The sequence below is a fragment of the Stenotrophomonas sp. FW305-3-2-15-E-LB1 genome (assembly GCF_058787375.1).
Genome location: NZ_JBYSZR010000003.1, coordinates 113,867 through 169,820 on the forward strand (window position 1 = coordinate 113,867; position 55,954 = coordinate 169,820).

Genomic DNA, 55,954 nt, shown 5'->3' on the forward strand with positions numbered 1-55,954 from the left:
GCGCGGGCACCGCAGCGGGTGCTGAGCAATTCCTTCGCTTTCGGCGGCAGCAATGCCGTGCTCGCGCTGCAGGGGCTGGCCGCATGAGCCTGCCCCTGTTCGCGATCGAAGACGTGGTGCCGCACCGCCAGGACATGTGCCTGCTCGAGCGCATCGTGCGCTGGGACCAGGACAGCATCGAAGCGGAACTGGTGGTGCCCGCTGCGGGGCTGTTCATCGAGGACGGCGGCGTACCGGCCTGGGTCGGCATCGAGTACATGGCGCAGGCCATCGCGGCGTGGGCCGGCTGCCGCGCGCGCGTGGCCGGCAACCCGCCGCAGCTGGGCTTCCTGCTCGGCAGCCGGCGCTATACCAGCCCGCGCAGCAGCTTCCCCAGCGGCAGCCGGCTGCGCGTACACGCGCGCTGCGAGCTGTTGGGCGACAATGGGCTGGGGATGTTCGCCTGCCGGATCCTGGCAGGCGATGAAGAATGGGCGGTCGCCAACGTGTCGGTGTTCGAACCGGCCGACTCGATGGCATATCTGGAGAGTGGACAGGCATGACAGGGAATCGAAGCGTGCTGGTGACCGGCGCCAGCCGGGGCATCGGCCGGGCCATCGCGCTGCGCATCGCGCGCGACGGCTTCGACGTGGTGGTGCATTGCCGCAGCCGCGTGGACGAAGCACAGGCCGTGGCGGCCGAGATCCAGGCACTGGGCCAGCAGGCCCGCGTGCTGGCCTTCGACGTCGCTGACCGGGCAGCCGCGCGTGCGGCGCTGGACGCGGACGTGGACGCGCATGGTGCCCACTACGGCGTGGTCTGCAATGCCGGCATCGCCCGCGATGGCGCCTTCCCGGCGCTGTCCGAGGACGATTGGGACCAGGTCATCCACACCAACCTGGATGGCTTCTACAACGTGCTGCACCCGCTCATCATGCCGATGGTGCGGCGGCGCAAGCCGGGCCGCATCGTCACCCTGTCCTCGGTGTCCGGCGTGGCCGGCAACCGCGGCCAGGTCAACTACAGTGCCGCCAAGGCCGGCATCATCGGTGCCACCAAGGCGCTGGCGCTGGAACTGGCCAGCCGCCAGATCACCGTCAACTGCGTGGCCCCCGGCCTGATCGAGACCGACATGCTCAACGAAGAAGTGGTCGACCATGCGCTGAAGCTGATCCCCGCCGGCCGTGTCGGCCGCCCGGAGGAAGTGGCCGCCACCGTCGCCTTCCTGCTGTCCGAGCCGGCCGGCTACATCACCCGCCAGGTGATCTCGGTGAACGGGGGCATGATCTGATGGCCGCCGATCGTCGCGTGGTGGTCACCGGTGCCGCCGCCATCAGTCCGCTCGGCCATGACTGGCCGACCATCGAGGCGCACCTGCGCAGCTGCCGCAATGCGGTGCGCAGCATGCCCGAATGGGATGTCTATGCCGGCCTGAACACCAAGCTGGCCGCGCCGGCGCAGGACTACGACCTGCCGCCGAACTACAACCGCAAGACCACCCGCTCGATGGGCAAGGTCGCCATCATGTCGGTGCGCGCCACCGAAGTCGCGCTGCGCGAGGCCGGCCTGTTCGAGCACCCGGTGCTGCGCAGCGGCCGTGCCGGCGTGGCCTATGGCTCGTCTTCGGGCAGCCATGAAGCCACCGGTGAATTCGGCCGCATGCTGCACGAATTCACCACCGATGGCATCAGCGCCACCACCTACCTGAAGATGATGAGCCACACCGCGCCGGTCAACATCGGCGTGTTCTTCGGCCTGTCCGGGCGCGTCTACACCACGTCCAGCGCCTGCACCTCGGGCAGCCAGGGCGTGGGCGCCGGCTATGAAGCGATCCGCAGCGGCAAGCAGACGGTGATGGTGGCCGGCGGTGCCGAACAGCTCGATGCCACCGCCGCTGCGGTGTTCGACACCCTGTTCGCCACCAGCACGCGCAACGATGCACCGCAGACCACGCCGCGCCCGTTCGATGCCGGCCGCGATGGCCTGGTGCTGGGCGAGGGCGCCTGCACGCTGATCCTGGAAGACCTGGAACACGCGCAGGCACGCGGCGCGACGATCCTCGCCGAGATCGTCGGCTACGGCACCAACAGCGACGGCCAGCACGTCACCCAGCCCAGCGCGGACACCATGGCCCAGGCCATGCGCCTGGCCCTGGAGGATGCCGGCCTGCAGCCGTCGCAGATCGACTACGTCAACGCCCACGGCACCGCCACCGACCACGGTGACATCGCCGAGACCCAGGCCACCGCCCAGGTCTTCGGCAGCCGCATGCCGATCAGCTCGCTGAAAAGCTACGTCGGCCACATGCTCGGCGCCTGTGGCGCGTTCGAAGCCTGGATGAGCATCGAGATGATGCGCGCCGGCTGGTTCGCCCCGACCCTCAACCTGGGCGAGGTCGACCCGCGTTGCGGCCAGCTCGATTTCATCACCGGACAGGGCCGCGAACTGCAGGCCGAGTACGTGATGAGCAACAACTTCGCCTTCGGCGGCATCAACACCTCGCTGGTGTTCCGCCGCTGGAGCGAATGAACCACCGCCCCACACCGCACCCCAAACCCGCACCCCGAACAAGGAGAAGTTTCGATGCGTCGTACCCTGATGATCGCCACGGCCACCGCACTGCTGGCCCTGACCACCACCGCCTCGGCCCGCGAAACCCGCGTCGAGCAGTCCCTGCGTGAGCTGGTCAGCTCGCAGGCCGCCAAGGATGCCGGCATCGATGGCAGCGTCCGCTTCTACCTGGCTGGCCAGTCGGTCAGCGTGCAGCAGCGCCTGGGCGAGGACGTGACCAACAAGAAGACCAACGCCGCCAACAAGAGCGACGAGGAAGCCTGCCGCTGGGTGGCCCTGTCGGCGCTGCGCGCGCTGCAGGACGGTGCCAAGTCGCGCGGCGCCAATGCCGTGGTCGACATCGTCAGCTACTACAAGAAGAACGAATTCAAGAGCCCGAACAACTACGAATGCTACGCCGGCGCGATCCTGGCGGGCGTGGCGCTGAAGGGCACCTACGCCAAGGTGAAGTAAGCGCGGCCGATGGCGGGCCCAGCCTGAACGCCATCGCCACATTGCTGAACCCCATCGGGGAAACGCCGTCGATCGCGCCGTCATCGTCGCGCGATGGCTTTCCCCGGTGTCGGCTTTCCGACACAATCATGGCTCTTCCCGGGTTATCGTCCCGCGGACATGCACGCCTACGTCTATAAAAGCCAACTCAAGCCGGACACCTACGTCTACCTCGCCCGTCGTGATGACTTCAGCGCGCTGCCTGCGGCGCTGGTCACCTCGCTGGGTGCGCTTTCGTTCGTCCTCGAAGTGACCCTGGATGCGCAGCGCCGGCTGGCCCAGGCCGACCCGGACAAGGTCCGCAGCGAGCTGGCCGAACGCGGCTTCTACCTGCAGGTGCCGCCCTCGGTGACCAGCATGATGCGGCGCCACTATGACTGAGCTGTCGCGCCCGCGCGCACTGTCGATCGCCTTCGCCCTGGGTGCCGTGCTGGCGCTGGGCTCGGTCGTGGGCGGGCTGCCGGGTGCCGTGCTCGCCGCACTGGCGCAGCCGGCGTTCGCGCTGGGCGTGTCGTGGTGGCGGCGCAGCCGCTCGCTGCTGCCACCAAAACTGATTGCGCGGCAGGATCTGCCGGCGCTGGCGGTGCTGTGGGCTGCTGCCCCGGCCGGCCTGGCGCTGCTGCTGGCATGGCCGTTGGCCGCACTGCGCGACAGCGGCAGCCTGGCGGCCGTGCTCGGCCTGAGCGTGCTGGTCAGCGCCGGGCTGCTGGCCGCTTGGCGCACCTGGCCGCTGTGGAACGATGTCGAACGCCTTGATGGCAGCCTGGCCCAGCATTGGCAGGCCCTGGCCGGGCGTGACCTGACCGCCTGGCGCGGCCTGCTGGTGGCGGTGATCGTGATCGCCCTGGCCGCGCTGATCGTGCTGCCGGCCTGGCCGGGCCTCTTGCCGGAAGGCGCCGGTTGGCCCGCCGCGCTGGCCACGCTGCTGCTGTCGCCGGCCCTGCACCTGCTGCTGCAGCGGGTGGCACCGGCGCCGATGGTCAGCCTGCGCAGCAGCGCCCAGGACCTGCCGAGCGGCGATGCCGAGGCCCTGTTCAATGCCGCCGCCGAAAGCACGCCGCTGGAAGCGATGGCGCCGCAGGAACTGACCCCGGCGCTGTACGAGGCGGCCCGCCACGGCCGCATCGACCGCGCGCTGCAGCTGCTGCAGGCCGGTGCCGATCCGTACGCATTGCCGGACCCGCACTGGCGCGACCAGCGCAGCCTGGCCGTGCTCGCTGCCGTGTTGCCCGACCTGCGCCTGCTGCGCGAGCTGATCGGCCGCGGCGTCGATGTGAATGCCCCGCACCGTGGCATGACCCCGCTGCTGGCCGCGACCCGCGACAGCTGGCATGGCCGCCCCGAAGCGGTGATGACCCTGCTGGCCAACGGCGCCGATTCGCGCGCGGTGGACAGCGATGGCAACACCCCGCTGCACCACGCTGCGCGCAGTTCCGACCCGGGCGTGGCCGCGCTGCTGCGCGATGCCGCCGCCGAAGTGGATGCGCTCAACACCGAGGGCTGGTCGCCGCTGGCCGTGGCCTGCCAGGTCGGCAACTGGCGCCTGGCCCGCTTCCTGCTCGAGCGCGGTGCGCGCAGCGAGCCCAGCGATGGCACGCCGGTGCTGCTGGCCGCCGCCGCCACCGAGGACGACGATCCGGCCGGCGTGCAGCTGCTGCTCAAGCACAAGGCCCGCGCCGACGCGCGCGACCGCCAGCGCCGCAGCGCGCTGCACGAAGCCGCCCTGGCCGGCCATGTCGAGATCATCGGCGTGCTGCTGGGGGCGGGGGCGAACCTGGAAGCGCGCGATGCGCTGGGCCGCACGCCGTGGCTGGAAGCCGCCCGCGCTGGCCGCGCCGCCGCCATCGAACACCTGCTGCCGCACAAGCCCGACCTGGTCGCTGTCGATGGCGAAGGCCGCAATGCCGTGCTGCTGGCCGCGATGGCCGAGGATGTCTCGCCGCTGCTGGTCAAGCGCCTGGTCGACCTGGGCATCGCCGCCGATGCCAGCGATCCGCTCGGCCGCCGCGCCGTGGACTACGCCGCCGAGGCCGGCCGCTGGGCGATCGTGGCCCTGCTGGACCCGTCCTACCCGCTGCCGGCGGCGGTCAGTGATGGCCTGGCCGAACGCGGTGAAGCCGCCAGTGCCAGCGGCCTGCTGCCCGACCGCCCGCCGCTGACCCTGCTGCGCGAAGCGTTGGGCTTCGGCAATACCGAAGGCATGGCCGCGCTGGCCAAGCTGTGCCAGCCCGAAGAGCTGGGCGGGCTGCTGCTCGACCCGGAGCTGGCACTGGAGCCGCGCGCGGTCGACTGGCTGCTGGGCCACGGCGCCGACCCGTACGTGCGCGACGCCTGTGCCGATACCCCCATGTTCGCCCTGCTGTCGCGTGGCATCGACGCGGTGCCGGCGCTGCAGGTGATGCTGCAGCGTGGCCTGTCGCCGGCCGGCCGCGGTGGCCTGGCCCGCTTCCTCGCTGCCTGCGCGCAGCACGACCAGGCCGCACGCGGCCTGGAGCAGCTGGCGCTGGAACTGCTCGAACGCGGTGCCGATCCGTTCGCCGCTTCGCCGGCCGGTGATCCGCCGCTGTCGCTGGCGGTGCGCCTGGGCTGGCTGCGCCTGCAGCAGGCCCTGCTCAATGCCGGTGTCGACCGCGAAGCCCGCGACAGCCACGGCATGACCGCCCTGCACCTGGCGACGGCGCTGGCCCGCGAAGGCGCACTGAAGTTGCTGGTGCAGCACGGCGCTTCGCCGGAAGCGCGTGCTGCCGATGGCCAGACGCCGCTGGGCGTGGCGCTGTCGATCGGCCGCCGCGACCTCGCCGACTGGCTGGATTGGCGGGTGTGGCCGCTGCCGCGCCGCACCCTGCGCGAAAGCGACCTGCCGGCTGCAGCCATGGTTGGTGACGTCGATGCCGTGCGCCGCTTGAACGATCTGGGCTTTGCCATCGACGCCGTCGATGCGCAGGGCTGCACCGCGCTGCTGCGCGCCGCCGGCGGTGGCCACCTGGCGGTGGTCGACCTGCTGCTGGCGCGTGGCGCCGATCCGCAGCATGGCGCGGCCAGTGGCGCGACCCCGCTGTCGGCGGCGGTCAGCATGCGCCAGGTGGATATCGTCTCGGCCCTGCTCGATGCCGGTGCACAGCTGGAACACCGCCTGCCGGGCGGGGTGACCGTGCTGATGCTGGCGTCCGCGCTGGGCCTGCCGGACATCGTCGCGCGCCTGCTCACCGCCGGTGCCGACGTGCATGCCGGCGATGCCCAGCAGCTGGGCCCGCTGCACTGCGCGGCGCTGTACGGCTTCAGCGCCCGCGACCGTTCGCGCCTGCTGGCCCTGCTGGATACGCTGCTGCTGGCCGGCGCCGAGCCGGACCAGGCCGCGGCCGGTTCGGTCACCCCGCTGCTGCTGCTGCTGGGCGCACGCGCCGAGCCTGGCACCGCCTGCGACGAACAGGTGGTGATGGCTGCGGTGGAGCGCCTGCTGGATGAGGACGTGAGCCTGGACGTGCGTGACCCGCGCGGCTTCGGCCCGCTGCATCTGGCCGCCCTGCACGGCCTGCCGCTGCTGGTACAGCGCCTGCTGCGCGCCGGTGCCGATCCGGAAGTGCGCGACAGCCTCAACCGCAGCCCGCGCGAGATCGCAGTGATGCGCGGCTTCATCGACGTGGCCGGCGAATTCGAACCGCGCGTGCCCGGCGTGTCCTCGATGGCCCGGTTCCTGCGCGATAACGGCTGATCCATGTAAAAGGGTAGTGCCGGCCGCTGGCCGGCAGCTTCATGAAACCTCCGGGATCTCGAGATTGCCGGCCAGCGGCCGGCACTACCGGGTCCGCCATCGACCGGGTGGGTGTCGACCGTTGGTCGGCATGAGATTCCGGGTGGGTGCCGACCGTTGGTCGGCATGAGATTCTGGGTGGGTGCCGACCGTTGGTCGGCATGAGATTCTGGGTGGGTGCCGACCGTTGGTCGGCATGAGATTGTGGGTGGGTGCCGACCGTTGGTCGGCATGAGATTGTGGGTGGGTGCCGACCGTTGGTCGGCATGAGATTCCGGGTGGGTGCCGACCGTTGGTCGGCACGCCTATTTCTCGTCGCTTTCCGCGTCGGCCTCGAACAGGTGCATCAGGTCATTGCGCGCATCGCGCGAGGTCTGGATCACCGCGGCCTCATCGTCGTAGACCAGGTACTGGTCACGCAGCAGCTGCTCGTCATGCTCGCGGAACCGCTGCACATGGCGCTGCGCCACGTCCGCCGCCACGCCCAGCGCGGTCAGCACCCGCCCGCTCATTTCCAGGCTGGTGCCGAACACCTCGCGGAACGGTTCGGCCGACATGTCCATCAGGCGCCAGGCGTGCTGGCGGTTGCGCGCACGCGCCAGCACCTTCGCATCCGGGTACAGGCGGCGCACCATCCGCACCGCGCGCAGGTTGGTTTCCGGGTCGTCCACGGTGATCACGAACACATCGATGTGCTCGCCCCCCGCCGCGCGCAGCATCTCCGGCCGCGTTGGGTCGCCGTAGTACAGCTGGTTGCCGAAGCGGCGCAGGTCGGCCACGGTGTCCGGGTTCGCTTCCAGCGCCACGAAGGGCACCTTCTGCGCGGTCAGCAGGCGCGCGATCACCTGGCCGAAGCGGCCCATGCCGGCGATCAGCACCTTGGGCTGGTTGTCCGGCGCGACCTTGTCGGCCGGCGCGGCGTCGCGCGGCGCAGGCTTTTCCCGGCCCAGCAGCTTCAGCAGCGCCAGCATCAACAGCGGCGTGATCGCCATCGACAGGCCGACGATGGCCACCAGCCGGTCATGGTTGGCATCGCCCAGCAGATGCGCACGCTGGGCTTCGTTGAACACCACGAAGGCGAACTCGCCACCCAGCCAGAGCACGCTGCCCAGCAGCAGTGACTGCCGCGAACCGAGCCTGGCGACGCGGCCGATGGCATACAGCAGGCTGAACTTCACCACCAGCAGCGCGGCCACGCCGGTGGCGATCAGCCATGGCTCGGCGGTGATGCGGTCCAGGTCGATGCCCATGCCCACGGCAATGAAGAACAGGCCCAGCAGCAGGCCCTTGAACGGCTCGATCTGCGCTTCCAATTCGTGGCGGAATTCCGAGTCGGACAACAGCACGCCTGCCAGGAACGCGCCCAGGCTGGGGCTGAGGCCGGCTTCCTGCATGAACCAGGCGGTGCCCAGCACCACCAGCAGCGCGGTGGCGGTGAACACCTCGGGGCTGCGGGTGCGGGCGATGATGCCGAATACCTTGCGCAGCACCGGGCGCCCGCACAGGATCACCACCGCCAGCGCACCCAGTGCCACGGCCGCGTCTTCCCAGCGCAGGGTCTGGTTCTTGGCCCCGCCCAGCAGCGGAATGGCGGCCAGCAACGGGATGGCGATCAGGTCCTGGAACAGCAGGATGGCAAAGCCCAGCCGGCCATGGTCGCTGTTGATCGCCTTGTGTTCGGACAGCAGCTGCAGGCCCACCGCGGTGGAGGACAGGGCCAATGCGATGCCGACCACCAGTGCGCTCTTCCACTGGAAGTGGTCGAGCAGCAGCAGGCCACCCAGCAGCAGGCCGGACAGCGCCACCTGCGCCGCACCGGCACCGAACACCGAGCGCCGCATCACCTTCAGGCGCGCCGGCGACAGCTCCAGGCCGATGACGAACAGCAGCATCACCACGCCGATCTCGGCGGCGCCGAGGATGCGGTCGGCATCCTGCACGAAACCCAGCCCGTCCGGGCCCAGCACCACGCCGGCGGCCAGGTAACCCAGCACCGCACCGAAGCCGAACTTCTTGAACACCGGCACCGCGATCACCGCGGCCAGCAGCAGCACCAGCGCCAGTTCAAGACCACCGCTATGCATGGGAATACCTGGTCATCGCGGGGGCCCGGATTGCGTTCGTTCGGCTGGGGGACTGCGGCCATGCAGGCCGCCCCTTCATTATGCGCGCCGGCCCGTGCACGAACGACAACGGGGTCGCAACGTCGCGGCGGCCAGTGGCCCGGCCAGGGTTGACCCGGCGTGTCGGCAGGTCCAGACTGCCTGCCGCTGTCGGCCCACCCCTGTGGGGCGTGTCCGCCAGTACACCCATCCGGAGTCCCCAACCCATGTCCAGCGACAGTAGAAGTCGACCTCGTTCGACGCCAGCGATGGCCACCGCCTGACATCGGGACGGTTTGCCTGCGTTGGCGTTGCGCGAGGTCGCACCCCACAAGGCAAACCCATGAACCAGAAGCAATTGCTGCGCCCGGTGGCCGATGCCGCCGCACTGGCGGCACCCCTGGCCAACTACAACACCGCCGATGCGGTGGAGTTCCTCAACACGCTCCACCTGCAGCGCGCCGCCGAAACGCTGGCTGCGCTGTCGCTGCCGCGCGCGGTGAAGATGCTCGAAGCGCCGGAACTGCACCGCAGTGGCGAGCTGGTGGCCGCACTGCCGCCGGCCCGCGCCGCCGCACTGCTGGGCCTGATGGCCGACGACCGTGCCACCGACATCGTCCACGAGCTGGACGAGGAAGAACGTGCTCGGCTGATCCCGCTGCTGGGCAGCGATGCCCGCCAGGCCATCCAGACGCTGCTGAGCTACCCGCCCAACACCGCCGGCGCGTTGATGACCACCGAGTTCGTCGCCGTGCCCGCCACCTGGACCGTCGCCCAGACCCTGCAGCACATCCGCCAGGTCGAGCGCACCCGCGAGACCGTGTACGCCATCTACGTGCTCGACCCGGCCAGCCAGCAGCTGCAGCAGGTGGTGACCATGCGCCGGCTGATCACCGGCCTGCCGGAGGAGTCGATCCTCGACGTGGCCCAGGTCAACCCGCCGGTCACCGTCGATGCCCTGCTGGACCAGGAAGAAGTGGCGCGGCTGATCCGCCGCCACGATCTGCTGGCCATCCCGGTGGTGGACGCGCAGCAGCACTTGCTGGGCATCGTCACCGTCGATGACGTGCTCGATGCGCTCATCGAGGAGTCGACCGAGGACGCACACAAGTTCGGCGGCATGGAAGCGCTGGACAAGCCCTACATGCAGATCGGCTTCTTCGAGATGCTGCGCAAGCGCGCCGGCTGGCTGAGCGTGCTGTTCCTCGGCGAAATGCTCACCGCCAGCGCGATGCAGCACTACGAGGACGAACTGGCACGCGCGGTGGTGCTGACCCTGTTCATCCCGCTCATCATGAGCTCGGGCGGCAACTCAGGTTCGCAGGCCACCTCGCTGCTGATCCGCAGCCTGGCCCTGCGCGAGCTGCGCCTGGGCGACTGGTGGAAGGTGGCGCTGCGCGAAGTGCCCACCGGCATGGTGCTGGGCGCCATCCTGGGCTGCCTGGCCATCGTGCGCATCGTCATCTGGCAGCTGGGCGGCCTGCACGACTACGGCGAGCACTGGATCCTGCTGGCCATCACCATCGGTGCGGCGCTGGTGGGCATCGTCACCTTCGGTTCGCTGTCCGGCTCGATGCTGCCCTTCATCCTCAAGCGCCTGGGCTTCGACCCGGCCAGCGCCTCGGCCCCGTTCGTGGCCACCCTGGTGGACGTGACCGGCCTGGTGATCTATTTCAGCATCGCCGCGATGATCCTGCACGGCACCCTGTTGTAACAGGGACGTCATCCACGCATGGCGTGGATCTACTGGATCGCTGCGTCATCCACGCCGGGTGACGCTGCGATGTTGCGCTGGATCATGCGCCCGGCGCGCCGGTGCGTGTACCGTAGGTGCATGAGTACCTACCACCTGCAGTCCGTGTTCCGTCCGCAGTCGGTCGCGGTGATCGGCGGCAGCCCGCGCGAGCGCTCCGCCGGCCGTGCGGTGATGCGCAACCTGCGCGGCACCGGCTTTCCCGGCAAGGTGGCGTGGATCAACCCGCGCCACGCCGAGATCGATGGCATCCGCACGGTCAAGCGGCTGAAGGATCTTGATTGGGTGCCCGACCTGGTGGTCATCACCGCGCCGGCGGCGATCGTGCCGCAGGTGGTGCGTACCGCCGCCGAGCGCGGCGTGCAGGCGGCCATCATCCTCACCGCGCACCTCGGCGAGGGCCCGGGCTCGCTGTCCGAACAGGTGGAAACGGTGGCGCGCAAGCACGGCCTGCGCATCCTCGGCCCGCACTGCCTGGGCGTCATCGCGCCGCATGCGCGGCTCAACGCCAGCATCGCCGCGCACTTCCCGCAGGCCGGTGACCTCGCCCTGATCTCCGAATCCTCGGCCATCGCCGCCGCGCTGGTGGAGTGGGGCGTGGCCCGCTCGGTCGGCTTTTCCGCCGTCGTCTCGCTGGGCGACACGATGGACGTCGACTTTGGCGACCTGCTCGACTACTTCGCCACCGACTACCGCACCCGCGCCATCCTGCTCTACGTCGAGCACATCAAGGACGCGCGCAAGTTCATGTCGGCCGCGCGTGCCGCCGCCCGAGCCAAGCCCGTGGTGGTGGTGAAATCCGGCCGCGCCGAGCGCGTGCAGCCGGGCAGCGCCGATACCCACGTGCAGGCGCTGGCCCGCGCCGATGATGTCTACGGCGCGGCCTTCAACCGCGCCGGCCTGCTGCGCGTGAGCGCACTGGACGAGTTGTTCACCGCCGCCGAAACCCTGGGCCGCCTCGGGACATTCCCCGGCCGCCGCCTGGCCGTGCTCAGCAATGGCGGTGGCGTTGGCCGCCTGGCAGTGGACCAGCTGATCGCGCTGCGCGGCACCCTGGCGCAGCTGTCCGACAGCACGGTGGAAACGCTGGACAAGGTGCTGCCGCAGGGCTGGTCGCGCAGCAATCCGGTCGACATCGTGGTCGACGCCGACGGCGATCGCTACGCGGCCGCCATCGAAGCCCTGCTGGCCGACAACGAGAACGATGCGGTGATGGTGGTCAACGTGCCCACCGCGTTCACTTCGTCGGCCGATGCCGCGCAGGCGCTGACCCGTACCCTCGGCCTGCGCCCGCGCCACCACCGCGACAAGCCGGTGTTCGCCGTCTGGCTGGGCAACGATGACCAGGCCACGGCCACGCTCAACGCGGCGCGCGTGCCGACCTATCCCACCGAAGCCGAAGCGGTGCGCGGCTTCCAGCACCTGGTGCGTTACCGCGAAGCGCAGAACGCGCTGATGGAAACGCCGCCGAGCCTGCCGCAGGATTTCAGCGTGGACACCGCGCGTGCGCGTGCGCTGGTCGAGGCCGCGCTCAGCAACGGCCAGCAATGGCTGGATCCGCTGGCCACCCACGATCTGCTCAAGGCCTACGGCATTCCCTCCGCGCCGGTGATGCATGCGCGCGATGCGCACGAGGCGATGGACCTGGCGCAGCCGCTGCTGGAGCGCGGTGCCACGGTCGCGCTGAAGATCCTCTCGCCGGACATTCCGCATAAATCCGAAGTGGACGGCGTGCGCCTGAACCTGGCGACGCTGCCGGCGGTGCAGGCTGCGGCCACGGCCATCCTCGAACGCGCGCGCCAGCTGCGCCCGGAAGCACGCATCGACGGCCTGCTGGTGCAGCCGACCATCGTCAGCCCGAAGGCGCGCGAGATCATCGTCGGCATCGCCGATGACGCCACGTTCGGCCCGGTCATCGTGGTCGGCCGCGGTGGCACCGCGGTGGAAGTGATCAACGACAAGGCACTGGCACTGCCGCCGCTGGACCTGCGCCTGGCCCATGAACTGATCGGCCAGACCCGCGCCTCGCGCATCCTCAAGGCCTATGGCGATGTGCCCGCCGCCGACGAGCGCGCGCTGGCGCTGGCATTGGTGAAGCTGGCGCAGCTGGCCGCCGACATTCCCGAAGTGCGCACGCTGGACATCAACCCGCTGCTGGTGGACGCCAAGGGCATCCTCGCCCTCGATGCGCGCGTGGCCATCGCGCCCTCGCGCATCCTGCACAAGGGCCGTGGCCATCCGCGTTTCTCGGTGTTCCCGTACCCGAAGGAGTGGGAGCGCACCATCGAGCTGTCCGACGGTGGCCGTGCCTTCGTGCGCCCGGTGCGGCCGGAGGACGATGCGCTGTTCCGCGCGTTTTTCGCCCGTGTCAGCGACGAGGACCTGCGCCTGCGTTTCTTCCAGTCAGTGAAGCACTTCAGCCACGAGTTCATCGCGCGCCTGACCCAGCTCGACTACGCGCGCTCGATCGCGCTGGTGGCCATCGACCCGCGCAACGGTGACATGCTGGGCGCGGTACGCCTGCATGCCGATGCCGACTACCACCGCGGCGAGTACGGCATCCTGATCCGCTCGGACCTGAAGGGCCATGGCATCGGCTGGCGCCTGATGGCGATCATGATCGAATATGCCAAGTGGCTGGGGCTGGACGTGGTGGAAGGCCAGGTGCTGCGCGAGAACAGCACCATGCTGGCGATGTGCCAGAGCCTGGGCTTCAAGACCAGGCTGGATCCGGACGACCCGACGGTGATGATGGTGACCCTGCCGGTGCAGCAGGTCGACGTCGCTGCGCCCCCGCTGTAGAGCCGAGCCCACGCTCGGCTGCATTTCATGCCATGCCCGGCGGAACGCCGGTCAGCGCAACGGTTCCACCACCACCGCCGTGCCATAGCACAGCACCTCGGTCAGCCCGGTCATCACGTCGGTGGCGTCGTAGCGCATGCCGATGATGGCGTTGGCGCCCAGCTGCCGCGCGTGCTTGACCATGTCGCGGTAGGTTTCCTCGCGGGCCTGCTCGCACAGTTCGGTGTAGATGGTGATGTTGCCGCCGAAGAGTGTCTGGATGCCGCCCAGAAAATTGCCGACGATCGAGCGCGAACGCACGGTGATGCCGCGCACCACGCCCAGGCTGCGGGCCACGCGGTAGCCCGGCAGCTCGAAGGCGGTGGTGACCAGGGAATCCTCGAAACGAAGGGCCGGAGGGGAGGGGATGCCACTGTTGTAAGGGTCTGCCATGGTCGCGTCCGTGTCGGTGTCTTCGGTAGAGTCAAGCCATGCTCGACTGGCTGTGCTCGACTCTACAGCCCAATGGCCCGTTGCGGCATGGCCGTGCCCACCCCGCCGCGCGACAATACCCCCATGACCGATCGCATCCCCCTGCTGCTGCTCCCCGGCCTGCTCAACGACGCCGAGCTGTGGCGCGCGCAGCTGGCCGACCTGGCCGACATCGCCGATTGCACCGTGGGCGACCAGACCCGTGGCGAGACGCTGCAGGCGGTGGCCGAGGACGTGCTGGCGCAGGCACCCGAGCGCTTCGCCCTGGCGGGTTTCTCGCTGGGGGGCTTCGTCGCCCAGCAGATCCTGCGCATCGCGCCCGAGCGCGTGCTGCAGCTGGCGCTGGTCGATACCTCGATCCATGCCGATTCGCCCGAGCGGGCCGAACAGCGCCGCAGCCAGCGCGCCAGCGTGCGCCTGCCCGGCACGTTCCATGGCTTCGGTGATGCGCTGATGCGCAGCTACATCGATGCGTCGCGGCTGGACGACTACGTGCTGGTGCAGCGCGTGCGCGATATGACCGCGCGGCTGGGGGCCGAAGTGTTCCTGCGCCAGAGCGGGCTGGAACGGCGCGACGGCCATGACGTGCTGGCCGCGTACCGCGACCCGCTGCTGATCGTCTGCGGTGCCAACGATCGCATCACGCCGTTGGCGGTGAGCGAGGAAATGCACGCGCTGGTGCCGCACTCGCAGCTGGTGGTGGTGCCCGACTGCGGGCACCTGGCACCGATGGAAAAGCCGGACGACGTGAGTGCGGCGATGCGCGGCTGGTTGTTGCAGGGCTGATGGATCCGCCGGGCGTGACCCGGCGCTACCCACGCGCATCCGGTAGCGCCGGGCCCTGCCCGGCGGCGTCCGATCAATCCCAGGCCGGGGCGATGCCTTCGGGGTTGGCCAGGCGCTGGCCGCGGTCGAGCTTGGCGATCTGCGCCATGTCTTCGTCGGTCAGGCGGATCGCGGCTGCTTCCAGGTTGCCGGCCAGGTTGTCGCGCTTGGTCGACGACGGGATGACTGCAAAGCCCTGCTGCAGCGCCCAGGCCAGTGCAACCTGGGCCGGGGTGGCCTGGTGGCGGCCAGCAATGGCCTGGATCACCGGGTCCTTCAGCACTTCGCCGTAGGCCAGGCTCATGTAGGCGGTGATGCGGATGTCGTTGTCCTGCAGGAACTGCACCAGCAGGCGGTTCTGCAGGTACGGGTGGATCTCGATCTGGTTGGTGGCGATGGCGCCGGCGCCGAGGATCTCGATCGCCTTGCGGGTCTGGGCGATGGTGAAGTTGGAGATGCCGATCTCGCGCGTCAGGCCCTGCGCCTTGGCCTCGGCCAGCGCCGGCAGGTATTCCTCCATCGGCACGTCCACCTTGTCATTCGGCGAGGGCCAGTGGATCAGGGCCAGGTCGACGTGGTCGGTGCGCAGCTTTTCCAGGCTGGTACGCAGGCTGGCCAGCAGCGCATCGCGCTTGAACTCGGTGATCCACACCTTGGTGGTCAGGTAGATCTCGTCGCGCGGCACGCCGGATTCGGCGATGGCCTGGCCGACCTCGGCTTCATTGCCGTAGATCTGCGCGGTGTCGATGGCGCGGTAACCGACGTCCAGCGCGTTGCGCACCGAATCGATGACGGTCTGGTCTTTGAGGCGGAAGGTACCAAGACCAAAGGCGGGGACAGTCATGGAAAGCTCCAACGGGGGGAAAAGGAGTGAACGGAAAGGGTAGGGCAGGGACCGTATGCATGCCGGCAACGGTGCATTGCATGGCCGGTCAATGTGCCGCCACGGCGATGCCATCGGCACGGTGGTCAACGCCATCGCGGCGGTCCAGGCGGCCGCTGAGCACGGTCAGCGCATAGGCCAGCACCACCACCAGCGCACCCAGCCACGGGGTATGCATCAGGCCGATGTGCTCCACCACCAGGCCACCCAGCGAGGCACCCAGGGCGATGCCGATGTTGAACGCGGCGATGTTCAGGCCCGAGGCCACGTCGGTGGCCTGCGGCGCATAGCGCTGCGCCTGCTTGACCACATAGACCTGCAGGCCGGGCACGTTGCCGAACGCCACCGCGCCCAGGGCCAGCACGGTCAGCAGCATCAGCCAGGTGTTGTAGGCGGTGAAGGTGAGCACGAACAGCACGATGGCCAGCAGCGCGAAGATGCGCTTGAGCGCCGGCACCGGGCCCAGGCGGTCGGCCAGGCGGCCACCCCACAGGTTGCCGATCGCCACCGACACGCCGTACACCAGCAGCACCAGGCTGACCGCGTTGGCCGAGAAACCGGTGACGTCCTGCAGGATCGGCGCCAGGTAGGTGAAGGCCAGGAACGTACCGCCATAGCCCAGCGCGGTCATCGCATAGACCAGCAGCAGGCGCGGCTGCGCCAGAACGCCCAGCTGCTGGCGGAAGCTGGCCGGCGCGCTCTGCGGCACGTTGCGCGGCACGAACAGCAGCGCACCCAGCAGGGCCACTACGCCCAGCCCCGCCACGGCCAGGAAGGTCGCGCGCCAGCCCAGGTGCTGGCCAATGAAGGTGCCCAGCGGCACGCCGGTCACCAGCGCCACGGTCAGGCCGGTGAACATGATGGCGATCGCGCTGGCGGCCTTTTCCTTCGGCACCACTGCGGTGGCGATGATCGAGCCGATGGAGAAGAACACGCCGTGGGCCAGGCCGGTGAGGATGCGGGCGACGATCAGCGAGGTGTAGCCCGGCGCCATCCAGGCGATGACGTTGCCCAGGGTGAACATCAGCATCAGCGCCACCAGCAGCTGCTTGCGCGGCACGCGGCCGGTCAGCGCAGTCAGCACCGGCGCGCCGATGGCCACGCCCAGCGCGTACAGCGAGACCAGCAGGCCGGCCGAGGGCAGGCTGACGTGGAGGTCGGCGGCAATGGTGGGGATCAGGCCGACGATGACGAACTCGGTGGTGCCGATGGCGAACGCGCCGAGGGTCAGCGCCAGCAGGGCGAGGGGAATGCCACGGGTCATGGCAGGCTCCGAAGGGAAGGAAGGCGCGCAGTGTGCGCGGCGCACCTTTGCCGAAAAACCAGTCTTCACGCCAATCACTCTTGCCTGGTGGTCAATAATGACGGCATGAAGACCACCCTCGACGAAATGCAGGCCTTCCTGGCCGTCATCGACAGCGGCTCGATCAGCGCCGCCGCCGAACAGCTGGGACAGACCCCCTCCGGCGTCAGCCGCGCGCTGGGCCGGCTGGAGGAAAAGCTGGGCACCACCCTGCTGACCCGCACCACGCGCCGCCTGCACCTGACCGCCGAGGGCGAGGCCTACCTGCGCCACGCGCGGGCGATCATCGATGCGGTGGAGTCGGCCGAAGAACAGATGGCCGCCCGCCGCGAGCGCCCGGCCGGACGGCTGCGCGTGGATGCGGCCATGCCCTTCGTGCTGCACGTGATCGCGCCGCTGGTGGCCAGCTATCGCGCGCGCTACCCGGAGGTGCAGCTGGAACTGAACAGCTCCGAGCGCTACATCGATCTGCTGGAACGGCGCACCGACCTGGCCATCCGCATCGGCCCGCTGGCCGATTCGACCCTGCATGCGCGCGCGCTGGGACGCTGCCGGCTGCAGCTGGTGGCCAGCCCGGCCTATCTGGCCGCGCACGGCGAACCGTCCAGCGTGGCCGCACTGGGCCAGCACACGCTGCTCGGTTTCAACGAGCCGGAATCATTGAACCGCTGGCCGCTGCCGGGCGATGCCGACGGGCAGCTGCTGGTGCGTCCGGATAGCGCCGTATCCAGCGGCGAAACCCTGCGCCGGCTGGCGGTGGAAGGCGTAGGCATCACCTGCCTGTCAGACTTCGTGACCGACCGCGATCGCGCCGCCGGCACGCTGGTGCCGGTGCTGGCCGCGCAGACGCTGGATGTCTACCAGCCGATCCACGCGGTGTATTACCGCAACACCGCGGTGTCGGCGCGCATCAGTTCGTTCCTGGATCACCTGGGCGAAGTGATGGCGCAGGGTGATTACCTGCGCTGATCCTGCCGTCGCCCGACCAACGGTCGGGCGCTACCGGTGTGGCTGATGGGTGTGGACCGGCCCTCTTGGTGGGTGCGGACCGTTGGTCCGCACTGATCCTGCCGTCGCCCGACCAACGGTCGGGCGCTACCCATTCAACACCGTCATGCCGCGCGCGCGAAGCCGCCCTGCGTCGTCGCCGCACTCGACAGATCAAACACATCCACCGCTTCAATCAAGCGGTCCGCCTGCTGCTCCAGGCTGCGCGCGGCTGCACTGGCTTCTTCCACCAGCGCCGCGTTCTGCTGGGTGGTGCCATCCATCTGGATGACGGTCTGGCTGACCTGCTCGATGCCCGCGCTCTGTTCCTGTGACGCCGCGGAAATCTCGGCCATGATGTCGGTCACGCGCTGCACCGACGCCACGATCTCGGCCATCGTGTCTCCCGCCTGGCGCACGCGCTGGGCGCCGTGGCCGACCTGTTCCACCGAGGCTTCGATCAGGGTCTTGATCTCCTTGGCAGCCGCCGCCGAACGCTGCGCCAGGGTGCGCACCTCGCTGGCCACCACCGCGAAGCCACGGCCCTGTTCGCCGGCACGCGCCGCTTCCACGGCTGCGTTCAACGCCAGGATGTTGGTCTGGAACGCGATGCCATCGATGACGCTGATGATTGCCGCGATCTGCCGCGAGGAGGTCTCGATCGCGCCCATGGTCGCCACCACCTGGCCGACCACTTCGCCGCCCTGCGAGGCCACGCCATGCGCGCCGATCGCCAGCTGGTTGGCCTGGCGCGCATGCTCGGCATTCTGGCGCACGGTGGAGGTCAGTTCCTCCATCGAAGCGGCGGTCTCTTCCAGGTTGGCCGCCTGCTGTTCGGTGCGGCGCGACAGATCGTTGTTGCCAGCAGCAATCTCGGCGGCAGCCGAATGGATGTTGCCCGAGGTGTGCTTGATGTCGGTAACAATGGTCGCCAGCTGTGCCGCGGTGGTGTTGGCATCGCTGGCGATGCGCGCGAACACGCCCTGGAAATCGCCGTGCATGCGCGCGCCCAGGCGGCCATCGGCAATCGCCCGCAGCATCGCCGATACCTCGCCCAGGTTCTGTTCGGTGCCCTGCATCAGCTGGTTCAGGCCTTCGACCATCGCGCGGAAGTCATGCTCGAAACGTGCGGTGTCGCCGCGCTGGCTGAAATCGCCGGCCGCCGCAGCACCGGCCAGGCGGCGGATCTCGCCGTTGATCGCGCCGAGATTGCGCTTGACCACATCCAGCGCCTCGGTGATCACCGCCTTCTCGCCCGGCAGGCGTTCCATGTCCTGGCTGAGGTCGCCCACCGCATAGCGGCCCATGACCGCGATCGCGCGCATCTTCACCTGGATGTGTGCGTCGACCAGCGCGTTGGTGTCGGCCACCATGCGTCCGTACGCGCCGGGGAACGCGGCGGCCTGCATGCGGTGGCTGATGGTGCCGGCGTCGTGTGCCTGCGCCATCGCCGCCTGTGCGGCAAGCACGTCGCGCAGGGTGCCCTGTACGGCCTGCATGGCCTGCGCCAGGCGGCCGATCTCATCGCGGCTGTGCACCCGCACCACATGGTCCAGGTCACCGGCGGCCACCGCGCGTGCGGCGGCTTCCACCGCCAGCACCGGTTGCACCACGGCACGCCGCAGCCACCAGCCCAGGCCGGCCAGCAACAGCACCGCTGCGGTGATGGTCAGCACCGCGCACACCACCAGCGTGCGCCGTGCCTGCTGCGAACGCGCGGCCACCGCGGCTTCGGCCACCTGCGAGGCGTGCGTGCCCAGCGCATCCAGCGCCGCCGCCACCGGACGATCCTTGCCGCGTACCAGCCTGTCACCGGCGGCAGGGTCGTAGCCGGCTTCGGCAAAGGCCTGCAGGGCGGCGTGGTAGTCCTTCTGCAGCTGCGCGTGCAGGGCGCTGAAGGCCTTCGCCATGTCGCGGGTGCGCGCATCGGGGCTGGTGGCCAGGCCGCTGGCCAGTGCCTCCACACGCTTGCCCTCGTCATCGAAGGCCTGCAGGTGGCGCTGGCGCAGCGCTTCGTCGTGGCCGCGCAGCAGCACGTTCTTCCATTCCTGCACCTGGCCGCGGAACTCACGCTGCAGGTGCTCGGCAGCGCGGCTGTGGGCGACCTCCGCGGGCACTTCGGTGGACAGCTTCAGCCACGCCGATGCCAGGCCCGCGAGGGCGCACAGCAGGACGATGGCCAGGCCGACGGATACAGCACCAAGCAGCTTCGACTGCAGCCGCGGCGCACGGGAGGAGGCGTTCATGGGGCGGACTCACGGAAGGGAGGCGATGCGGTATCGACCGCGCTTGAGCCCTCTGAAGTGCGAAGCCGATCACATTACCGTTGCGTTTAGAGAGGTGAAGAAAATGTTTCATAGGACAGATGTGTCCATATGGAACGAAAGCGGACCCTCGACAGCGGGTTTAAATGTAACTATCGTAGTTACATGAAATCCGCCAACCCGCTCTCCGACGCGCTGCACGTGATGGCCCATCTGGTCGGCCAGGAAGGCCCGCGCACGTCCGAACAACTGGCTGCCTGCCTCCCCACCCATCCGGTGGTCATCCGCCGCCTGCTGGCACAGATGCACAAGGCCGGCCTGGTGCGCAGCACGCGCGGCCATGGCGGTGGCAGCCAGCTGGCGCGCGAGGCGGCGCAGATCAGCCTGCATGACATCTACCTGGCCGTCGGCGCGCCGCCACTGGTGCAGGTCGGCAACCGCGACAACGGCGGTGGCTGCCCCATCCAGCAGCTGGTCAACCAGGCCCTGCAGGACGGCGCGCGCGAGGCCCAGCGCCTGCTCGAAGCGCGCCTGCAGGCCAGCACCCTGGACCAGCTGGGCGCCGATTTCGCCCGCCATCTTGCCCATCACCGTTCCCTGGAAGGTCACCATGAATCCTGATGTCCTCATCGTCGGCGGCAGCTATGCCGGCATCGCCGCCGGCCTGATCCTGGCCCGTGCGCGCCGCCCGGTCACGATCATCGACAGCGGCCTGCCGCGCAATCGCGCCGCCAGCCACTCGCACGGCGTGCTGGGGCAGGACGGCATCAGCGGCGCCGAGCTGCTGAAGAACGCGCGCCAGCAGTTGCTCGACTACCCCACCGTGCGCTGGCTGCAGGGCGAGGTGGTGCACGCGCAGGCCAACGCCGAGGGCGTGGACGTGCGCACTGCCGATGGCCAGGTGCTGGCCGCCCGCAAGCTGCTGCTGGCCACCGGCATTGCTGACCAGTTGCCCGATCTGCCGGGCCTGGCCGATCGCTGGGGCAGCACCGTGCTGCATTGCCCGTACTGCCATGGCTATGAAGTCGGGGGCGGTGCCATCGGCCTGCTTGGCGGTCACCCGATGTCGGCGGCCAAGGCGCCGCTGTTCGCCGAGTGGGGCAATGTCACCTTCTTCAGCCAGGGCCTGCCCATCAGCGATGAAGAGCAGGCCGCCATGCAGCAGCGCGGCGTGCAGGTTGAAACCCTCCCGGTGGTGGGCGTGCAGGGCGAGCAGCCCACCTGGCTGGAAGTGGAACTGGCCGATGGCCGCCGCATCGCCCAGCGCGCCCTGTTCGTGCCGGCGATGCAGCAGATGGCCACGCCGCTGGTGCAGCAGCTCGGCTGCACCCTGGTGGAAAGCCCGATGGGCGTGCTGGTGGAGGTCGACATGATGAAGCAGACCTCGGTGCCGAACGTGCATGCCGCCGGTGATGCGACCACGGTCGGCAACATCACCCTGGCAATGGCTGAAGGCGTGCGTGCAGGCATCGGCGTGCACCACGCGCTGGTGGCCGAGGACAGCGTGCCGCGCTGAACGGCGCGCTGTCCCAGCAGATCCACGCCATGCGTGGATGCAACCATCACCCCTTCACGCACAGCACCTGGCGGAGCGTGTGCACCACCTCCACCAGGTCGCGCTGCGCGGCCATCACATCATCGATCGACTTGTACGCCGCCGGTGATTCATCCAGCACGCCGCTGTCCTTGCGGCATTCCACGTGCGCGGTGGCCTCGCGGTGCTGCGCCAGGGTGATCTGCTGCCGCGCCGCGCCACGGCTCATCACCCGGCCGGCGCCGTGGCTGCAGCTATGGAAGCTGTCGGTGCTGCCCTTGCCGCGCACGATGTAGCTGCGCGTGCCCATGCTGCCGGGAATGATGCCCAGCTCGCCTTCGCGCGCGCTGACCGCACCCTTGCGCGTCACCAGCAGTTCCTGCCCTGCATGCGTTTCCTTCTGCACGTAGTTGTGGTGGCAGTTCACCGCCATCGCGGCCAGCTTGAACTTCGGCAGGCGCTGGCGCATCTCGGCCAGCACCCGCGCCATCATCGCCTCGCGGTTCTGCCGTGCGTAGTCCTGCGCCCATGACACCGCCTGCACGTAATCATCAAACAGCGGCTCGCCCTCCATGAAGAACGCCAGGTCCTTGTCCGGCAGATGGAAGCCGAGCACGCGGCGTTCCAGTTCGCGCCGCGCCTGTTCGATGAAGTAGGTCCCGATCAGGTTGCCGGTGCCGCGCGAACCGCTGTGCAGCATCACCCACACCGCATCGGTCTCGTCCAGGCACAGTTCGATGAAGTGGTTGCCGCCGCCCAGCGTGCCCAGCTGGCAGTCCAGCTTGTCGGTGCGGATCCGCCGGTGCTTTTCCTTGATCTGCTCCAGTCCCGCGGCCAGGCCGGACTGCACCAGCCGCGTGCCGATGCTGTCGGGCAGCCGCTGGTGCTCGCCGCTGCGGCCGTTGCCCACCGGCACGCTGCGCTCGATGCCGCTGCGCAGCTGGCGCAGGTCATCAGGCAGGTCGTTGGCACGCAGCGTGGTTCGCACCGCGGCCATGCCACAGCCGATGTCCACGCCCACGGCCGCGGGAATGATCGCGCCCCGCGTGGGGATCACCGAGCCGACGGTCGCGCCCTTGCCCAGGTGCACGTCGGGCATGACCGCCACCCAGGGCCCGACGAACGGGATCGCCGCGATGTTGCGCAGCTGCGCGTGGGCTTCGGCCTCCAGCGGAACGCCGTCCACCCAGCCCTTGATCGGCGTACTGCCTTCGGCATGCAGCCATTGATAGTTGTGTTGAATGTCCATCTCGTAGTGAATGTCCTGCACGGGCCGGCACCACGGCACGGCCGTGGGCGTCTGCCCGTGGTTGCAGCGCGGATGCTGCGGAAGTGAAGGTGCAGGCACCCGCCCTCGACGACACGTCGTGGGGTAGGGCGCTGCTGAAGTGTGCAGATCGGTCCGCCTGAGCCAGGCGCGTGCCATGGCACGGCAGGCGTGTCCGGATCAGTGTGCGGCGGCGTGCCGCGCGGAGTGCAGAGCTGGCATCGCGGGTCCTTGTATCGACGCAGATGAAAACGCCCCCGGACGTGCAGTCCGAGGGCGTCGTCAGTCCTCGGAGATCGGGGTGGCCGATCTCCGCAGGGCGGGCATCAGGCCGTTGTCAGCAGGCTTTCCTCGCCCGGCGCACGCTTCGCCACGTCCATGCGCAGGCATGGCAGCAGGTTGGCGATGGCGACGACGGGTGTGTTCAAGGAAGGTCTTCCGTTGCGGGTTGAAACGTGGCGCGCACGATAAACGACGTTCATGGCGTGCGCAACCCATTCACGCTGGGGTGTCTGCAGGTTTGCCGTGCCTCAGCCTTCAACGCTGGCGGCATCCAGCTGTGCGATGTCCTGCACGCTCAGGCCCACGTTGGCGGCCGCGAGCAGGTCATGCAGCTGCTCGACGCTGGTGGCGCTGACGATCGGTGCGGTGATCGACGGCCGTGCGATCTGCCACGCCAGTGCAATCTGTGCGGCACTGGCGCTGTGCTTGCTGGCCACGTCATCCAGCGCCTGCAGGATGCGCAGGCCGCGCGGATTCAGATAGCGCTTGACCACCATCTCGCCGCGCGCCGGGCTCTTGGCGGCATCGTCCGCGGTGCGGTATTTGCCACTGAGGAAACCGCTGGCCAGTGCGTAGTAACCGATCACACCGATCTGCTCGCGCTGCACCAGCGGTTCCAGCTCCTTCTCGTAACCGGCGCGGTCGTACAGGTTGTACTCCGGCTGCAGCGTTTCATAGCGCGGCAGCTTGTAATCGGTGGACACCTTCAGCGCATCGGCCAGGCGCGTGGCGCTGTAGTTGGACGCACCGATGGCGCGCACCTTGCCCGCTTCGATCAGGCGCCCGAACGCGGCCAGCGTTGCTTCCAGCGGCGTCGATTCATCGTCCTCGTGGGCCTGGTACAGATCGATGACGTCGGTCTGCAGGCGGCGCAGCGAATCTTCCACCGCAGCATTGATGTTGTCCGGCGTCAGCCCGGGGCGCTCGGCCCACTTGGCCACCTTGGTGGCGAGCACGACCTTGTCACGCTTGCCGCTGCGGGCGAACCACTTGCCGATCAGCGTTTCCGATTCGCCACCCTGGTTGCCCGGCACCCAGGCCGAATAGACATCGGCGGTGTCGACCAGGTTGAAGCCGGCATCGACGAAGGCATCGAGCAGGGCGAAGCTGGCCTTCTCATCGGCGCTCCAGCCAAACACGTTGCCACCGAAGGCGAGCGGACGTACATGCAGGCCGGAACGGCCCAGTTCGCGGGTTGCCGTCATGGGCACGGACTCCTTGGGGGTAGTCCTGCAGCATAGAGCGCGATGTGTGACCGCGCTGCGGCGCTGGACACAAAACAGTGTTCCGTCGCGGGCGCGTGGCTAACGTTTTGTGAACACCTTGCGCGCGGTGGCTGCTAGTCTCGCCGCATCTTCCGCTGGAATCGCCCCGATGATCGCTGCTTCGTCCCTGCGTGGTTGCCGCCTGCTGCTTGCCTCGGCCCTGCTTGTTGCTGTCCCCGCATTCGCTGCCCCGGCCACGGTGGCACCGGCGAAGATCCAGGTCACGCCGGCCATCGACGCGGCGGTGAAAGCGTCCACCCGCGACCCTGCCAACGTCAAGCGCGACAACTACCGCCATCCGGCGCAGTCGCTGGCCTTCTTCAAGGTCTCGCCGGAAAAGACCGTCATCGAAATCACGCCCGGCAACGGCTGGTATTCGGAAATCCTGGCGCCGTTGCTGCGTGACAAGGGCCACTACATTGCTGCCGTGGTCGATCCGTCTGCCGTGCCCGAAGGCCGGGGCCGTGATTACCAGCAGCGCAGCCGCGATGGCCTGGAAAAGAAGTTCGCCGGTGCACCGGCCCAGTTCGACAAGGCCGCCGTGGTGGGCTACGACCCGGCCAAGCCGGTGTTCGGCCCGGCCAATTCAGCCGATGTGGTGCTGACCTTCCGCAACGTGCACAACTGGCGCAAGGCCGGCCAGGCCCAGGGCATGTTCCAGGGGTTCTTCAACGTGCTCAAGCCGGGCGGCGTGCTGGGCGTGGTCGAACACCGCGCCAAGGCCGACGTCGCCGACGACGATGACACCGGCTATGTCGGCCAGCAGCAGGTCATCGCCATGGCCGAGGCCGCGGGTTTCAAGCTGGACGCGCGCACCGAGGTCAATGCCAACCCGCGTGATACCAAGGATCATCCGAATGGCGTGTGGACCCTGCCGCCGACCAACCAGCATGACAAGGCCGACGATGCGAAGTACCAGGCCATCGGCGAAAGCGACCGCATGACCCTGCGTTTCGTGAAGCCCTGAATGTAGAGCCGGGCCCATGCCCGGCTGCATGGCGCCGGGCCACGCCCGGCGCTGCCCCCAAGGGAGTGGACGGTTGAACAAGGTCTTCTACATCTTCGTCGCGGTGCTGGTACTGGCGCGGCTGTTTGATTTCGTGTTTTACGGTGGCCATGCCTACGATCTGATGGCGACGGTGGGGTTTGCCGTGGTGTTCGCCGGCGCGCTGCTGGAAGAACGGGCGCGCCGGGCCAGCCCGCCGCTCGCACGCCTGCGGCGCCGCGCCAATGTCATCGCCGCATGCGGTATCGCGCTGGTGCTGGGTTCGTTCCTGCTGGAATGGAAGGTCTTCGGCTGAGGAAGGCGGCCGAGCGTGGGCTCGGCCCTGCAATTCCGGGCGCGCAGCGCGGCGTGGGACAATGCCGCATCCACTGCCTGCCGTGCCCGCAATGCTGATTGCCTTCAACAAGCCCTTCAACGTGCTCTGCCAGTTCACCGACCGCAGCGTGCCGCCGCGGCCGACCCTGGCCGGTTTCGGCCTGCCGCCGCGCGTGTACGCGGCGGGCCGGCTGGACCATGACAGCGAGGGCCTGCTGCTGCTGACCGACAACGGCACCCTGGCGCACAAGCTGACCGACCCGAAGCACAAGGCCGACAAGACCTACTGGGTGCAGGTGGAAGGCACGCCCAGCGATGAGCAGTTGCAGCAGCTGCGCGATGGCGTGGTGCTGAACGATGGGCCGACCCTGCCGGCGAAGATCGAGCGCCTCGATCCGGCGCCGGAACTGTGGCTGCGTGATCCGCCGGTGCGTTTCCGCAAGACCGTGCCCGACAGCTGGCTGGCCATCACGATCCGCGAAGGCCGCAACCGCCAGGTGCGGCGGATGACCGCGGCGGCGAACCTGCCCACCCTGCGCCTGGTGCGCGTGGCGATGGGCCCCTACCGCCTGGATGACCTGCAGCCGGGGCAGTGGCGGCAGATCGGCTGAAACAAAAAAGGCCGGAGGCCTTGCGGCGTCCGGCCCTTCTGGTCCCCGGCCAGCGCCCTTCCTGCGGAAGGGATCCGACCCAGGCCTACATCACGCGTCGCTGCCGATGTCGCTGTGCTCGTCCACCACGGTGTCGTTGCGGCGGTCACGCGCGTTGATGCGCTGCGCCTGGCCGTTGACCACATGGCCGTTGCCGGCCTTCTTCTTCTGCTGCTTGCGGTACAGCGCGTAGCCCAGCAGGCCCACGCCCACGGCTGCAGCAGCCACGGCCACGGCCGGGTTGCGGCGCACGAACTTGGTGGCGACCTTGCCGCCGGTCTTCACCGCACCCACGGCGGCGCCGGTCTTGATCCAGTCACTGGCCTGCGGGCCGAGATGGCGCAGGCTGCCACCCGCACTCTTCAGGCCATCGCCGGCGGTGTGCGCCAGTTCCAGGGCACGCTCCAGGGCGCGGTCGGTGATTACGGTCAGCTTGCTCATGCGGGGGGTCCTTTGCCTCGGGTCGAAGTCCAGTGTGTCCTGCTGCCTGTAAACGGTATGTCAGTCAGGGCAGTCGATGAGGTGACTCTACCCCAGCCATTCAGGATCAGGCAGGGTGGGCAGCCGGTAGTGCTTGCCGCTGGCCGGCAAATCCTGGTGCATGGGGACACGGCGTCTGCCGGCCAGCGGCCGGCACTACCCCTCACGTTCCGCGCGGCTTGGCCCGGTGCGTGGCGGTCGCCGTCCACGGGTCGTCCGGCCAGGGATGGCGCGGGTAGCGGCCCTTCATCTCCTTCTTCACCTCGGCATAGGTGTTTTCCCAGAAGTTGCGCAGGTCCTGGGTGACCTGCAGCGGGCGGCCGCCGGGCGAGAGCAGGTGCAGGGTGAGCGGCACGCGGCCATCGGCGATGCGCGGGGTGTCGGCCAGGCCGAACAGCTCCTGCAGCTTCACCGCCAGCACCGGCGGCAGCGGTTCGCCGCTCTCGCTGTCCAGCGCGTAGCTGATCGGCCGCTCCAGCCCGGAGGGCACGGTGATGCGGGTCGGCGCATGGCGTTCCACCAGTTGCCGCTGCGACCACTCCAGCGGTGACTTCAGCGCTTCGCCGAAGCTGGCTTCGTCCAGCGCATCCAGCCGCGTCTTGCCGGCAAACGCTGGCTGCAGCCACCGCGCGCGCGTGGCCAGCAGGGCATCATCGCTGCAGTCGGGCAGGCCGAGCTCGGGCATCCAGCGGCGCAGTGATTCCACCCGGGCCTGCCACTGGCGCAGGCCCTCCGTCCACGGCAGCGCGGACAGGCCCAGCTCGGCCACCGCATCGGTCAACGCCTGCGCGGCCTGCTGCGGATCGACCCGGCCGGCCGAGCGGCTGTCCAGCACGATGCGATCAAAGCGGGTTTCGCGCAGGGCCACCAGGGCGCGGCGTTCGCTGTCCCAGCGCACGGCGTCTTCGGTCACGAAGCGCTCCGGCCACGCCTTGCGCAGGCCATTCTCATCCACCGGCGCAGCGCGCAGCAGCAGCGCGTCGCGTGCCTCGAAGCGCAGCTCGCTGGCCACCAGCCAGGGTTCGCCGCGCAGATCGCTCAGTTCGTGCAGGCGCGCGCTGCGGCCATTGGCCAGCAGGTAGCGCAGCGGGTCGCTGGGGTGCTGGAAGGCGATGCGGTCGGGGAAGGCGTGGGCCAGCAGGTCGCCCAGCTCATGCGCCTCGATGCTGGTGGGCGGAGTGGCGTCGCAGCGCAGTCGGCGCCGCCACTGCTTGGCGGCTGCGTCGATGGCGGCCAGGCCGCTGCGGTTGGCATCGGACGGTGCGCGGCCATTGCGGAAGGCGGCCAGCGCACGCCACCGCGTCGCCAGCGCATCACCCCCCTGGCGCAGCGGATCGCGTGCCTCCAGCAGCGCGGCCAGATCGGCGGCCAGCGCCTGCGCGCGTGCATCGGGTGCGGCCAGCAGCATCGCCGCCATGCGCGGGTGGGTGCCCAGCGCCAGCACGCGACGGCCCAGCGCGGTGATTGCGCCGGTGTCCGACAGCGCGCCCAGCCGCTGCAGCAGCTCGCGTGCGGCAGCCATCGGGCCGGAGGGCGGCGGGTCGAGGAAACGCAGATCACTGCTGCCCCATGCGGCCAGTTCCAGCGCCAGCCCGGCCAGTTCCACCTGGTCGATCTCGGCGCGGCGCTGTGGCTCCAGCCGCTGCGACTGCGGCCACAGCCGCCACGCCACGCCCTCGGCCACGCGACCGGCGCGTCCAGCGCGCTGGTCGGCCGACGCCTGCGCGATGGCCACCACGTCCAGCCGGGTGAAGCCACTGTTGGGGTCGTAGCGCGGCTCACGCGCCTGGCCGCTGTCGATCACCACGCGCACGCCGGGCAGGGTCACCGACGATTCGGCCACGTTGGTGGCCAGCACCACGCGGCGGCGGCCATCGCTGGCGGCCTGCAGCACGCGTGCCTGCTGTTCCACCGGCAGCTCGCCGTGCAGCGCCAGCACTTCGACACCGCCATCGAGCGATTCCTGCAGGCCCGCCTGCACCCGCGCGATCTCGCGCTGGCCGGGCAGGAACACCAGCAGGTCGCCGGGATGTTCGGCCTGGGCCTGCTGCACGGCACGGCGCACCTGCAGCTCCAGCGCTTCATCGCGGCGTGCCGGGAAGTGGCTGATCGCCACCGGGTAACTGCGTCCTTCGCTGCTGAGGCGCGGCGCATCGAGGAAACGCGCCAGCCGCTCGCCATCCAGCGTGGCCGACATCACCACCAGGCGCAGGTCGTCGCGCAGCTGCGCCTGCACGTCCAGCGCCAGGGCCAGGCCAAGGTCGCCGCTGAGATGGCGCTCGTGGAATTCATCGAACAGGATCGCGCCGACCGTTTCCAGCATCGGGTCGTCCTGCAGCATGCGGGTCAGGATGCCCTCGGTGACGACTTCAATCCGCGTGCGCGCCGAGACCTTGTTCTCGAAGCGGATGCGGTAACCAACGGTGCCGCCCACGTCCTCGCCCAGCTGCCGCGCCATGAACAGCGCGGCACTGCGCGCGGCCACCCGGCGCGGTTCCAGCAGGATGATCTTCCGGTCCTGCAGCCACGGTGCATCGAGCAGGGCCAGTGGCACCTGGGTGGTCTTGCCGGCACCGGGCGGTGCTTCCAGCACCAGGCGCGGCTGCGCGGCCAGCTGCTGCTGGATCTGCGGCAGCAGCTGGGAAATCGGGAAGAGCGGGGCGTTCATGTGCAAAGGATAAGGGGCCATGGCCGGCGCGGGTACAATGCGCGGGCACTTTTCCCCCGCGATGACCATGCATCTGATCGATATCGGCGCCAACCTGACCCACGACTCCTTCGACCGCGACCGCGATGCCGTCCTGGACCGCGCACGGCAGGCTGGCGTGGTGCAGATGGTCATCACCGGTGCCAGCCGCGAGCACTCGCCGCTGGCCCTGCAGCTGGCCCAGCAGCACCCCGGTTTCCTGTATGCCACGGCCGGCGTGCATCCGCACCATGCGGTGGAATACACCGAGGAATGCGATGCCGAGATGCGCGCGCTGCACGCGCACCCGGAAGTGGTGGCGGTAGGCGAATGCGGCCTGGATTACTTCCGTGATTTCTCGCCGCGCCCGTCCCAGCACCGTGCATTCGAGCGCCAGCTGCAGCTGGCTGCGGACACTGGCAAGCCGCTGTTCCTGCACCAGCGCGATGCACATGCCGATTTCATGGCGCAGATGAAGAACTTCGACGGCCGCCTTGGCCCGGCGGTGGTGCACTGCTTCACCGGCGAGCGCGATGAACTGTTCGACTACCTCGACCAGGACTGGTACATCGGCATCACCGGCTGGCTGTGCGACGAGCGCCGTGGCGCGCACCTGCGCGAGCTGGTGAAGAACATCCCGGCCAACCGCCTGATGATCGAGACCGACGCGCCGTATTTGCTGCCGCGCACGCTGAAGCCGATGCCGAAGGACCGCCGGAACGAACCGATGTTCCTTTCGCACATCGTCGAGGAACTGGCCCGCGACCGTGGCGAAGACGTGGCGGTGACCGCCGCCAACGCCACCGCCGCCACGCGCACGTTTTTCCGCCTGCCCGACGCGACCTGACCCGGTAGTGCCGGCCGCTGGCCGGCAGCACGGTGGATTGCCGGCCAGCGGCCGGCACTACCGGATCAGACGCCGCGCGGTAGCGCCGGGCCATGCCCGGCGAGCGAAGCGGTTGGAATCAGGCGCCGCGCGGTGCGGCGTCCCCCCAGCGCCTCGCGCGTGCCGCGCACGCTGAAGCCGATGCCGAAGGACCGCCGCCACCGCCACCGCCGCCACGCACACGTTCTTCCGCCTGCCCGACGCGGCCTGACCCGGTAGTGCCGGCCGCTGGCCGGCAGCACGGTGGATTGCCGGCCAGCGGCCGGCACTACCGGACCAGACGCCGCGCGGTAGCGCCGGGCCACGCCCGGCGAGCGAAGCGGGTGGAATCAGACGCCGCGCGGTCCGGCCAGGCCATGTCCGGCCAGTGCCTCCAGCCCCTCCCGGTACGTCGCAAACTGCGGCGTCCACCCCAGTGCCTCACGCGTGCCGCGACTGTCGATGCGCTTGTTGCTCTGGTAGAACCGCCGCAGCGTCGCACTCACTGCCGGGTCATCCCAGGCCAGCGCCGGTGGCAGCGTGAAGCCGCCCAGCTTCGCGGCGTACGCCAGCACCTCCTGCGGTGGCGCCGGTTCGTCATCGGCGGGCAGATACAGTCCATCCCGCGTGGGCCGCTGCATCGCCGCGATGACCACCGCCGCCAGATCCTCCACGTGCAGCCGGTTGAATACCAGCCCCGGGCGCACCACGTGGCGGGCGCGTCCTTCAGCCAGCTGCAGCAAGGCATTGCGGCCCGGGCCGTACAGCCCCGGCAGGCGGAAGACCGCCGAGGCGATGCCGCGTTCATCGGCCAGTGCCTGCCACTGCGCCTCGGCCAGGCGACGTTGCACGCCCGCCGCTTCGCTGGCATCGGCCACGCTGCTTTCGTCGATCCAGCCACCGCTGCGGTCGGCATAGACCGCGGTCGAGGACAGGTAACCGATCCAGCGCAGCGACGGGCTTGCCCGCAGGGCGGGCAGCAGCTGGCGCAGCGCAGGGTCGCCCTGTGCATCGGGCGGCACGCTGCAGAGCACGGCCTGCGCCTGTGCGATGTCCTGCAGGAGTGCAGGCGATGGCGCGGCATCGGCGTGCAGGCGGTGCCGCAGCAGCCCATCGTCGGCCACCGCGGCCGGGTCGCGAACCGTGCCGGCGACCTGCACGCCATACGCCTGTAACCGGGCGGCCAGCACGCGGCCGCTCCAGCCCATGCCGAGGATCAGCAGCGGTGACGGCAGGGGCGCGGGCGCCACGGCGGCCATCACGCGCTGCGCTGCGCCTGGTAGGCCTGCAGGCTGCTGTAGGCGACCTGCAGCAGCAGGCCCTCCTGGTCGGCCGTGCGTGCGCGCGCCAGCATGTCGCCGACGATGTGCGCCGCTTCCACCTGCTGGCCGGCTTCCAGGTCACGCAGCATCGAGGCCTTCAGGGCGGAGCCGGCCTGGGTGAGGGTGCCGCGCGCGGTGTCCTGCGCGGCCTGCGGCACCGGTTCGCCGGCCGCTTCGGCCACAGCCAGGCATTCGTCGTACAGGCCGCGCACGATGGCGTCGCCGTCATCGGTGGCGACGATCGTGCCGATATCCGCGCGCAGCAGGCAGGTGGCCGCGGCCAGCGCGGTCAGGAAGGTGTACTTGATCCACTGTTCCTGGCCGATCTGCGCGCTGGCCAGGTGGTCCAGGTTGGCCTGCGCGCAGGCAGCAGCGAAGGCACGCACGCGGTCTGAGATCGCACCACCGTCGCGCTCGCCGAAGGTCAGCTTGGCGGGCTTGCCCAGGTGCAGCACCGCGCCATCGGGCGCCTTGGTGGCGCTGATGAAGCACAGGCCGCCAAGAACGGCCTCGCGGCCGAAGCGGGCATCCAGTGCGCCGTAGTGGTGCAGGCCGTTGAGGATGGGCAGCACGCTGGTGTGGGCGCCCACCGCCGGTGCGATCGCGTCAATCGAGCTGTCCAGGTCGTAGGCCTTGCAGCTGAGGATGACTAGGTCGAACGGCTGCTGCGCCGCAAGCGCGGGCAGGGCGTCGGCAGTGACGTGCTGCACCGGGAAGCTGGCATCGCCGACGGGGCTGCGGATGACCAGACCGTCACGGTCGAGCTGGCTGGCGCGGGTGGGGCGGACCAGGAAGGTCACGTCCACGCCGGCCTGGGCCAGGCGGCCGCCAAAGTAACCGCCGGTACCACCGGCGCCGAGAATCAGGATGCGCATTGCACGTTCACCGTTTTCTGGGGGAGTGTTCGACCCCCGATTGTGCCGGAGATCGCAGGCAGAAAAAGAGCCGGGCATTGGCCCGGCTCTACAGGTTTACGCCTCATCCACGCATGGCGTGGATCTACTGGCCACCGGCCAACCGTCGAAGGCGGGGTGGGTCCGGTTGAGGGGGTGTGAGCGCCATGGATGGCGCGACCAAGCCCCCAAGGATGGGTTTACGGCGTCCCCCTCAACCGGACCCACCTCGCCAACCCACGGACACCCAGCTTTTGACGTTGACGTTGCTCTGGCTTGCAGCGGGTGCAGGGCCGCAGGCCCTGCAGGCAACCCTCAGCTGCGCATGCCCACGCCACGCCGCAGCAGCCACAGCGCCAGCGCCGTCAGCACCACCACGAAGCCGAGCATCAGCGCATAGGCAACCCACACCGGCACGTCGCTGCTGCCCAGCAGGCCATAGCGGAACGCATTGACCATGTAGAAGATCGGGTTGGCGTGGGTGGCCGCCTCGGCCCAGGTCGGCAGCAGCTTCACCGAATAGAACACGCCGCCCAGGTAGGTCAGCGGGGTCAGGATGAAGGTCGGCACGATCGCCACGTCATCGAACTTCTTGGCGTACACCGCATTGATGAAGCCGGCCAGCGAGAAGATCGTCGCGCCCAGGATCACCGTGGTCAGCGTCACCAGCGGGTGCGGGATGCGCACCGGGGTGAAGAACATGGCGATGATCAGCACGATCACGCCCACCATCAGGCCGCGCAGCACCGCACCGGCCACGTAGCCCCACAGGATCACCCAGTTCGGCATCGGGCTGACCAGCAGCTCTTCCACGTGGCGGCCGAACTTGGCGCCGAAGAACGAGGAGCTGATGTTGCCGTAGCTGTTCTGGATCACGCTCATCATCACCAGGCCCGGCACGATGAACTGCATGTAGCTGTAGCCGCCCATGTCACCCACGCGCGAGCCGATCAGGCCGCCGAAGATGAGGAAGTACAGGGTCATGGTGATCGCCGGCGGCACCAGGGTCTGGCCCCAGATGCGCAGGATGCGCGCCACTTCGCGGCGCACGATGGTCATCAGGGCGATGCGGTTGCGCTGGCCGTCGGTGATCGGTGCCGCGGGCGTGTTAGGGGTGCCGCTCATGCGGTTTTCTCCTGGTTGCCGGTGAGGCGCACGAACAGTTCCTCCAGGCGGTTGCTCTTGGTACGCATCGAACGCACGCGGATGCCAGCCTCGTTCAGCGTGGCGAACACGCGGTTGAGGTCCATCGCGCGCGGCATGTCGATGTCCAGGGTGTGCGCGTCCGGCGCAGTGAGGGTGGCGCCTTCGATCACCGGCAGCTGCGCGGGCAGTTCACCGTCGATGTCCAGCAGGAAGCCTTCCACGTCCAGCTTGGCCAGCAGGGTGCGCATCGGCCCCTGCTCGACGATCTGGCCATGGTTGATGATGGCCAGGTGGCGGCACAGGTACTCGGCTTCTTCCAGGTAGTGGGTGGTGAGGATGATCGTGGTGCCGGCGGCATTGATCTCCTTCAGCACCCGCCACATGTCGCGGCGGATCTCGATGTCCACGCCGGCGGTCGGCTCGTCGAGGATCAGCAGGCGCGGGCGGGTCATCATCGCGCGGGCGATCATCAGGCGGCGCTTCATGCCACCCGACAGGGTGCGGCTCATCACCTGCGCCTTTTCCCACAGGTGCGCACGCTTGAGTTCCTCTTCGGCGCGCTGCTCCGCTTCCTCGCGGGCCACGCCGTAGAAACCGGCGTAGTTGACCAGGATGTCGAAGGGCTTCTCGAACAGGTTGAAGTTGATTTCCTGCGGCACCAGGCCGATCAGGCGCATGGTGGCGCTGCGGTTGCGCACCAGGTCGCTGCCGAACACTTCCACCTGGCCCTCGCTGAGGTTGACCAGGGAGCTGATGATGCCGATCAGGGTGGACTTGCCGGCGCCGTTGGGGCCGAGCAGGGCGAAGAAATCGCCCGGGGCGACCTCCAGGGAAACCCCTTTCAGGGCCTGGGTGCCGTTGTCATAGGTCTTGCGCAGGTCGCGCACGCGCAGGGCGGGCGCCGTATCGTTCAGGGAAGCCAAGCTCGAAGCCTTCGCGCCCATGGGCTGGCGCTGGAGAGGGGCGGGGAGGGGCTATTATAGAAGACCCCGAGGGCTTGCCCCGGCTACACACTGTCCCGAAAAGTCGTGCCTGTCCAATTCCCCATCAAGCTGGTCGGCCGCCGCATGCTGGCGCCCACCGTCGGCCACTACCAGTTCGTGCGTGATGACGGCCAGCCGCTGGATTTCCAGCCCGGCCAGTTCATCCAGGTCCATTTCAGCTACGCCGATGGCACCGAAACCAAGCGCAGCTACTCGCTGGCGACCATCCACGACCACGCGCTGGGCCCAGGCGAGGCGGTGGACATCGCCGTCAGCTTCGTGCCCGGCGGCGCCGCCACGGCACTGTTCGAGGCGCTGGACCTCGGTGGCCAGGTCAGTGCGTCCGGCCCCTACGGCCGCTTCTGCCTGAACCCCGGCGACCACAATGCCCGCTACCTGCTGATCGCCACCGGCACCGGCGTCACCCCGTACCGGTCGATGCTGCCGCTGCTGGAAACGGCCATGGCCGAGCGCGGCGTGCAGGTCGTCCTGCTGCAGGGCGCACGCAGCCCGGGCGAGCTGCTGTACAGCGAAGATTTCTACAGCTTCGCCGAAAAGCACCCGAACTTCCGTTATGTGCCGTGCCTGTCGCGCGAACTGCCGGCCGACCCGCACCCGGACGTGCAGCACGGCTACGTGCAGCAGGCCCTGGCCGGCTTCGCCCCGGACCCGGCCACCGACATCGCCTACCTGTGCGGCAACCCGGACATGGTCGATGCCTGCGCCGAAGCCCTGAAGGATGCCGGGCTGGGCAACCCGCAGATCCGCCGCGAGAAGTACGTCAGCAGCAAGTAATGCCGGCGCGCGGGCCCTGCATCAGGGCCCGGACCGGGATGCCGACCCGTCCTGTCGCTTTCGGCCATGCGGCTGACCGTGTGCGCATGGCCCACCCGCGGTGGCCCGCGTTTTCCACCGGCCCGGCAGCGAAGCGGTGAGGTGCCTGGATGCGCCCAGCCGCAGGCGTATGCGGCTGGTTGAGCCCGCTGCAGCGCGCTGGGCCCGCTGCAGAATACAAATCGTGGAATAGCGCTGGAGGGGCCGGCGTGCCCAAGGTGGATGCAACTTCCCACCGTCCTCCACGTGGCAGCCATGCCCTCGACCCCATTGCGCCGCGCCCTCGCACCGGGCTTCACCCTGCTGGAACTGCTGGTCACCCTGGCGGTGCTGGGCATCCTGGCAGCGGTTGCGCTGCCCGCGCAGTCCAGAGTGATCGCGCGCAACCAGGTGACCGCCGCCGCCAACGACCTGTTCGTCGCGATGCAGTATGCGCGGCAGGAATCGGTACGCCGGAACGGCCCTGTCCAGGTCTGCGGGTCGGTGGGCGGCCTCGACTGCGATGGTGGCCACTGGCAGCAGTGGATCGTCCGCAGCAGTGCCGGGGAAATCCTGCGCCGGGGCCACGTCCCCCCCGCGGTGTCCGTGCAGACGGTGGGCCTGTTTGCCTCCGGCATCCAGTTCCGGGCGGACGGCAGGTTCCATCAGGCGGGCAGCCGGCTGCAGGACGGCACGCTGACGCTGTGCAGTACGCGTGCCAGCCACCAGCTTGCGCTGGAAGCCCTGGGTGGGGTGCAGCTGCGCCTGCCGCCCAGCACGGTGGGGGAATGCCGATGAAGCGCCGGGTGTCCCGTGCGGCGCGGCCGCGAGGCAGGCAGGCGGGGTCCAGCCTGATCGAGGTGCTGGTGGCGGTACTGCTGCTGGCTGTCGGCGGATTGGCCGCCGCCATGGCGCACGCCAGTGCGTTGCGCCGCACGCAGGGCTCGTTGAACGCCACCCTCGCCGTACAGGCCAGTGCCAGCCTGGCCGACGCCATGCGTGCCAATCGGGTGGCGATGATCGAGGGCCGTTACAGCACCGTCGGCGACCGATGCGTTGGCGATGCCCCACCCACGGGTGATCTCGCCCAGCAGGATCTCGGACGCTGGATGGCGGCACTGGCGGCGGGCATGGGGGCCCAGGCCGGTGCCTGCGGCAGCGTCGCCTGCAAGGAGGGCGTCTGCCAGGTGGTGGTGCACTGGGATGACAGCCGCGCTGCGGGCGGGGAAGGCCCGCAGCGTTCGCGCCTGGTGCTCGGGGTCGCGCCATGAACGCACGTCACGCGCGTGGCCTGACCCTGGTCGAGCTGCTGGTGGCCATGATCCTGGGCCTGCTGGTGCTGGGGGCCTGCCTGCACTTCTACCTCGGCTCGCTGCGGGGCACGCAGGACACCCTGGGCGTGGCCCGCGTGCAGGAGGCCGGCCGCCTGGCCATGGCGCTGATCGGCCATGACATCCGTGGCGCTGGAGACCGGCTCTGCGACCAGCGCCACGCCGTGGACAGCCTGCTTGCCGACCGCCAGCGGCCGTTCTGGAGGAGCTTCGATGAGCCCCTGGTCGGCCTGGCGGCTGCCGCAGGCGCCGGCCTGGTCGATCCGGTGCTCGGCACGGGCACGGCGCTGGGGGAGCGCCTGCCCGGGATGCCGGCACTGCAGGTGTGGACGGTGACGCCGCTGGCCCTGGGCGTGCGCGAGCACCCGGCCTCCGACGCGCCCGTGGCCGTCACCGGCAAGGACCTGCCCGACCTCGGTTCACCGCTGCTGCTCTGTGACTTCAGCCGCACCGTGCTGATGCGGGTAACGGCCACCGGTGCGGCCATCGGGCACGCTGCGCCGGCGAACTGCGTGGGCTACTTTGCGACCGGCGACGCATGCCCGACCGGAACGCCAGCGCGCGCCTCGCTCCACCGGTTCGGCGCGGACACGGCCTTCGGGCTGCCGCAGCAGGTGCGCTGGTTCGTGGGCAATGATGACCAGGGCGTGGCCTCGCTGTACCGCCAGCAGCTGGTTGATGGCGCCGTGGTCGGCGGTGGCGTTGTCGCCAGTGGTGTCACCCGGTTCTCGCTGCGCTATCTGCTCGCCGGACAGGCCGACTATCTGCCCGGCGAGAAGATCCCCGCCTCCCAGTGGGGCCAGGTGCGCGCGGTCGATGTGCAGCTGCAGCTGGAAACCTCCACTGGCCCCGCTACGGAAGCGCGCATCGTGCGCCGCTTCCAGCAGACCTTCACCCTGCGGAACCGGCTGCCATGAACAGGCGACCCCTCACGCGGCAGCGCGGCGTTGCCCTCTTCGCGGTGCTGGTCATCCTGCTGCTGGTGTCGCTGCTGCTGGTGGTGAGCCTGCGCACCAGCCTGCTGCAGGAACGCATGACCTCCGGAGTCCGTGACCGCGCGATGGCCGTACAGAATGCGGAGCACGCGCTGAAGGAGGCCGAGCGGGCAGTGGCCGCCGCCCTCGCAGAAGGCGTGCCACCGGGGCGGGACTGCTCGCCGCAGGCCAGTGCAGCCGATCCGCTCTGCCTGCCGCATCCGGCGCTGGGTGGGGTGGCGGCGCCCGCGCGGGAATGGATCGAAGCGGCAGACCTGCAGCCCGACGGGCTCGGTGCCGGCCCACCCGCGTTCACCGTGCAATACCTGGGGCGGCGCGAGACCCAGGTCGAGATGGGGCTGGAAGACGAGCCGAACTACGGCCAGGACCCCGGCCGTGTCGAAGCCGAGTTCTATCGCGTCGTTGCACGCGGTTCTGATCCGCTGGCCGCACCGGACCGCTCGCAGGTCCTGCTGCAGGCCACCATCGTTCGTGAGTGAGGTTCCATAGATGGGTATGTCACCGTTGTTCTCCCCGCGTGCCGTGTCGCTGGGGCTGTGTGCAGGTCTGGCCGGTGCGATGGGGGCGCCGCCTGCCGGTGCGCAGGTCGCGCAGGCGCCCCTGTCATCGGAGATCAAGGTGCCGGGCAACCTGGTGCTGGTCGCCTCGGTCGAATTCCCCACGCTCATCAGTGCCGCCAATTTCGAAGCCTACCGCCGCGCGGCGTCCTACGACGGCTACTTCGATTCCAACAAGTGCTACCGCTACGTATATGCCGCCAATGAAGCCGATCGCCACTTCGCACCTGTGTCACTGCGCGGTGGTGGCATCTGCGCGGGGCAGCACTGGGATGGCCACTATCTGAACTGGGCCACCACGCAGACCATCGATCCGTTCCGCAAGGCGCTCACCGGTGGCTACCGCGTGCGCGACCTGCCGGGGGAAACCTGGCTGGAAAAGGCCGATTTCAGCATGAACGGCGGCCATGGCTTCTTTCCGACCACGCGCATTCCCGCCGGCAACGCAGCTGATCCAGCTCTGGTCCACGGTGCCACGCCAGCGCACTGGCCGAGCTTGCGCACCCGGGTCGATGGCCTCGGTGCCCGGCTGTACTTCACCTCGACGGGAGACATCGAAGCGGCGAGCACGGCCATTCCCTACGATCCGTCCAACCCCGCGCACCGGCTCCAGCCCTCTGCCAACGGCGCAGCGGGCGACGAAGCGGAGATCTACGAGCTGAGCGTCCGGGTCAAGGTCTGCGTGCCCAGCGTCGGGCTGGAAGCCAACTGCGTGGCCTACGCCAGCGGCGCCAAGCCGGAAGGTCTGCTGCAGCGCTACAGCGGCGAGCTGCGCTATTCGGTGCTGAGCTACATCAACAATGGCGGTTCCAATCCCTATGGCGGCAGCGAGCCGGCGCCGGATGGCGGCGTGCTGCGTGCCCGGCAGAAGTTCATAGGTCCGTTGCAGCCCGATCCGATCAAGCCGGCAATCATCAACCCCCATGCGGAATGGGATGCGAAAACCGGCGTACAGCTTCGGAACCCGGACCCGGCCGATGCAGCGGCAACCGGCGCAGGCGTGGCCGACAGCGGCGTCATCAACTACATCAACCGCTTCGGGCAGATGAACACCGGCCGCCCGCCCAAGATGTACGACAACGTCAGCGAGCTGTACTACGCCGCCACGCGCTATGTGCGCGGCATTGGCAATGTCGCCGAATTCAGCGCCCTGCACAGTGACCCGCAGACGCGCTACCGCCAGGCCGATGGCTTTCCCGTGATCCAGCAGTGGGATGATCCGATGACGTATGCCTGCCAGGGCAACACCCTGCTCGGAATCGGCGATACCAACACCTGGTTCGACAAGAATCTGCCCGGCCCGACGCCCGGCAATGGCGAAGGATGGTCGAAGCCTGCCGCGGTCGCCGGTGATACCTCCTACGATGTCGTCCGGGCGATGACCCAGGTGTGGCGGATGGAGGGGTTCTCATCGGCAGAAGCCGAGTCGCTTGCAAAGGCGCCCCAGTACAACGGACAGCTCGGCTCCTTCAATTCCGCCTATATCGCCGCGCTGGCCTACCTGGCCAACACCACCGACCTGCGGCCCGATGCAGCGCCCAACGGGCTTCCAGGCCTGCAGACGATGCGCACCTACTGGGTGGATGTGCTCGACCAGCGCGACTACAAGATCAACCGCAACCAGTATGTCCTTGCCACCAAGTACGGCGGCTTCCACGTGCCCGAAGGCTTCGATCCGTTCAATCCCGCCGCGCCACCGCTGGCCGACGCGTGGTGGTGGAACGGCAGGGATCTGGTCAACGGTGATGCCCGCGAGCGGCGGCCGCGCACGTTCTTTGCCGCAGCGGATGCGGCGCGCATGGTCACCAGCCTGGAAGAAGCCTTCGGCATGATCACCCAGCCTAAGCCGGGCTCGGGTTCGGCGCTGGCCAGCAATGGCGGTGCGCTCGATGCCGATGGCCGCGTGTTCTCCGCGTCCTACCGCACCGGCAGCTGGAGCGGGGATCTGCTGGCCCATGCCATCGACCCCGCTACCGGGGTGCCGTCGGCAGGTGCGCCCGCGTGGAGCGCGGCGGCGCAGCTGGATGCCCGCGATTGGCGTTCGCGCGCGCTGTACACCAGCCGCGGCGGCCGCATGCTGCCACTGCAGTGGTCCGCGCTGGAACAGAGTGCGAAGACCACGCTGGGCAGCCCGGAGGTGCTGGACTACCTGGCCGGTGACCGGGCCCATGAAGGCACGTCCGGGCTGCGGCTGCGTGCCAGTGCACTGGGCGACATCGTCAATTCATCGCCGGTCCATGCCGGTGCGCCCAACCCACGGCTGCATGCGCAACGGCGCTTCCAGGGGGCCGACCGCTATGGTGCCTTCGCGGAGGCGCAGGCCTCACGCCGCGCCATGATCTATGTGAGCGCCAACGACGGCATGCTGCATGGGTTCGATGCAGCCAACGGTGTCGAGCGGTTCGGCTTCATGCCGGCGGCGGCCATCAACGCCCATCTGCGTGATTACACCCGCGAAGGCTACGAACACCACTACAGCGTCGATGGCGAGCTGACCGTGGCGGACGCCTACCTCGGTGGTGCCTGGCGGACCGTGCTGGTGGGCACGCTGGGGCGCGGCGGTGCCGGCATCTTTGCGTTGGACATCACCGATCCGGAGCGTCCCGACCTGTTGTGGGAACGCAGCGCCGCCGATGTTCCCGGCCTGGGCCGGGTACTGGGCAAGCCGATGGTGGCCCAGGTCGCCGATGGCGATTGGCGCGTGCTGCTGGGCAATGGCGTGGATGCCAAGGATGGCAGTTCACGCCTGCTCAGCATCGGCCTGGCCACGGGCGAAGTGAAGAGCGTGCTGCTGGACGCGCGCGGCCGTGGCGCTGCCGCCGTGCGCCCGTGGGACGCCGACCGTGATGGCTTCGCTGAAACGGCGTATGTGGGCGACCGCCAGGGCGGCGTCCATCGGGTGGATCTCGTGGCCGGGCGCAGCACACGGCTGTTCAGCGCGGCAGCAGGGGCGGTGCCGCAACCGATCACGGCGGCGCCACTGGTCGCGCGCAATCCGGACACCGCCGAAACCTGGGTGTTTGTCGGCACCGGTGCGCTGCTGGAAGTGGCCGACCTGGGCAGGCAGGCCGTGCAGTCGTGGTACGGCCTGCGCGACCGGGGGCAGGTGATCGCCGGGCGCAGTGGCCTGGCCACGGTGCGCATCACCGCCGAAACCCGCAACGGTCGCGTGGTCGACGCACTGGATGCACCGGGCAAGGACGGATGGGTGATGGACCTGGTCTCGCCGGGCATCGGCGCCCGTGGCGAACGCATGGTGCTGCCGGGCCAGTTCCGTGGCCGGGTGCTGCTGGGTACCACGCGCATCCCCGACGCCAGCAACCCGTGCAATCCCACCGGATCGGGCTACTACATGGCTTTGGACCCGTTCACCGGTGGCCGGCTGGGCGGCAGCTTCTTCGACATGGACGGCAACGGTACCGTCGGCAACGCTGGCGATCTGTTCGACGAAAACGGCCAGCCTGCACCCTCGTCCGGCTTCCTGGTCGAGCAGGGCCCCAACGCACCCGGCTTCCTGGGCGATTGGCTGGGTGGCGTGGGCGAGGATGGCAGCATGCATGGGGTGGTCACCCATCCCATCGGCAACCGCGTACGCCGGGTGAGCTGGCGCGAACTGCGGCTGCTTGATGGCGGGAGTCCGTGACATGGGCAGCCCGTCGATGAAGGGGTTCACCCTGATGGAAGTCATCATTGCCTGCGCGATCATCGCCATCCTCAGCGCGATCGCCGTGCCCTCCTACCGCCAGCACGTGGTCAAAACCCACCGCGTGCAGGCCCAGACCTGCATTGCCAGCCAGGCCAGCGTGCTCGAACGGCATTACACGCGCGTACTGGACTACCAGGGCGCCCCACAGGCGCAGTGCGCCGCAGAGCTCACGGCCTACCAGCTGCGGGTGAATGTCGCCGCCAGCGGGTACACCGTGACAGCCGAGCCGCTGAGCGAACAGGCCGACCACGCCTGCGGCACGCTGAGCATGGACCACACGGGCCTGCGCCTGCCGGTGGATCGCGCCTGCTGGTAGCGCGCCGTTGTCATGGCGCACTGGCTGGAACGCGATAGGATGCGGGCATCATCTGGCACGCACGGACCGCATGTCCCTGGACCTTCCCACCATCGGCGTACTTGGCCTGCTGCTGTGCATCGGCATCGCCACGGGCTTCTCGCTGCTGCTGGTGGTGCTGCGTGGGCAGCCGGTGCTGCGCCTGTGGACGGCCAGCCTGTGGCTGCTCACCCTGGGCGTGATCCTGATGGGGCTGCGCCCCTGGTTGCCGCAGGTACCGGCCATCCTCGGTGGCAATGCGGCCATGGCGGCCTCAAGCGTGCTGATGCTGCGCGGCATGGCCCTGCACCTGGGCCAGCCGATGCCGCTGTGGCGCGCACTGGGCCTGGCCGGCGCGTTCATGGCCGGCATCTTCCTGTTCCTGGTGCCATGGCCCAGCCTGGACGTGCGCCTGCACGTGTTCAGCGTGTTCGCGATCGTCATCAATGGCTGGATCGCCGCGCTGCTGCTGCGCCACGCACCACCGGCGCAGCGCATCAGCTGCCGCCTGGCCGCCGCCGTGTTCCTGGCCGAAGTGCTGGTCTACATCGTGCGCCTGTTCCTGCCGGCCGATGCCGACGCGGGCGGAGACATCATGCGGGCGGGCTCGCCGATGTTCCTGACCTACCTGGCCGGGGTGATGCTGGAACTGGCGCGCTGCTTCGCGCTGGTCCTGCTGCTGCTGGAACGCCTGCTGGTGGACCTGCGCCGCGCCGCCCGCACCGATGGCCTCACCGGCCTGCTCAACCGCAGCGCGGTGCTGGCCGATGGGTCCGACCAGTTGCAGCAGGTGCGTCGCCAGCAGCGCCCTCTGGCAGTGCTGCTGCTGGACGTGGATCACTTCAAGGCCATCAATGACCGCTGGGGGCATCTGGCCGGTGACCAGGTGCTGCAGCATTTCACCGGCGTGCTGGAGCACTGCGCGCGCGGCCACGTGCACCTGCTCAGCCGCTATGGCGGCGAGGAATTCCTGTTGCTGCTGCCCGGTAGCGCCGGCGAAGCGGAGCGCCTGGCCACGGTCATCCGTCATGCACTGCAGCAACGGCCCGCGCCGCTGGGTACCGGTCCGGTGGCGGTCACCGCCAGCATCGGCCTGGCCATGGATGACGGCCACACTGACTTGGCCGGCCTGATCGCCCGTGCCGACAGCGCGCTGTACCGGGCAAAAGCCGAAGGCCGCGACCGGCTGGTGGCGGCGGCTGCAATGGCCTAGCGCGGTTGCCCATCGCCGCCAGCGCCGGGGCCGTGTAAGTTTGTTCGCAGAGTTGGTCACATCTGCCACGGCGCCGCGTCGTGGTTGACAGGAACGTCCTCCAGGGGAATCAAGCACGATGCAAAAACACCCTTTCCGACTGGCCAGGCGATCGGCCGGCCTGCTGTTTGCCGGCGCGATGCTTGCCGGCTGCAGTGCAACGGCCCCCGGTGCCGCCGACGGCAATGACACCCCGAGCCAGCGCTACGGGGCGATCGAGTTCCGTCCGTGCACGCTGACCACGGTCGGCGCCAGCGCGAACGTCGAAGCCCAGTGCGGCACCCTGCAGGTGCCCGAAGACCGCGCCCATCCCGAGGGCCGCAAGATCGACCTGCGCATTGCCTGGCTGGAATCGGATGACAGCGGCAATGGCCAGCCCGATCCGGTGTTCTTCCTCGCCGGTGGCCCCGGCCAGGCGGCCAGCGAAGTGGCGGTCATCGTCGATACCGCGCTGCGCCAGGTGCGCAAGCAGCGCGATGTCTTCCTGATCGACCAGCGTGGCACCGGCGGTTCCAACCCGCTCAGTTGCCTGGGCGCGGACGGCAAGCCGCTGAAGATGGACGAAGATGCAGCGCCAACCGAAGCGCTGATGCGCGATTACGCGCAGCAGTGTGCGGCATCGCTGCAGGGGCGCGCCGATGCGCGCTTCTACACCACCGCCGAGGCCATCGCCGATCTGGACGCGGTGCGCCAGGCGCTGGGTGCGGACAAGCTCAATCTGGTCGGGGGTTCCTACGGCACGCGCGTCGCCCAGCGTTACGCCATTGCCTACCCGCAGCACACCCGCAGCCTGGTCATCGACGGCGTCGTGCCCAACGACCTGGTGGTGGGTGGCGAGTTCGCCAACACCTTCGACAACGCCATCACCCTGCAGTCGGCGCAATGCCGCAAGGATGCCGCCTGCAGCAAGCGCTTCCCGGTCGATACCCGCGAACAGCTGCGCGCAGTGGCCGCAACCCTGCGCAGCTCCCCGGTCACCGTCGATTACCGCGACCCCGGCACCAACGCACCGCGCCAGGACGTGCTGAGCCCGGACAGCGTGGTCGGCCTGGCCTTCGCGTTCTCCTACGTGCCCGAGTACTCCTCGCTGCTGCCGCTGGTGCTGGATGAAGCCGCGCAGGGCCGCTATGCGCCGCTGGCCTCGCTCGCCCGCGGTGCCACCCGCAGCATGGATTTCCAGATCAACCGTGGCATGCAGTGGTCGGTCATCTGCAGCGAGGATGCGCCGCGCTACCAGGCGCCGCCGGAAAGCGACGACGCCCTGTTCGGCCCGGAAGCGGCGCGCGCGTTCTTCGCCGCCTGCCCGGTGTGGCCGCACCAGCCGGCCGCTGCCACGCTCACCACGCCGCTGAAGAGCGACCTGCCGGTGTTGCTGCTGTCCGGCGAGCTGGATCCGGTTACCCCGCCGCGCTACGCCGAACAGGTGCTCAAGGGCCTGCCCAACGGTCGCGCGCTGGTCGCACGCGGCCAGGGCCACGGCACCCTCACTGCCGGCTGCATGCCGCGCCTGCTGGGCCAGTTCATTGATACCCAGGATGCCAAGGCGCTCGATGCCCGCTGCCTGGACACGCTGAGCCACGTGCCGGCGTTCACCTCGTTCAACGGATGGACCCCATGATCGTCGCCGACAACCTGCACAAGGCCTTCGACACCCGCACCGGTCGCGTCCAGGCGGTGGCCAACGTTGGCTTCCAGGCCGCCGATGGCCGCATCACCGGCCTGCTCGGCCCCAACGGCGCCGGCAAGACCACCACCATGCGCATGCTGTACACCCTGATGACGCCCGACCAGGGCAGCATCACCGTCGATGGCATCGATGCCGCGCGTGATCCGGTGGAGGTGCGCCGCCACCTGGGCGTGCTGCCTGACGCGCGGGGCGTGTACAAGCGCCTGACCGCGCGCGAGAACATCACCTACTTCGGCGAACTGCACGGCCTGTCGGCGCAGCGCATCCGCGAGCGCATCGAAGTGCTCTCGCACGCCCTGGACATGGCCGACATCCTCGACCGCCAGACCGATGGCTTCTCGCAGGGCCAGCGCACCAAGACCGCCATCGCCCGCGCGCTGGTGCACGACCCGCGCAACGTCATCCTCGATGAACCCACCAACGGCCTGGACGTGATGACCACCCGCGCGCTGCGCCGGTTCCTGCTGGGCCTGCGCGAGGAAGGGCGCTGCGTGATCCTGTCCAGCCACATCATGCAGGAGGTGGGCGCGCTGTGTGACCACATCGTCATCATCGCCAAGGGCACCGTGATGGCAGCCGGCAGTGCCGATGAACTGCGCGCGCAGGCCGGCGAAACCAACCTGGAAGACGCGTTCGTGAAACTGATCGGCAGCGAAGAGGGCCTGCACGCATGAGCATGATGTCGACCCTGATGACGGTGATGCGCAAGGAACTGCGCGACCTCTCGCGCGACCGCCGCACGCTGGCGCTGACCCTGCTGTTCGGCCCGCTGCTGTACCCGCTGCTGATCCTGGGCATGGGCAAGCTGTCGGAAAGCCGCTTCCGCACCCAGATCGAACAGCCGCTGGACATTCCCACCATCGGCGCCGAGCACGCCCCGAACCTGGTCCGCTTCCTCGGCGCGCAGGGCCTGAACGCGACCGCGGCACCGAAGGACCTGGCCGAAGCGATCCGCGCCCAGGACATCGACGTGGCACTGCGCATCAGCGCGGATTTCGGCAAGGACTGGGCCGATGGCAAGCCGGCCCTGGTGGAGGTGATCCGTGACAGCACGCGCCGTGCTGCCGAGGTGCCCGCGGCACGCCTGCAGGCGGCGCTGTCCACCTACAACGGGCAGGTGGGCGCCCTGCGCCTGATGGCCCGCGGCGTCGATGCGCAGGTTGCGCGGCCACTGGATGTGGCCACGCAGGACATGGCCAGCACCGAAGCCAAGCGCGGCATGATGCTGTCGATGCTGCTGCCGGTGCTGCTGACCCTGACCTCGTTCATCGGCGGCGCCTATCTGGTGATGGACACCACCGCCGGCGAGCGCGAACGGCAATCGCTGGAGCCGCTGCTGGCCACCCCCGGCTCGCGCAGCGCGATCGTCAGCGGCAAGATCGGCGCCGCCTGCGTGGTCGGGTTCGTATCGCTGCTGCTGACACTGGTCGCGTTCAAGGTCAGTGCCCAGTTCGCCTCCGGCAACGTCAGTCGCCAGCTCAACATGAACATCCTCTCGATGGTGCAGATGCTGCTGGTGATGCTGCCGATGCTGCTGATCGGCACCTCGCTGCTGACCTACCTGTCGGCCGCGGCCAAGAGCATGAAGGAAGCCCAGAGCCACATGACCTGGCTGGTGCTGCTGCCGATGCTGCCGGGCTATGCGCTGATGGCCTACCCGGTGAAGAGCCAGCTGTGGCAGTACGCCGTGCCGTTCCTGTCGCAGAACCAGATGCTGCTTAAGGTGATCCGCCATGAAGTGATCACCCCGACCATCTGGGCGGTCTACCTGGGCGCCAGCCTCGGCCTGGCCGCGATCCTGTGGTTTGCCGCGGTGCGCCGTTACCACCAGGAGCGCCTTGCCATCTCCGGCTGACCGGAAGCGGTAGCGCCGGGCCGCGCCCGGCGGATGCGCAGCGAGGCCCGGTCATGCCGGGCCTCGTTGTCATCCGATCCGCCATGACGGGCTTCACCCCACGCCATAGCGCGCCGGTGTCACCCCCATCTCGCGCTTGAACACGGCAATGAACGCACTGGGCGTGTCATAGCCCATCGACAGCGCAACCTCGATGACCGTTTCCCCGGCCAGCAGGCGGGGCAGCGCCAGCAGCACGCGCAGTCGCTGCCGCCAGTGGCTGAGCGGCATGCCCGTTTCGGCCAACCAGTGGCGAGCCAGGCTGCGGCCGGACAGGCCGCTGGCGGCCGCCCATTCCTCCACGTTGCGCCCGTCATGCGGTGCACGCGCCAGCGCGGCGGCAATGCGCCGCAAGCGGCGGTCGCGTGGCTGCGGCAGCGCCAGCGGTAACGGAAGACCCGCGGCGATCTCGTCGGCGATGACCCCTGCCAACCTCGACTGCGCATCCTCCAATGCACCGTGCTGCCACTGCAGCGCGCGGGGCACGGCCGCCTGCAGCAGTACGCTGGGCTGGAACACACGCGCGGCCGTGGGCAGTGCGTTGCAGGCGGCAGCACTGAAGTACAGGCTCCAGCCATCGAAGACGCCGAGGCTGGCCAGTGCATGAGGCAGGCCAGGCGGCACCCACGCGACGTGCCCTGCCGGCAGCAGCCAGTGCTGGTCGCCCGCTTCGATGCGCAGCAGGCCGTGGCGCGCGCCCAGCAACTGCCCGCGTGCGTGCTGGTGGCGCGGCGTGCGGCGCGTGCCCTCCATCGCCAGCTGTGCGCCCAGCAGCCACGGCCCCGCAGCCGCATCGGCCAGCGCGGGATGGATCAACGGTGCCTGGATTGGCTGATCTGCCATATGAAGTGGCAGTTATACGGCAGAACGGCCGCCCTGCAAGCCTGACACTGGCGGTTCATCCCAAGGAGCCCACTCCCATGAAACCGCAGGACATCCTTCCCGATCATCAGGACGACGTGCAGGTGCACGGCCTGACCGTGCGCAAGGGCAGCGTCGGCGCCTTCCTCGCCAGCGTGCTCGACTGGCAGGATCCGGCCGGCAGCACTGCCACCCGTGCCGCAGCCGAGGCCGATCTGCGCGAGCTGCTGCCGGCATTGCACGCGCTCGGCCTTTTCCAGGTAATGGCGGCGCGCGATCCGGCGCTGCAGCGATTGATCGACGGCGGGCGCTGAAACAAACAAGGCCCGGATCGCTCCGGGCCTTGATGATGACCTCTCGCCGGGCGTGGCCCGGCGCTACCCTGGGGGCATCAACCGCCCGGGGCGAACACCAGCGTGCGGCGGGTGGTGACCGGGGCGCCCACCGGCTCGAAGCGCCAGCGCTTGACCGCATTGAGCGCTTCGCGGTCGAAGACGCGCGACGGCGTGGCGCGCAGCACGCGGGCGTTGGTCACCGAGCCATCGGTGCCGACGGTGATTTCCACCAGCACTTCGCCCGAGGTGCTCGAGCGCAGGGCCTCGGCCGGGTAACGCGGGGCCGGGGTGCTGACCGGGCGCAGGGTCGGCGCGGCGGTGCCCGCGGCGGCACGCGCGGCGCTGGCCTGCTGGGCAGCGGCCTGCTGCTGCTTCTGTTCGGCCTCGCGGCGGGCGGCGGCCTGGCGTTCGGCGTCCTGGCGCTCGCTGTCGCGGCGGGCTGCATCCTGCTGGGCGGCAATCTGCTTGGCCGCTTCGGCTTCCTTGTTGCGCTGGTCGGCCAGGCGCTGCTGTTCAACCAGCTGCCTGGCGCGGTCCTCGGCATCCTTCTTGACCTTGGCGGTCTCGTCCTCGGTGCGCTTGGCAGCCACCTGGACGCCCTTGGTCAGGCCTTCCTTCAGGCGCGGCAGGGCCGGCGCGGACGGGTCCACCTTCTCGATCAGCGCCACCAGGCGCTGGGCTTCGGTGAAGTCCTCGCGGCCCAGGTGCTGCTCGGCGGCAATCAGGGTGTAGGGCAGCAGGTCGGTCAGCGCGCTCTTCACCGAGGCGTCGTCCGGCGTCTTGTCGCGCAGCGCCAGGTAGTACTCGATGGCGTTGTCGCCGGCCGGCGCGTACATGCGGTTCTCGGCCAAGGCGCGGCTGGCCGAATCGCGCAGCTGCTCGGTGCCCATCGACTGCACCTTGGCCGCCACGGCGGGTGCGGCAGGCGTGGCGGCGGGCGCGGCAGCGCCGTCGGCGGCCGGTGCCGGCGTTTCTTCCTTGCCCGAACAGGCGGCCAGTGCCAGTGCCAGGGCAACCGGTACCCACCGGCGCGCGGCAGCGTTCATTGCGACGTGCGACATCCTGCTCCCCTTTAGAAGACGACGTTACGTAAGCCGTGGATCTGCATGGCCGGGACCGGTGTCCGGGCGTGGCGGCTGGCGTTTCCCGACGCCGCCGCCGGCAACGGCGAGCGTGCAATCTAGCATCCCGCCCACCCTTGCGTACAAGGGTGGGTCAGGGGCGATGGCGACATGGGGTGTCGCCATCGCCTTGTCAGGTCAATGTCCGGCGGGCTTGGCGTGGCCCTCGGCCTTGTCGTGGCCGGCCGACATCAGCTTGTCGGTCCAGGCGATGCCGATGGCCGACAGGATGAACACGCAGTGGATGATGGTCTGCCACAGCACGCCTTCGGCGGTGAGGGTGGCGCAGGTCTGTTCGCCGATGTTGGCTACAGCGGTGGCCATGCGCTCCGGCGCGCACAGAGGAATGCCGCCCAGGGCGCCGGTACCGATGAACGTCTTCAGCAGGTGGATCGAGGAGATGCCGATGATCGCCATCGCCAGCTTCACTTTCAGCACGCTGGCGTTGACGTGGCTCAGCCATTCCGGCTGGTCCGGGTGGTTTTCCAGGCGCAGGCGCGACACGAAGGTCTCGTAGCCGCCCACGATCACCATCACCAGCAGGTTGGAAATCATCACCACGTCGATCAGGCCCAGCACGATCAGCATGATCTGCTGCTCGCCCATCGACACCGAATGCGTGATCAGGTGCCACAGTTCCTTGCCGAACAGGAATACATAGACACACTGCGCCACGATCAGGCCCAGGTACAGCGGCAGCTGCAGCCAGCGCGAGGCGAAGATCAGGTTGGACAGCGGGGAGGGCGGCAGACGGTTTGCGCTCATGCGGGGGATGCTGCGTTTCGAGGGAGTGGCGAGGTTACCGGCCCACCATGACGGTGCCAAGCCAACGTTCGCACTAGACTTCAGGTTCCTTCCGAACCCCGAGCCGACGCCATGATCGACCTGTATTACTGGCCCACCCCCAACGGCCACAAAGTCACCCTGCTGCTGGAGGAAGCCGGCCTGGAGTACCGCATCCATCCGGTCAACATCGGCTCGGGTGACCAGTTCAAGCCGGAATTCCTGGCCATTTCGCCCAACAACAAGATGCCGGCCATCGTCGACCATGCCCCGGCCGATGGCGGCGCGCCGCAGAGCGTGTTCGAATCAGGCGCCATCCTGCTGTACCTGGCCGAGAAGAGCGGCCAGTTCCTGCCCAGCGACCCGCGTGGCCGCGTCACCACCCTGGAATGGCTGTTCTGGCAGATGGCCGGGCTGGGCCCGATGAGCGGCCAGATGGGCCATTTCAACGTCTACGCGCCGGAAAAGATCCCCTATGCCGTCGAGCGCTATGACAACGAAGTGCGCCGCCTGCACGGGTTGATGGACAAGCGCCTGGCCGATCACGCCTTCCTGGCGGGCGATGAATACACCATCGCCGACATGGCCAGCTACCCGTGGATTGGCGCTTACGACAAGATTCCGGTCGATTTCGCCGCCTTCCCGAACCTGAAGCGCTGGCACGACGCCATCGCCGCGCGCCCGGCCACCCAGCGCGCCTATGCCCTGCGCCAGCAGGTGAACCCCAACGCCGGCAAGCCGCTGAGCGAGGAAGAGCGCAAGCACCTGTTCGGCCAGCGCTGATCCCCGGACGGTAGGTGCCGACCGTTGGTCGGCACTCCTGTTCGGCACTCCTGGTCGGCACGGCGCCATGGGCAGAAGGTCATGCTGCCTTCGCCGGCGGGCTTGGTTAGGATGGGGGCATGACCGCTGTGCGCGTGGCGCGCGGCGGACCTGCCGTTTGCCGGGACCTTCCATGCGCCATCTGTTCGCCTCGCTCGCCCTCATGCTCGCCACCACTACTGCCGCCCACGCTGAAAAACTCACCCTGGAAGCCATCACCGGCCCGCTGCCGCTGTCCGGCCCGACCCTGATGAAGCCCAAGGTGGCCCCGGACGGCTCGCGCGTGACCTTCCTGCGCGGCAAGGACAGCGACCGCAACCAGCTGGACCTGTGGAGCTATGACATCGGCAGCGGCCAGACCCGCCTGCTGGTCGACTCGAAGGTGGTGCTGCCCGGCACCGAGACCCTCAGCGACGAGGAAAAGGCCCGCCGCGAGCGCCAGCGCATCGCCGCGATGACCGGCATCGTCGATTACCAGTGGTCGCCGGACGCGCAGCGCCTGCTGTTCCCGCTGGGCGGCGAACTGTACCTGTACGACCTGAAGCAGCAGGGCGCAGCCGCCGTGCGCCAGCTGACCCACGGCGAAGGCTTCGCCACCGACGCCAAGCTGTCGCCCAAGGGCGGCTTCGTCAGCTTCATCCGCGGCCGCAACCTGTGGGTGATCGACCTGGCCAGCGGCAAGCAGCTGCAGCTGACCACCGATGGCAGCGCGACCATCGGCAACGGCGTGGCCGAGTTCGTCGCCGATGAGGAAATGGACCGCCACACCGGTTACTGGTGGGCGCCGGACGATTCGGCGATTGCCTTTGCCCGCATCGATGAAGCACCGGTGCCGGTGCAGAAGCGCTACGAGGTCTATGCAGACCGCACCGATGTGGTCGAACAGCGCTACCCGGCCGCCGGCGATGCCAACGTGCGCGTGCAGCTGGGCGTGATCGCGCCGGCCGCCGCCGCCACGCCGCGCTGGATCGACCTGGGCAAGGAACAGGACATCTACCTGGCCCGCGTCGACTGGCGTGATGCCCAGCGCGTCACCTACCAGCGCCAGTCGCGCGACCAGAAGCTGCTGGACCTGGTCGAAGTCGACCTGGCTGGAAACGGCACGCGCACGCTGGCCCACGAGACCAGCCCGACCTGGGTGCCGCTGCACAACAGCCTGCGCTTCCTCGACGATGGCAGCGTGCTGTGGTCGTCCGAGCGCACCGGTTTCCAGCATCTCTACCGCATCGATGCCAAGGGCAAGGCCACCGCGCTCACCCAGGGTGACTGGTCAGTGGACGAACTGCTGGCCGTCGACGAGAAGGCCGGCAAGGCCTACTTCCGCGCCGGCATCGATTCGGCGCGCGAAAGCCAGATCTACGCCGTGTCGCTGCAGGGGGGCCAGCCGCAGCGCCTGTCCAAGGCGCCGGGCATGCACACTGCCAGCTTCGCGCGCAACGCCAGCGTGTATGTGGATACCTGGTCCAACAGCACCACGCCGCCGCAGATCGAGCTGTTCCGTGCCAATGGCGAAAAGATCGCCACCCTGCTCGAGAACGACCTGGCCGATCCCAAGCACCCGTACGCGCGCTACCGCGATGCGCAGCGCCCGATCGAGTTCGGCACGCTGACCGCGGCCGACGGCAAGACCCCGCTGAACTACAGCATCATCAGGCCGGCCGGCTTCGACCCGTCCAAGCGCTACCCGGTGGCGGTGTACGTGTATGGCGGTCCGGCCAGCCAGACCGTCACCGACAGCTGGCCCGGCCGTGGCGACCACCTGTTCAACCAGTACCTGGCCCAGCAGGGTTACGTGGTGTTCTCGCTGGACAACCGCGGCACGCCGCGTCGTGGTCGCGAATTCGGCGGCGCGCTGTACGGCAGGCAGGGCACGGTGGAAGTGGCCGACCAGCTGCGCGGCGTGGCCTGGCTGAAGCAGCAGCCGTGGGTGGACCCGGCGCGCATCGGCGTGCAGGGCTGGTCCAACGGCGGCTACATGACCCTGATGCTGCTGGCCAAGGCGTCGGACAGCTATGCCTGCGGCGTGGCCGGTGCACCGGTCGCCGACTGGGGCCTGTACGACAGCCACTACACCGAGCGTTACATGGACCTGCCCAAGCGCAACGAGGCCGGGTACCGCGAAGCCCGCGTGCTGACCCACATCGAGGGCCTGCGCTCGCCGCTGCTGCTGATCCATGGCATGGCCGATGACAACGTGCTGTTCACCAACTCGACCAGCCTGATGAGCGCGCTGCAGAAGCGCGGCCAGCCGTTCGAACTGATGACCTATCCGGGTGCGAAGCACGGCCTGTCCGGCGCTGATGCGCTGCACCGCTACCGCGTTGCCGAGGCCTTCCTGGACCGTTGCCTGAAGCCCTGACGGACGCACGGGAAGGAGCCCGCCGATGCAAAAGCCAACCCCGATCCCGGGCTATCGGCCGGCCAGCGCCGGCTGGTGGCGCCGCCACTGGCGCTGGGCGATACCGCTGTCTGTCCTGCTGTTGCTGGGCGTGGGCGGCGGCATCATCATCTGGAGCGTGCTGCGCTGGAGCGAGGCCGTACGCGAAAGCCCACCGATGCAGGAAGCGTTGCGTCGCGCGGGTTGCAGCATTGAAGTGGCACAGGTGCTTGGCGAGCCACTGCTTGCCGATGCGATACCGCTGAGCATCACGCAGATGACCGTCAATGGCGAGCGTGATCTGGGCCTGGTTGTCGGCCTGGAAGGGCCACAGGGGCGCGCCCGGTTGATCGTGGAAGGCACCCGCCGCAATGATGTGTGGGATTACCCGGTGATGTACGTGCTGGGCGAGGACCAGGCGACCTTCGACCTGACCGCGCTGGACGATGCCGAAGCCGCCGGCGAGTGCGCGCTGCAGGAATGCCGTGAGCGCGGTGGGTGCAGCGAAGCCATTGCGTTGTAGGTGCGGCGCTCATCGAGGTCATTGGTCCACCATCCTGGGGAGGAAACTGATGGACAAGCGCGCGTACTTGAAAATGATGGAGTTCCCTGCCAAATGGCAGGAGTACAACCTGTTGCCCGATGAGTTGATCGATCAACTCCTCTCCACATACACGCCGGGGATGGAGAGCTCGTCGGAACACGACAGAAACAGCGTCTTCCATTGGTGGTTGAGACGGTCTCCAAGCAAGGATCTGCTGTTGAAGCTGGTTGAGCTGTCCTTTCTGGATCCTGATCAGGTGATGGCTGGCGATGTCAGAAAGCACATCAGCCGGAGTGATTCATTTGATCACGATGTCGATCTTCTGATCCGTCGCTGGTCGGATGAGCAGATCATCAACATCCCCTCTGGTATCAGGTAAATCCATGCGACCTGAACTTCTCGTCCTGCTTGGCACGGCATCAGTCTTGGCGGCCTGCAACAGCAGTGATCGCCTGGGTGAGCTGCAGGCGAAACCTGTTTTCGCGCTCATGAGCGGTGCCTACTACGGGGGAATGTGCGAGGGCGCGACGGGCACCGGCGAGCAGGCCGCAGACATTCGCGCCATGAAAATCCATACCAGTGCCGGTGATTGTCGAGTGCTCTACCTGGATGGCGTGGATCGGGCCGGCGAGCTTCTGATCTACGCGGAACGGCCGGGCGAGCGTCTGGCGTGCGACGGGTTGCTTCAACGGCTGAAGGCCAAGGACGCCAGTGCGGCAGTCATTGCCAAGGCCGGCGAGCGCTGCAGCTGATCGACAGCCCTTGCCCCGAACGCTGCCCACCAGGGTGGGCATCTACCAGGGCGGTCGCTGCCTGCCGACCCCGTGACCTCCAGCCGATTGTCGCCATCGCCGCGAGCGCGTAAGTTGCGATCACCCCTTTCCCGGAGTGTTCCATGAAGCCGATCGCGCTGGCCGTTGCCCTGGCCCTGACCGCCGCCCCGCTGCTGTCCGCCCCGCCGGCCCTGGCCGCACCGGCTGCCAAGGCGGCCACCCCCGCCAGTGCGGCCTGGGTGGCCCGCAGCAATGCGCTGGCGCAGATCCTGCTCGATGCGCAGGGGCCGTTCCAGCCGGAACAGACGGGTTTCTTCGGCGTGCCCGGCTACGACGACAAGGTGGCCGACCTCGGCCCCGACAACGGCAAGCGCTTCCGCACCGCGACGGCCAAGGCCCGCGACGAGCTGAAGGCGAAGCTGGCCACCGAGAAGGATCCCAATGTCCGCCAGGACCTGGCGATCATGATCCACGCTGCCGACCAGAGCATCGGAGGCAGCGAGCTCAACGAGAAGTACCTGCTGCCGTGGAGTGATGCACCGCAGACGGTGTTCAGCGGCCTCAACCTGCTGCTGTCCGACCAGGTGCCGGCCGAGCGCCGCGCCAAGGCGCTGGACCGCCTCAAGGCCTACGCGGGCCTGCAGCCGGGCGGCATCGCGTTCACCACGCTGGCCCGCCAGCGCTACGAAGAGCGCCTGGGCGACAGCGCGCTGCTGCAGCCGACCCAGATCGAAGTGCAGCAGTCGCTCGACAACGTCGAGACCTACATCACCGGCATCGAGTCGCTGCTGAAGAAGTACCAGGTGGCCGGCGCCGATGAGGCGATGAAGGCCCTGGCCACGCAGATGAAGGATTACGCCGCCTGGACCCGCAAGGAGGTGCTGCCGAAGGC

51 protein-coding genes (2 of these 51 cut by a window edge) are annotated in these 55,954 nt (G+C 68.9%); 35 read left to right on the forward strand and 16 right to left on the reverse strand.

Features of this window, described 5'->3' with window-relative positions; translation table 11 throughout:
* The 7 genes from AC3WL7_RS03770 to AC3WL7_RS03800 form a co-directional block, all read left to right on the forward strand.
* On the forward strand, positions 1-87 hold the 3' end of the coding sequence (locus tag AC3WL7_RS03770) for a beta-ketoacyl-[acyl-carrier-protein] synthase family protein (protein WP_492749386.1). 1,104 nt of this gene lie to the left of the window's left edge; only the last 87 of its 1,191 coding nucleotides appear in the window; its start codon lies beyond the left edge, outside the window; the stop codon is at positions 85-87.
* Positions 84-542 carry a hotdog family protein gene (locus AC3WL7_RS03775; protein WP_079224217.1) on the forward strand — a complete coding sequence of 153 codons (459 nt, stop codon included), beginning with the start codon at positions 84-86 and terminating at the stop codon, positions 540-542. The genes AC3WL7_RS03770 and AC3WL7_RS03775 overlap by 4 nt, the downstream gene beginning before the upstream one ends.
* Complete coding sequence (locus tag AC3WL7_RS03780; protein WP_492749388.1) at positions 539-1,270, forward strand: 3-ketoacyl-ACP reductase FabG2; 732 nt, start codon at positions 539-541, stop codon at positions 1,268-1,270. Before AC3WL7_RS03775 ends, AC3WL7_RS03780 begins: the two co-directional genes overlap by 4 nt.
* Positions 1,270-2,508, forward strand: coding sequence for a beta-ketoacyl-ACP synthase (locus AC3WL7_RS03785; RefSeq protein WP_079224215.1), 1,239 nt, complete (start codon positions 1,270-1,272; stop codon positions 2,506-2,508). The genes AC3WL7_RS03780 and AC3WL7_RS03785 overlap by 1 nt, the downstream gene beginning before the upstream one ends.
* Positions 2,509-2,562: 54 nt before the next feature.
* Positions 2,563-3,003 carry an excinuclease ATPase subunit gene (locus AC3WL7_RS03790; protein WP_079224214.1) on the forward strand — a complete coding sequence of 147 codons (441 nt, stop codon included), beginning with the start codon at positions 2,563-2,565 and terminating at the stop codon, positions 3,001-3,003.
* A gap of 159 nt (positions 3,004-3,162) precedes the next feature.
* Complete coding sequence (locus tag AC3WL7_RS03795) at positions 3,163-3,423, forward strand: YcgL domain-containing protein (protein WP_079224213.1); 261 nt, start codon at positions 3,163-3,165, stop codon at positions 3,421-3,423.
* Positions 3,416-6,754: an ankyrin repeat domain-containing protein gene (locus AC3WL7_RS03800; protein WP_492749390.1), complete on the forward strand. Its 3,339-nt coding sequence runs from the start codon at positions 3,416-3,418 to the stop codon at positions 6,752-6,754. The genes AC3WL7_RS03795 and AC3WL7_RS03800 overlap by 8 nt, the downstream gene beginning before the upstream one ends.
* Before the next feature lie 344 nt (positions 6,755-7,098).
* Here AC3WL7_RS03800 and AC3WL7_RS03805 read toward each other — a convergent pair whose 3' ends face one another.
* Positions 7,099-8,877 (reverse strand): monovalent cation:proton antiporter-2 (CPA2) family protein, encoded by a 1,779-nt coding sequence (locus AC3WL7_RS03805; RefSeq protein WP_492749391.1) that lies wholly within the window; start codon positions 8,875-8,877, stop codon positions 7,099-7,101.
* A 361-nt stretch (positions 8,878-9,238) separates the two neighbouring features.
* Here AC3WL7_RS03805 and mgtE point away from each other — a divergent pair, with 361 nt between their 5' ends.
* Both mgtE and AC3WL7_RS03815 read left to right on the forward strand, forming a co-directional pair.
* Positions 9,239-10,609 (forward strand): magnesium transporter, encoded by a 1,371-nt coding sequence (gene mgtE, locus AC3WL7_RS03810; protein ID WP_492749392.1) that lies wholly within the window; start codon positions 9,239-9,241, stop codon positions 10,607-10,609.
* Between the two features lie 120 nt (positions 10,610-10,729).
* Entirely contained in the window at positions 10,730-13,450 is a 2,721-nt protein-coding gene (locus AC3WL7_RS03815) for a bifunctional acetate--CoA ligase family protein/GNAT family N-acetyltransferase (protein ID WP_492749394.1), read from the forward strand.
* 51 nt (positions 13,451-13,501) lie between these two features.
* Here AC3WL7_RS03815 and AC3WL7_RS03820 read toward each other — a convergent pair whose 3' ends face one another.
* Positions 13,502-13,882, reverse strand: coding sequence for a YbjQ family protein (locus tag AC3WL7_RS03820; protein ID WP_079224204.1), 381 nt, complete (start codon positions 13,880-13,882; stop codon positions 13,502-13,504).
* Between the two features lie 123 nt (positions 13,883-14,005).
* On the opposite strand from AC3WL7_RS03820, the gene AC3WL7_RS03825 reads away from it, so the two are divergent.
* Positions 14,006-14,707, forward strand: a complete 702-nt coding sequence (locus AC3WL7_RS03825) for an alpha/beta fold hydrolase (protein WP_492749395.1) — start codon at positions 14,006-14,008, stop codon at positions 14,705-14,707.
* Positions 14,708-14,780: 73 nt separating this feature from the next.
* On the opposite strand, the gene dkgB is transcribed toward AC3WL7_RS03825, so the two are convergent.
* Both dkgB and AC3WL7_RS03835 read right to left on the reverse strand, forming a co-directional pair.
* Positions 14,781-15,590 (reverse strand): 2,5-didehydrogluconate reductase DkgB, encoded by an 810-nt coding sequence (gene dkgB, locus AC3WL7_RS03830; protein WP_492749396.1) that lies wholly within the window; start codon positions 15,588-15,590, stop codon positions 14,781-14,783.
* Between the two features lie 88 nt (positions 15,591-15,678).
* Entirely contained in the window at positions 15,679-16,893 is a 1,215-nt protein-coding gene (locus AC3WL7_RS03835; protein WP_079224200.1) for an MFS transporter, read from the reverse strand.
* Between the two features lie 105 nt (positions 16,894-16,998).
* Here AC3WL7_RS03835 and AC3WL7_RS03840 point away from each other — a divergent pair, with 105 nt between their 5' ends.
* Entirely contained in the window at positions 16,999-17,901 is a 903-nt protein-coding gene (locus AC3WL7_RS03840) for a LysR substrate-binding domain-containing protein (RefSeq protein WP_492749397.1), read from the forward strand.
* 143 nt (positions 17,902-18,044) lie between these two features.
* Here the strand turns inward: AC3WL7_RS03840 and AC3WL7_RS03845 are convergent, their stop codons facing one another.
* Positions 18,045-20,165: a methyl-accepting chemotaxis protein gene (locus AC3WL7_RS03845; protein ID WP_492749398.1), complete on the reverse strand. Its 2,121-nt coding sequence runs from the start codon at positions 20,163-20,165 to the stop codon at positions 18,045-18,047.
* A gap of 183 nt (positions 20,166-20,348) precedes the next feature.
* On the opposite strand from AC3WL7_RS03845, the gene AC3WL7_RS03850 reads away from it, so the two are divergent.
* Both AC3WL7_RS03850 and AC3WL7_RS03855 read left to right on the forward strand, forming a co-directional pair.
* A complete protein-coding gene (locus tag AC3WL7_RS03850) occupies positions 20,349-20,804 on the forward strand; it encodes an Rrf2 family transcriptional regulator (protein WP_079224195.1) in 456 nt (151 codons plus the stop codon).
* On the forward strand, positions 20,794-21,699 hold the full coding sequence (locus tag AC3WL7_RS03855; protein ID WP_492749399.1) for an NAD(P)/FAD-dependent oxidoreductase: 906 nt from the start codon (positions 20,794-20,796) through the stop codon (positions 21,697-21,699). Before AC3WL7_RS03850 ends, AC3WL7_RS03855 begins: the two co-directional genes overlap by 11 nt.
* A gap of 46 nt (positions 21,700-21,745) precedes the next feature.
* On the opposite strand, the gene AC3WL7_RS03860 is transcribed toward AC3WL7_RS03855, so the two are convergent.
* Together AC3WL7_RS03860 and AC3WL7_RS03865 are read right to left on the reverse strand one after the other, a co-directional pair.
* The gene (locus AC3WL7_RS03860; RefSeq protein WP_200733112.1) at positions 21,746-22,966 is read right to left on the reverse strand and encodes an RtcB family protein; all 1,221 of its coding nucleotides are present in this window, start codon (positions 22,964-22,966) and stop codon (positions 21,746-21,748) included.
* 548 nt (positions 22,967-23,514) lie between these two features.
* Positions 23,515-24,471 carry an aldo/keto reductase gene (locus AC3WL7_RS03865; protein ID WP_492749400.1) on the reverse strand — a complete coding sequence of 319 codons (957 nt, stop codon included), beginning with the start codon at positions 24,469-24,471 and terminating at the stop codon, positions 23,515-23,517.
* A gap of 169 nt (positions 24,472-24,640) precedes the next feature.
* Between AC3WL7_RS03865 and AC3WL7_RS03870 the strand changes: the two genes are divergently transcribed.
* The 3 genes from AC3WL7_RS03870 to AC3WL7_RS03880 all read left to right on the forward strand — a co-directional run bounded on the left by AC3WL7_RS03870 (position 24,641) and on the right by AC3WL7_RS03880 (position 26,463).
* The gene (locus AC3WL7_RS03870; protein WP_312735620.1) at positions 24,641-25,498 is read left to right on the forward strand and encodes a class I SAM-dependent methyltransferase; all 858 of its coding nucleotides are present in this window, start codon (positions 24,641-24,643) and stop codon (positions 25,496-25,498) included.
* Positions 25,499-25,571: 73 nt separating this feature from the next.
* A complete protein-coding gene (locus tag AC3WL7_RS03875) occupies positions 25,572-25,832 on the forward strand; it encodes a hypothetical protein (protein WP_108747654.1) in 261 nt (86 codons plus the stop codon).
* Positions 25,833-25,923: 91 nt separating this feature from the next.
* The gene (locus tag AC3WL7_RS03880) at positions 25,924-26,463 is read left to right on the forward strand and encodes a pseudouridine synthase (RefSeq protein ID WP_492749402.1); all 540 of its coding nucleotides are present in this window, start codon (positions 25,924-25,926) and stop codon (positions 26,461-26,463) included.
* A gap of 90 nt (positions 26,464-26,553) precedes the next feature.
* Here the strand turns inward: AC3WL7_RS03880 and AC3WL7_RS03885 are convergent, their stop codons facing one another.
* Positions 26,554-26,943 (reverse strand): hypothetical protein, encoded by a 390-nt coding sequence (locus AC3WL7_RS03885; RefSeq protein WP_079224180.1) that lies wholly within the window; start codon positions 26,941-26,943, stop codon positions 26,554-26,556.
* A 202-nt stretch (positions 26,944-27,145) separates the two neighbouring features.
* A complete protein-coding gene (gene hrpB / locus AC3WL7_RS03890; RefSeq protein ID WP_492749404.1) occupies positions 27,146-29,650 on the reverse strand; it encodes an ATP-dependent helicase HrpB in 2,505 nt (834 codons plus the stop codon).
* 67 nt (positions 29,651-29,717) lie between these two features.
* On the opposite strand from hrpB, the gene AC3WL7_RS03895 reads away from it, so the two are divergent.
* Positions 29,718-30,515 (forward strand): TatD family hydrolase, encoded by a 798-nt coding sequence (locus AC3WL7_RS03895; RefSeq protein ID WP_492749405.1) that lies wholly within the window; start codon positions 29,718-29,720, stop codon positions 30,513-30,515.
* A gap of 368 nt (positions 30,516-30,883) precedes the next feature.
* Here the strand turns inward: AC3WL7_RS03895 and AC3WL7_RS03900 are convergent, their stop codons facing one another.
* The 4 genes from AC3WL7_RS03900 to AC3WL7_RS03915 all read right to left on the reverse strand — a co-directional run bounded on the left by AC3WL7_RS03900 (position 30,884) and on the right by AC3WL7_RS03915 (position 34,838).
* On the reverse strand, positions 30,884-31,741 hold the full coding sequence (locus AC3WL7_RS03900) for an NAD-dependent epimerase/dehydratase family protein (protein ID WP_492749482.1): 858 nt from the start codon (positions 31,739-31,741) through the stop codon (positions 30,884-30,886).
* 50 nt (positions 31,742-31,791) lie between these two features.
* The gene (gene panE / locus AC3WL7_RS03905; RefSeq protein WP_492749406.1) at positions 31,792-32,730 is read right to left on the reverse strand and encodes a 2-dehydropantoate 2-reductase; all 939 of its coding nucleotides are present in this window, start codon (positions 32,728-32,730) and stop codon (positions 31,792-31,794) included.
* 333 nt (positions 32,731-33,063) lie between these two features.
* Entirely contained in the window at positions 33,064-33,873 is an 810-nt protein-coding gene (locus tag AC3WL7_RS03910; RefSeq protein WP_079224171.1) for an ABC transporter permease, read from the reverse strand.
* On the reverse strand, positions 33,870-34,838 hold the full coding sequence (locus AC3WL7_RS03915) for an ABC transporter ATP-binding protein (RefSeq protein ID WP_079224169.1): 969 nt from the start codon (positions 34,836-34,838) through the stop codon (positions 33,870-33,872). The genes AC3WL7_RS03910 and AC3WL7_RS03915 overlap by 4 nt, the downstream gene beginning before the upstream one ends.
* Before the next feature lie 84 nt (positions 34,839-34,922).
* Here AC3WL7_RS03915 and AC3WL7_RS03920 point away from each other — a divergent pair, with 84 nt between their 5' ends.
* From AC3WL7_RS03920 to AC3WL7_RS03970, 11 genes are all read left to right on the forward strand, one after another.
* Positions 34,923-35,672, forward strand: coding sequence for a ferredoxin--NADP reductase (locus AC3WL7_RS03920; RefSeq protein WP_079224168.1), 750 nt, complete (start codon positions 34,923-34,925; stop codon positions 35,670-35,672).
* A gap of 294 nt (positions 35,673-35,966) precedes the next feature.
* Positions 35,967-36,488 (forward strand): GspH/FimT family pseudopilin, encoded by a 522-nt coding sequence (locus AC3WL7_RS03925; protein ID WP_492749407.1) that lies wholly within the window; start codon positions 35,967-35,969, stop codon positions 36,486-36,488.
* Positions 36,479-36,961 carry a prepilin-type N-terminal cleavage/methylation domain-containing protein gene (locus AC3WL7_RS03930; RefSeq protein WP_492749408.1) on the forward strand — a complete coding sequence of 161 codons (483 nt, stop codon included), beginning with the start codon at positions 36,479-36,481 and terminating at the stop codon, positions 36,959-36,961. Before AC3WL7_RS03925 ends, AC3WL7_RS03930 begins: the two co-directional genes overlap by 10 nt.
* Positions 36,958-37,938, forward strand: coding sequence for a PilW family protein (locus tag AC3WL7_RS03935; protein ID WP_492749409.1), 981 nt, complete (start codon positions 36,958-36,960; stop codon positions 37,936-37,938). Before AC3WL7_RS03930 ends, AC3WL7_RS03935 begins: the two co-directional genes overlap by 4 nt.
* A complete protein-coding gene (locus tag AC3WL7_RS03940; RefSeq protein ID WP_313420312.1) occupies positions 37,935-38,495 on the forward strand; it encodes a pilus assembly PilX family protein in 561 nt (186 codons plus the stop codon). Before AC3WL7_RS03935 ends, AC3WL7_RS03940 begins: the two co-directional genes overlap by 4 nt.
* A 10-nt stretch (positions 38,496-38,505) precedes the next feature.
* Positions 38,506-42,216 (forward strand): pilus assembly protein, encoded by a 3,711-nt coding sequence (locus AC3WL7_RS03945; RefSeq protein ID WP_492749410.1) that lies wholly within the window; start codon positions 38,506-38,508, stop codon positions 42,214-42,216.
* A 1-nt stretch (position 42,217) separates the two neighbouring features.
* Positions 42,218-42,595 (forward strand): type IV pilin protein, encoded by a 378-nt coding sequence (locus tag AC3WL7_RS03950; protein ID WP_313420309.1) that lies wholly within the window; start codon positions 42,218-42,220, stop codon positions 42,593-42,595.
* 70 nt (positions 42,596-42,665) lie between these two features.
* Entirely contained in the window at positions 42,666-43,826 is a 1,161-nt protein-coding gene (locus tag AC3WL7_RS03955) for a GGDEF domain-containing protein (protein ID WP_492749412.1), read from the forward strand.
* Between the two features lie 118 nt (positions 43,827-43,944).
* On the forward strand, positions 43,945-45,483 hold the full coding sequence (locus AC3WL7_RS03960) for an alpha/beta hydrolase (protein WP_492749413.1): 1,539 nt from the start codon (positions 43,945-43,947) through the stop codon (positions 45,481-45,483).
* A complete protein-coding gene (locus AC3WL7_RS03965; RefSeq protein ID WP_079224154.1) occupies positions 45,480-46,226 on the forward strand; it encodes an ABC transporter ATP-binding protein in 747 nt (248 codons plus the stop codon). Before AC3WL7_RS03960 ends, AC3WL7_RS03965 begins: the two co-directional genes overlap by 4 nt.
* Positions 46,223-47,407, forward strand: coding sequence for an ABC transporter permease (locus tag AC3WL7_RS03970; RefSeq protein ID WP_492749414.1), 1,185 nt, complete (start codon positions 46,223-46,225; stop codon positions 47,405-47,407). Before AC3WL7_RS03965 ends, AC3WL7_RS03970 begins: the two co-directional genes overlap by 4 nt.
* Before the next feature lie 93 nt (positions 47,408-47,500).
* Here AC3WL7_RS03970 and AC3WL7_RS03975 read toward each other — a convergent pair whose 3' ends face one another.
* Positions 47,501-48,289: an AraC family transcriptional regulator gene (locus AC3WL7_RS03975; RefSeq protein WP_492749415.1), complete on the reverse strand. Its 789-nt coding sequence runs from the start codon at positions 48,287-48,289 to the stop codon at positions 47,501-47,503.
* A gap of 77 nt (positions 48,290-48,366) precedes the next feature.
* On the opposite strand from AC3WL7_RS03975, the gene AC3WL7_RS03980 reads away from it, so the two are divergent.
* The gene (locus AC3WL7_RS03980) at positions 48,367-48,621 is read left to right on the forward strand and encodes a hypothetical protein (RefSeq protein ID WP_492749417.1); all 255 of its coding nucleotides are present in this window, start codon (positions 48,367-48,369) and stop codon (positions 48,619-48,621) included.
* A gap of 77 nt (positions 48,622-48,698) precedes the next feature.
* On the opposite strand, the gene AC3WL7_RS03985 is transcribed toward AC3WL7_RS03980, so the two are convergent.
* Entirely contained in the window at positions 48,699-49,703 is a 1,005-nt protein-coding gene (locus AC3WL7_RS03985) for an energy transducer TonB (protein WP_492749418.1), read from the reverse strand.
* Positions 49,704-49,901: 198 nt separating this feature from the next.
* Positions 49,902-50,528, reverse strand: coding sequence for a TIGR00645 family protein (locus tag AC3WL7_RS03990; RefSeq protein WP_079224140.1), 627 nt, complete (start codon positions 50,526-50,528; stop codon positions 49,902-49,904).
* Between the two features lie 111 nt (positions 50,529-50,639).
* On the opposite strand from AC3WL7_RS03990, the gene AC3WL7_RS03995 reads away from it, so the two are divergent.
* The 6 genes from AC3WL7_RS03995 to AC3WL7_RS04020 form a co-directional block, all read left to right on the forward strand.
* Complete coding sequence (locus tag AC3WL7_RS03995) at positions 50,640-51,329, forward strand: glutathione binding-like protein (RefSeq protein ID WP_492749420.1); 690 nt, start codon at positions 50,640-50,642, stop codon at positions 51,327-51,329.
* 172 nt (positions 51,330-51,501) lie between these two features.
* On the forward strand, positions 51,502-53,727 hold the full coding sequence (locus AC3WL7_RS04000; RefSeq protein ID WP_492749421.1) for a S9 family peptidase: 2,226 nt from the start codon (positions 51,502-51,504) through the stop codon (positions 53,725-53,727).
* Between the two features lie 25 nt (positions 53,728-53,752).
* The gene (locus AC3WL7_RS04005) at positions 53,753-54,268 is read left to right on the forward strand and encodes a cytochrome c oxidase assembly factor Coa1 family protein (RefSeq protein ID WP_492749422.1); all 516 of its coding nucleotides are present in this window, start codon (positions 53,753-53,755) and stop codon (positions 54,266-54,268) included.
* 49 nt (positions 54,269-54,317) lie between these two features.
* Positions 54,318-54,668 (forward strand): hypothetical protein, encoded by a 351-nt coding sequence (locus AC3WL7_RS04010; protein ID WP_492749423.1) that lies wholly within the window; start codon positions 54,318-54,320, stop codon positions 54,666-54,668.
* Between the two features lie 4 nt (positions 54,669-54,672).
* Positions 54,673-55,041, forward strand: coding sequence for a hypothetical protein (locus AC3WL7_RS04015; protein ID WP_492749424.1), 369 nt, complete (start codon positions 54,673-54,675; stop codon positions 55,039-55,041).
* A gap of 143 nt (positions 55,042-55,184) precedes the next feature.
* A protein-coding gene (locus AC3WL7_RS04020) for a DUF885 domain-containing protein (RefSeq protein WP_492749426.1) crosses the window boundary here: on the forward strand, positions 55,185-55,954 show its 5' portion. The gene runs 1,027 nt beyond the window's last position; 770 of the gene's 1,797 nt are visible here — the first part of the coding sequence; the start codon lies at positions 55,185-55,187; the stop codon falls past the right edge of the window.

Bases quoted from the DNA above. Each gene is read 5' to 3' on its own strand.
- AC3WL7_RS03815 (WP_492749394.1), top strand. From the start codon at position 10,730: ATGAGTACCTACCACCTGCAGTCCGTGTTCCGTCCGCAGTCGGTCGCG.
- AC3WL7_RS03895 (WP_492749405.1), top strand. From the start codon at position 29,718: ATGCATCTGATCGATATCGGCGCCAACCTGACCCACGACTCCTTCGAC.
- AC3WL7_RS03800 (WP_492749390.1), top strand. From the start codon at position 3,416: ATGACTGAGCTGTCGCGCCCGCGCGCACTGTCGATCGCCTTCGCCCTG.
- AC3WL7_RS03975 (WP_492749415.1), bottom strand. From the start codon at position 48,289: ATGGCAGATCAGCCAATCCAGGCACCGTTGATCCATCCCGCGCTGGCC.
- AC3WL7_RS03865 (WP_492749400.1), bottom strand. From the start codon at position 24,471: ATGACGGCAACCCGCGAACTGGGCCGTTCCGGCCTGCATGTACGTCCG.
- AC3WL7_RS03900 (WP_492749482.1), bottom strand. From the start codon at position 31,741: ATGGGCTGGAGCGGCCGCGTGCTGGCCGCCCGGTTACAGGCGTATGGC.
- AC3WL7_RS03995 (WP_492749420.1), top strand. From the start codon at position 50,640: ATGATCGACCTGTATTACTGGCCCACCCCCAACGGCCACAAAGTCACC.
- AC3WL7_RS03915 (WP_079224169.1), bottom strand. From the start codon at position 34,838: ATGGGCGCGAAGGCTTCGAGCTTGGCTTCCCTGAACGATACGGCGCCC.
- AC3WL7_RS03855 (WP_492749399.1), top strand. From the start codon at position 20,794: ATGAATCCTGATGTCCTCATCGTCGGCGGCAGCTATGCCGGCATCGCC.
- AC3WL7_RS04015 (WP_492749424.1), top strand. From the start codon at position 54,673: ATGCGACCTGAACTTCTCGTCCTGCTTGGCACGGCATCAGTCTTGGCG.
- AC3WL7_RS03925 (WP_492749407.1), top strand. From the start codon at position 35,967: ATGCCCTCGACCCCATTGCGCCGCGCCCTCGCACCGGGCTTCACCCTG.
- AC3WL7_RS04005 (WP_492749422.1), top strand. From the start codon at position 53,753: ATGCAAAAGCCAACCCCGATCCCGGGCTATCGGCCGGCCAGCGCCGGC.
- AC3WL7_RS03805 (WP_492749391.1), bottom strand. From the start codon at position 8,877: ATGCATAGCGGTGGTCTTGAACTGGCGCTGGTGCTGCTGCTGGCCGCG.
- AC3WL7_RS03790 (WP_079224214.1), top strand. From the start codon at position 2,563: ATGCGTCGTACCCTGATGATCGCCACGGCCACCGCACTGCTGGCCCTG.
- AC3WL7_RS03780 (WP_492749388.1), top strand. From the start codon at position 539: ATGACAGGGAATCGAAGCGTGCTGGTGACCGGCGCCAGCCGGGGCATC.
- dkgB (WP_492749396.1), bottom strand. From the start codon at position 15,590: ATGACTGTCCCCGCCTTTGGTCTTGGTACCTTCCGCCTCAAAGACCAG.
- AC3WL7_RS03930 (WP_492749408.1), top strand. From the start codon at position 36,479: ATGCCGATGAAGCGCCGGGTGTCCCGTGCGGCGCGGCCGCGAGGCAGG.
- AC3WL7_RS03960 (WP_492749413.1), top strand. From the start codon at position 43,945: ATGCAAAAACACCCTTTCCGACTGGCCAGGCGATCGGCCGGCCTGCTG.
- AC3WL7_RS03880 (WP_492749402.1), top strand. From the start codon at position 25,924: ATGCTGATTGCCTTCAACAAGCCCTTCAACGTGCTCTGCCAGTTCACC.
- AC3WL7_RS03835 (WP_079224200.1), bottom strand. From the start codon at position 16,893: ATGACCCGTGGCATTCCCCTCGCCCTGCTGGCGCTGACCCTCGGCGCG.
- AC3WL7_RS03840 (WP_492749397.1), top strand. From the start codon at position 16,999: ATGAAGACCACCCTCGACGAAATGCAGGCCTTCCTGGCCGTCATCGAC.
- AC3WL7_RS03870 (WP_312735620.1), top strand. From the start codon at position 24,641: ATGATCGCTGCTTCGTCCCTGCGTGGTTGCCGCCTGCTGCTTGCCTCG.
- AC3WL7_RS03910 (WP_079224171.1), bottom strand. From the start codon at position 33,873: ATGAGCGGCACCCCTAACACGCCCGCGGCACCGATCACCGACGGCCAG.
- panE (WP_492749406.1), bottom strand. From the start codon at position 32,730: ATGCGCATCCTGATTCTCGGCGCCGGTGGTACCGGCGGTTACTTTGGC.
- AC3WL7_RS03965 (WP_079224154.1), top strand. From the start codon at position 45,480: ATGATCGTCGCCGACAACCTGCACAAGGCCTTCGACACCCGCACCGGT.
- AC3WL7_RS03945 (WP_492749410.1), top strand. From the start codon at position 38,506: ATGGGTATGTCACCGTTGTTCTCCCCGCGTGCCGTGTCGCTGGGGCTG.
- AC3WL7_RS03955 (WP_492749412.1), top strand. From the start codon at position 42,666: ATGTCCCTGGACCTTCCCACCATCGGCGTACTTGGCCTGCTGCTGTGC.
- AC3WL7_RS03980 (WP_492749417.1), top strand. From the start codon at position 48,367: ATGAAACCGCAGGACATCCTTCCCGATCATCAGGACGACGTGCAGGTG.
- AC3WL7_RS03970 (WP_492749414.1), top strand. From the start codon at position 46,223: ATGAGCATGATGTCGACCCTGATGACGGTGATGCGCAAGGAACTGCGC.
- AC3WL7_RS03885 (WP_079224180.1), bottom strand. From the start codon at position 26,943: ATGAGCAAGCTGACCGTAATCACCGACCGCGCCCTGGAGCGTGCCCTG.
- AC3WL7_RS03845 (WP_492749398.1), bottom strand. From the start codon at position 20,165: ATGAACGCCTCCTCCCGTGCGCCGCGGCTGCAGTCGAAGCTGCTTGGT.
- AC3WL7_RS03950 (WP_313420309.1), top strand. From the start codon at position 42,218: ATGGGCAGCCCGTCGATGAAGGGGTTCACCCTGATGGAAGTCATCATT.
- AC3WL7_RS03850 (WP_079224195.1), top strand. From the start codon at position 20,349: ATGAAATCCGCCAACCCGCTCTCCGACGCGCTGCACGTGATGGCCCAT.
- AC3WL7_RS03860 (WP_200733112.1), bottom strand. From the start codon at position 22,966: ATGGACATTCAACACAACTATCAATGGCTGCATGCCGAAGGCAGTACG.
- AC3WL7_RS03825 (WP_492749395.1), top strand. From the start codon at position 14,006: ATGACCGATCGCATCCCCCTGCTGCTGCTCCCCGGCCTGCTCAACGAC.
- mgtE (WP_492749392.1), top strand. From the start codon at position 9,239: ATGAACCAGAAGCAATTGCTGCGCCCGGTGGCCGATGCCGCCGCACTG.
- AC3WL7_RS03775 (WP_079224217.1), top strand. From the start codon at position 84: ATGAGCCTGCCCCTGTTCGCGATCGAAGACGTGGTGCCGCACCGCCAG.
- AC3WL7_RS04000 (WP_492749421.1), top strand. From the start codon at position 51,502: ATGCGCCATCTGTTCGCCTCGCTCGCCCTCATGCTCGCCACCACTACT.
- AC3WL7_RS03785 (WP_079224215.1), top strand. From the start codon at position 1,270: ATGGCCGCCGATCGTCGCGTGGTGGTCACCGGTGCCGCCGCCATCAGT.
- AC3WL7_RS03935 (WP_492749409.1), top strand. From the start codon at position 36,958: ATGAACGCACGTCACGCGCGTGGCCTGACCCTGGTCGAGCTGCTGGTG.
- AC3WL7_RS03820 (WP_079224204.1), bottom strand. From the start codon at position 13,882: ATGGCAGACCCTTACAACAGTGGCATCCCCTCCCCTCCGGCCCTTCGT.
- AC3WL7_RS03940 (WP_313420312.1), top strand. From the start codon at position 37,935: ATGAACAGGCGACCCCTCACGCGGCAGCGCGGCGTTGCCCTCTTCGCG.
- hrpB (WP_492749404.1), bottom strand. From the start codon at position 29,650: ATGAACGCCCCGCTCTTCCCGATTTCCCAGCTGCTGCCGCAGATCCAG.
- AC3WL7_RS03990 (WP_079224140.1), bottom strand. From the start codon at position 50,528: ATGAGCGCAAACCGTCTGCCGCCCTCCCCGCTGTCCAACCTGATCTTC.
- AC3WL7_RS04010 (WP_492749423.1), top strand. From the start codon at position 54,318: ATGGACAAGCGCGCGTACTTGAAAATGATGGAGTTCCCTGCCAAATGG.
- AC3WL7_RS03985 (WP_492749418.1), bottom strand. From the start codon at position 49,703: ATGTCGCACGTCGCAATGAACGCTGCCGCGCGCCGGTGGGTACCGGTT.
- AC3WL7_RS03795 (WP_079224213.1), top strand. From the start codon at position 3,163: ATGCACGCCTACGTCTATAAAAGCCAACTCAAGCCGGACACCTACGTC.